Annotated in this window: 56 protein-coding genes (2 of these 56 only partly in view); 29 read left to right on the top strand and 27 right to left on the bottom strand. The window is 69.0% G+C overall.

All coding sequences use genetic code 11. The features are described 5' to 3' along the window. The 7 genes from AB0269_RS12555 to AB0269_RS12525 form a co-directional block, all read left to right on the top strand. A protein-coding gene (locus tag AB0269_RS12555; protein ID WP_366211612.1) for a sugar ABC transporter substrate-binding protein crosses the window boundary here: on the top strand, positions 1–979 show its 3' portion. It extends 332 nt beyond the left edge of the window; only the last 979 of its 1,311 coding nucleotides appear in the window; the start codon falls outside the window, past its left edge; it ends in the stop codon at positions 977–979. A gap of 64 nt (positions 980–1,043) precedes the next feature. Further along, complete coding sequence (locus AB0269_RS12550; RefSeq protein WP_366211611.1) at positions 1,044–1,970, top strand: sugar ABC transporter permease; 927 nt, start codon at positions 1,044–1,046, stop codon at positions 1,968–1,970. Further along, positions 1,967–2,848 (top strand): carbohydrate ABC transporter permease, encoded by an 882-nt coding sequence (locus tag AB0269_RS12545; RefSeq protein ID WP_147039713.1) that lies wholly within the window; start codon positions 1,967–1,969, stop codon positions 2,846–2,848. The genes AB0269_RS12550 and AB0269_RS12545 overlap by 4 nt, the downstream gene beginning before the upstream one ends. Before the next feature lie 3 nt (positions 2,849–2,851). Next, positions 2,852–4,009 carry a galactonate dehydratase gene (dgoD, locus tag AB0269_RS12540; protein ID WP_366211610.1) on the top strand — a complete coding sequence of 386 codons (1,158 nt, stop codon included), beginning with the start codon at positions 2,852–2,854 and terminating at the stop codon, positions 4,007–4,009. Positions 4,010–4,046: 37 nt separating this feature from the next. Beyond that, on the top strand, positions 4,047–4,682 hold the full coding sequence (locus AB0269_RS12535) for a bifunctional 4-hydroxy-2-oxoglutarate aldolase/2-dehydro-3-deoxy-phosphogluconate aldolase (RefSeq protein WP_366211609.1): 636 nt from the start codon (positions 4,047–4,049) through the stop codon (positions 4,680–4,682). Continuing rightward, on the top strand, positions 4,682–5,695 hold the full coding sequence (locus AB0269_RS12530; RefSeq protein ID WP_366211608.1) for an alcohol dehydrogenase catalytic domain-containing protein: 1,014 nt from the start codon (positions 4,682–4,684) through the stop codon (positions 5,693–5,695). The genes AB0269_RS12535 and AB0269_RS12530 overlap by 1 nt, the downstream gene beginning before the upstream one ends. A 56-nt stretch (positions 5,696–5,751) precedes the next feature. Beyond that, a complete protein-coding gene (locus AB0269_RS12525; RefSeq protein ID WP_366211607.1) occupies positions 5,752–7,014 on the top strand; it encodes an FAD-binding oxidoreductase in 1,263 nt (420 codons plus the stop codon). A gap of 81 nt (positions 7,015–7,095) precedes the next feature. Here the strand turns inward: AB0269_RS12525 and gndA are convergent, their stop codons facing one another. Beyond that, positions 7,096–8,550 (bottom strand): NADP-dependent phosphogluconate dehydrogenase, encoded by a 1,455-nt coding sequence (gndA, locus tag AB0269_RS12520; protein WP_366211606.1) that lies wholly within the window; start codon positions 8,548–8,550, stop codon positions 7,096–7,098. A 106-nt stretch (positions 8,551–8,656) separates the two neighbouring features. Then, complete coding sequence (locus AB0269_RS12515; protein ID WP_366211605.1) at positions 8,657–8,782, bottom strand: hypothetical protein; 126 nt, start codon at positions 8,780–8,782, stop codon at positions 8,657–8,659. Positions 8,783–9,019: 237 nt separating this feature from the next. On the opposite strand from AB0269_RS12515, the gene AB0269_RS12510 reads away from it, so the two are divergent. Then, the gene (locus AB0269_RS12510; protein ID WP_366211604.1) at positions 9,020–9,643 is read left to right on the top strand and encodes a 50S ribosomal protein L25/general stress protein Ctc; all 624 of its coding nucleotides are present in this window, start codon (positions 9,020–9,022) and stop codon (positions 9,641–9,643) included. A gap of 87 nt (positions 9,644–9,730) precedes the next feature. Continuing rightward, positions 9,731–10,312, top strand: a complete 582-nt coding sequence (pth, locus tag AB0269_RS12505; protein ID WP_175985525.1) for an aminoacyl-tRNA hydrolase — start codon at positions 9,731–9,733, stop codon at positions 10,310–10,312. A gap of 32 nt (positions 10,313–10,344) precedes the next feature. Here the strand turns inward: pth and AB0269_RS12500 are convergent, their stop codons facing one another. Genes AB0269_RS12500 through sdhC form a run of 8 tightly spaced genes read right to left on the bottom strand, consistent with a single transcriptional unit; the run spans position 10,345 to position 17,521 of the window. Next, positions 10,345–10,947 (bottom strand): hypothetical protein, encoded by a 603-nt coding sequence (locus AB0269_RS12500; RefSeq protein ID WP_366211603.1) that lies wholly within the window; start codon positions 10,945–10,947, stop codon positions 10,345–10,347. Positions 10,948–10,981: 34 nt separating this feature from the next. Next, entirely contained in the window at positions 10,982–11,986 is a 1,005-nt protein-coding gene (trpS, locus tag AB0269_RS12495) for a tryptophan--tRNA ligase (RefSeq protein ID WP_366211602.1), read from the bottom strand. 34 nt (positions 11,987–12,020) lie between these two features. Next, the gene (locus AB0269_RS12490; RefSeq protein WP_366211601.1) at positions 12,021–12,860 is read right to left on the bottom strand and encodes an exodeoxyribonuclease III; all 840 of its coding nucleotides are present in this window, start codon (positions 12,858–12,860) and stop codon (positions 12,021–12,023) included. 9 nt (positions 12,861–12,869) lie between these two features. Continuing rightward, positions 12,870–14,006, bottom strand: coding sequence for a YihY/virulence factor BrkB family protein (locus tag AB0269_RS12485; protein WP_366211600.1), 1,137 nt, complete (start codon positions 14,004–14,006; stop codon positions 12,870–12,872). Positions 14,007–14,047: 41 nt separating this feature from the next. Further along, a complete protein-coding gene (locus AB0269_RS12480) occupies positions 14,048–14,809 on the bottom strand; it encodes a succinate dehydrogenase iron-sulfur subunit (RefSeq protein ID WP_366211599.1) in 762 nt (253 codons plus the stop codon). Between the two features lie 2 nt (positions 14,810–14,811). Continuing rightward, the gene (sdhA, locus tag AB0269_RS12475; protein WP_366211598.1) at positions 14,812–16,617 is read right to left on the bottom strand and encodes a succinate dehydrogenase flavoprotein subunit; all 1,806 of its coding nucleotides are present in this window, start codon (positions 16,615–16,617) and stop codon (positions 14,812–14,814) included. Between the two features lie 17 nt (positions 16,618–16,634). After that, positions 16,635–17,087, bottom strand: a complete 453-nt coding sequence (gene sdhD, locus AB0269_RS12470) for a succinate dehydrogenase, hydrophobic membrane anchor protein (protein WP_366211597.1) — start codon at positions 17,085–17,087, stop codon at positions 16,635–16,637. Further along, complete coding sequence (gene sdhC / locus AB0269_RS12465; protein WP_175985533.1) at positions 17,087–17,521, bottom strand: succinate dehydrogenase, cytochrome b556 subunit; 435 nt, start codon at positions 17,519–17,521, stop codon at positions 17,087–17,089. Before sdhC ends, sdhD begins: the two co-directional genes overlap by 1 nt. Positions 17,522–17,739: 218 nt before the next feature. On the opposite strand from sdhC, the gene AB0269_RS12460 reads away from it, so the two are divergent. The 9 genes from AB0269_RS12460 to AB0269_RS12420 all read left to right on the top strand — a co-directional run bounded on the left by AB0269_RS12460 (position 17,740) and on the right by AB0269_RS12420 (position 28,058). Continuing rightward, positions 17,740–18,852, top strand: coding sequence for a mannose-1-phosphate guanylyltransferase (locus AB0269_RS12460; RefSeq protein WP_366211596.1), 1,113 nt, complete (start codon positions 17,740–17,742; stop codon positions 18,850–18,852). Positions 18,853–18,981: 129 nt separating this feature from the next. Next, positions 18,982–20,076, top strand: a complete 1,095-nt coding sequence (locus tag AB0269_RS12455; protein ID WP_366211595.1) for a BMP family ABC transporter substrate-binding protein — start codon at positions 18,982–18,984, stop codon at positions 20,074–20,076. A 112-nt stretch (positions 20,077–20,188) separates the two neighbouring features. Further along, entirely contained in the window at positions 20,189–21,745 is a 1,557-nt protein-coding gene (locus AB0269_RS12450) for an ABC transporter ATP-binding protein (RefSeq protein WP_366211594.1), read from the top strand. Continuing rightward, positions 21,742–23,046, top strand: a complete 1,305-nt coding sequence (locus AB0269_RS12445; protein WP_366211593.1) for an ABC transporter permease — start codon at positions 21,742–21,744, stop codon at positions 23,044–23,046. The genes AB0269_RS12450 and AB0269_RS12445 overlap by 4 nt, the downstream gene beginning before the upstream one ends. Beyond that, a complete protein-coding gene (locus AB0269_RS12440; protein WP_366211592.1) occupies positions 23,043–24,323 on the top strand; it encodes an ABC transporter permease in 1,281 nt (426 codons plus the stop codon). Before AB0269_RS12445 ends, AB0269_RS12440 begins: the two co-directional genes overlap by 4 nt. A gap of 14 nt (positions 24,324–24,337) precedes the next feature. After that, positions 24,338–24,736, top strand: coding sequence for a cytidine deaminase (locus AB0269_RS12435; protein WP_366211591.1), 399 nt, complete (start codon positions 24,338–24,340; stop codon positions 24,734–24,736). Further along, positions 24,733–26,028, top strand: a complete 1,296-nt coding sequence (locus AB0269_RS12430; RefSeq protein ID WP_366211590.1) for a thymidine phosphorylase — start codon at positions 24,733–24,735, stop codon at positions 26,026–26,028. Before AB0269_RS12435 ends, AB0269_RS12430 begins: the two co-directional genes overlap by 4 nt. A gap of 46 nt (positions 26,029–26,074) precedes the next feature. Further along, complete coding sequence (locus AB0269_RS12425) at positions 26,075–27,193, top strand: adenosine deaminase (RefSeq protein WP_366211589.1); 1,119 nt, start codon at positions 26,075–26,077, stop codon at positions 27,191–27,193. Between the two features lie 10 nt (positions 27,194–27,203). Further along, positions 27,204–28,058, top strand: coding sequence for a carbohydrate kinase family protein (locus tag AB0269_RS12420; RefSeq protein WP_366211588.1), 855 nt, complete (start codon positions 27,204–27,206; stop codon positions 28,056–28,058). A gap of 37 nt (positions 28,059–28,095) precedes the next feature. Here AB0269_RS12420 and AB0269_RS12415 read toward each other — a convergent pair whose 3' ends face one another. The 6 genes from AB0269_RS12415 to AB0269_RS12390 are packed head-to-tail and all read right to left on the bottom strand — an operon-like array spanning position 28,096 to position 33,526. After that, on the bottom strand, positions 28,096–29,241 hold the full coding sequence (locus AB0269_RS12415) for a mannitol-1-phosphate 5-dehydrogenase (protein WP_366211587.1): 1,146 nt from the start codon (positions 29,239–29,241) through the stop codon (positions 28,096–28,098). Then, positions 29,238–29,672: a PTS sugar transporter subunit IIA gene (locus AB0269_RS12410; protein WP_366211586.1), complete on the bottom strand. Its 435-nt coding sequence runs from the start codon at positions 29,670–29,672 to the stop codon at positions 29,238–29,240. The genes AB0269_RS12415 and AB0269_RS12410 overlap by 4 nt, the downstream gene beginning before the upstream one ends. Then, positions 29,669–31,246 (bottom strand): PTS mannitol transporter subunit IICB, encoded by a 1,578-nt coding sequence (locus AB0269_RS12405; protein ID WP_366211585.1) that lies wholly within the window; start codon positions 31,244–31,246, stop codon positions 29,669–29,671. The genes AB0269_RS12410 and AB0269_RS12405 overlap by 4 nt, the downstream gene beginning before the upstream one ends. Then, the gene (ptsP, locus tag AB0269_RS12400) at positions 31,243–32,928 is read right to left on the bottom strand and encodes a phosphoenolpyruvate--protein phosphotransferase (RefSeq protein WP_366211584.1); all 1,686 of its coding nucleotides are present in this window, start codon (positions 32,926–32,928) and stop codon (positions 31,243–31,245) included. Before ptsP ends, AB0269_RS12405 begins: the two co-directional genes overlap by 4 nt. Beyond that, positions 32,928–33,209: an HPr family phosphocarrier protein gene (locus tag AB0269_RS12395; RefSeq protein WP_366211583.1), complete on the bottom strand. Its 282-nt coding sequence runs from the start codon at positions 33,207–33,209 to the stop codon at positions 32,928–32,930. The genes ptsP and AB0269_RS12395 overlap by 1 nt, the downstream gene beginning before the upstream one ends. Then, positions 33,206–33,526, bottom strand: coding sequence for a hypothetical protein (locus tag AB0269_RS12390; RefSeq protein ID WP_366211582.1), 321 nt, complete (start codon positions 33,524–33,526; stop codon positions 33,206–33,208). The genes AB0269_RS12395 and AB0269_RS12390 overlap by 4 nt, the downstream gene beginning before the upstream one ends. Before the next feature lie 144 nt (positions 33,527–33,670). Between AB0269_RS12390 and AB0269_RS12385 the strand changes: the two genes are divergently transcribed. Next, positions 33,671–35,593 carry a PRD domain-containing protein gene (locus AB0269_RS12385; RefSeq protein WP_366211581.1) on the top strand — a complete coding sequence of 641 codons (1,923 nt, stop codon included), beginning with the start codon at positions 33,671–33,673 and terminating at the stop codon, positions 35,591–35,593. A 153-nt stretch (positions 35,594–35,746) separates the two neighbouring features. On the opposite strand, the gene AB0269_RS12380 is transcribed toward AB0269_RS12385, so the two are convergent. The 3 genes from AB0269_RS12380 to AB0269_RS12370 are packed head-to-tail and all read right to left on the bottom strand — an operon-like array spanning position 35,747 to position 38,527. Beyond that, the gene (locus tag AB0269_RS12380) at positions 35,747–36,010 is read right to left on the bottom strand and encodes an HPr family phosphocarrier protein (protein WP_366211580.1); all 264 of its coding nucleotides are present in this window, start codon (positions 36,008–36,010) and stop codon (positions 35,747–35,749) included. 4 nt (positions 36,011–36,014) lie between these two features. Beyond that, positions 36,015–37,697: a phospho-sugar mutase gene (locus tag AB0269_RS12375; protein ID WP_366211579.1), complete on the bottom strand. Its 1,683-nt coding sequence runs from the start codon at positions 37,695–37,697 to the stop codon at positions 36,015–36,017. Next, positions 37,694–38,527 (bottom strand): purine-nucleoside phosphorylase, encoded by an 834-nt coding sequence (locus AB0269_RS12370; RefSeq protein ID WP_366211578.1) that lies wholly within the window; start codon positions 38,525–38,527, stop codon positions 37,694–37,696. The genes AB0269_RS12375 and AB0269_RS12370 overlap by 4 nt, the downstream gene beginning before the upstream one ends. Before the next feature lie 49 nt (positions 38,528–38,576). Between AB0269_RS12370 and AB0269_RS12365 the strand changes: the two genes are divergently transcribed. Beyond that, the gene (locus tag AB0269_RS12365; RefSeq protein WP_366211577.1) at positions 38,577–40,025 is read left to right on the top strand and encodes an NAD(P)H-quinone dehydrogenase; all 1,449 of its coding nucleotides are present in this window, start codon (positions 38,577–38,579) and stop codon (positions 40,023–40,025) included. 72 nt (positions 40,026–40,097) lie between these two features. Here the strand turns inward: AB0269_RS12365 and AB0269_RS12360 are convergent, their stop codons facing one another. Both AB0269_RS12360 and AB0269_RS12355 read right to left on the bottom strand, forming a co-directional pair. Then, entirely contained in the window at positions 40,098–41,861 is a 1,764-nt protein-coding gene (locus AB0269_RS12360; protein WP_366211576.1) for a biotin carboxylase N-terminal domain-containing protein, read from the bottom strand. A gap of 78 nt (positions 41,862–41,939) precedes the next feature. Continuing rightward, positions 41,940–42,581 (bottom strand): nucleoside triphosphate pyrophosphatase, encoded by a 642-nt coding sequence (locus AB0269_RS12355; protein WP_366211575.1) that lies wholly within the window; start codon positions 42,579–42,581, stop codon positions 41,940–41,942. Between the two features lie 23 nt (positions 42,582–42,604). On the opposite strand from AB0269_RS12355, the gene AB0269_RS12350 reads away from it, so the two are divergent. From AB0269_RS12350 to AB0269_RS12335, 4 genes are read left to right on the top strand one after another with little or no spacing between them, the layout of a single operon-like run. Next, on the top strand, positions 42,605–43,804 hold the full coding sequence (locus AB0269_RS12350; RefSeq protein WP_366211574.1) for a TRAM domain-containing protein: 1,200 nt from the start codon (positions 42,605–42,607) through the stop codon (positions 43,802–43,804). A gap of 28 nt (positions 43,805–43,832) precedes the next feature. After that, positions 43,833–44,495, top strand: coding sequence for a response regulator transcription factor (locus tag AB0269_RS12345; RefSeq protein WP_366211573.1), 663 nt, complete (start codon positions 43,833–43,835; stop codon positions 44,493–44,495). Beyond that, entirely contained in the window at positions 44,485–45,717 is a 1,233-nt protein-coding gene (locus AB0269_RS12340; protein ID WP_366211572.1) for an ATP-binding protein, read from the top strand. The genes AB0269_RS12345 and AB0269_RS12340 overlap by 11 nt, the downstream gene beginning before the upstream one ends. Then, on the top strand, positions 45,714–46,733 hold the full coding sequence (locus tag AB0269_RS12335) for a hypothetical protein (protein ID WP_366211571.1): 1,020 nt from the start codon (positions 45,714–45,716) through the stop codon (positions 46,731–46,733). The genes AB0269_RS12340 and AB0269_RS12335 overlap by 4 nt, the downstream gene beginning before the upstream one ends. Before the next feature lie 227 nt (positions 46,734–46,960). On the opposite strand, the gene AB0269_RS12330 is transcribed toward AB0269_RS12335, so the two are convergent. Together AB0269_RS12330 and AB0269_RS12325 are read right to left on the bottom strand one after the other, a co-directional pair. Beyond that, on the bottom strand, positions 46,961–47,179 hold the full coding sequence (locus AB0269_RS12330; RefSeq protein WP_366211570.1) for an acyl-CoA carboxylase subunit epsilon: 219 nt from the start codon (positions 47,177–47,179) through the stop codon (positions 46,961–46,963). Continuing rightward, a complete protein-coding gene (locus AB0269_RS12325; RefSeq protein ID WP_366211569.1) occupies positions 47,176–48,771 on the bottom strand; it encodes an acyl-CoA carboxylase subunit beta in 1,596 nt (531 codons plus the stop codon). The genes AB0269_RS12330 and AB0269_RS12325 overlap by 4 nt, the downstream gene beginning before the upstream one ends. A 170-nt stretch (positions 48,772–48,941) precedes the next feature. Between AB0269_RS12325 and AB0269_RS12320 the strand changes: the two genes are divergently transcribed. Both AB0269_RS12320 and AB0269_RS12315 read left to right on the top strand, forming a co-directional pair. Then, positions 48,942–49,133: a DUF4177 domain-containing protein gene (locus tag AB0269_RS12320; protein ID WP_366211568.1), complete on the top strand. Its 192-nt coding sequence runs from the start codon at positions 48,942–48,944 to the stop codon at positions 49,131–49,133. After that, positions 49,130–49,648, top strand: a complete 519-nt coding sequence (locus tag AB0269_RS12315; RefSeq protein ID WP_366211567.1) for a DUF2165 domain-containing protein — start codon at positions 49,130–49,132, stop codon at positions 49,646–49,648. The genes AB0269_RS12320 and AB0269_RS12315 overlap by 4 nt, the downstream gene beginning before the upstream one ends. Before the next feature lie 4 nt (positions 49,649–49,652). On the opposite strand, the gene AB0269_RS12310 is transcribed toward AB0269_RS12315, so the two are convergent. From AB0269_RS12310 to AB0269_RS12300, 3 genes are all read right to left on the bottom strand, one after another. Beyond that, positions 49,653–49,955: a hypothetical protein gene (locus tag AB0269_RS12310; RefSeq protein ID WP_366211566.1), complete on the bottom strand. Its 303-nt coding sequence runs from the start codon at positions 49,953–49,955 to the stop codon at positions 49,653–49,655. Positions 49,956–50,029: 74 nt separating this feature from the next. Next, entirely contained in the window at positions 50,030–51,013 is a 984-nt protein-coding gene (locus tag AB0269_RS12305) for a hypothetical protein (protein WP_366211565.1), read from the bottom strand. Positions 51,014–51,090: 77 nt separating this feature from the next. Next, positions 51,091–51,783 (bottom strand): NTP transferase domain-containing protein, encoded by a 693-nt coding sequence (locus AB0269_RS12300; protein ID WP_366211564.1) that lies wholly within the window; start codon positions 51,781–51,783, stop codon positions 51,091–51,093. A 231-nt stretch (positions 51,784–52,014) separates the two neighbouring features. Here AB0269_RS12300 and AB0269_RS12295 point away from each other — a divergent pair, with 231 nt between their 5' ends. The 3 genes from AB0269_RS12295 to AB0269_RS12285 are packed head-to-tail and all read left to right on the top strand — an operon-like array spanning position 52,015 to position 55,268. After that, positions 52,015–53,421 carry an ABC transporter ATP-binding protein gene (locus AB0269_RS12295; protein ID WP_366211563.1) on the top strand — a complete coding sequence of 469 codons (1,407 nt, stop codon included), beginning with the start codon at positions 52,015–52,017 and terminating at the stop codon, positions 53,419–53,421. A gap of 11 nt (positions 53,422–53,432) precedes the next feature. Next, entirely contained in the window at positions 53,433–54,962 is a 1,530-nt protein-coding gene (locus tag AB0269_RS12290; RefSeq protein WP_366211562.1) for a hypothetical protein, read from the top strand. A gap of 39 nt (positions 54,963–55,001) precedes the next feature. Further along, a complete protein-coding gene (locus AB0269_RS12285) occupies positions 55,002–55,268 on the top strand; it encodes a DUF3039 domain-containing protein (RefSeq protein WP_175985570.1) in 267 nt (88 codons plus the stop codon). A gap of 54 nt (positions 55,269–55,322) precedes the next feature. Here the strand turns inward: AB0269_RS12285 and AB0269_RS12280 are convergent, their stop codons facing one another. After that, positions 55,323–56,079 carry the 3' portion of a nicotinate phosphoribosyltransferase gene (locus AB0269_RS12280; RefSeq protein WP_366211561.1) on the bottom strand. Its footprint extends 569 nt past the window's final position, so only the last 757 of its 1,326 coding nucleotides appear in the window; the start codon falls outside the window, past its right edge; the stop codon is at positions 55,323–55,325.

The raw sequence follows: 56,079 nt of genomic DNA, 5'->3' as shown, positions 1-56,079 counted from the left end.
CAGCAACGGCTACCTCGCCGATCTCACGGAACTGGTCGAGAACGACGAGGAGTTCGACTGGGACGACTTCCAGGAGGGCCCCGCCGCCCTGACCACGTACGAGGACGAGGTCGTCGGCGTACCGATCATCACCGAGCGCACGGTGCTCTACTACCGCAAGGACCTGCTCGAGCAGGCCGGACTCGAGGTCCCCACGACGCTCGAGGAGCTGGAGGCCGCAGCCGCGACCATCCACGAGCAGAACCCCGACGTGGCCGGCTACATCGGACGCACCGGAAAGTCCGCCGCGGTCACGCAGTTCAGCGCCTTCCTGTTCAGCTCGGGCGGTGACTTCATCGGCGAGGACGGCACCTCGGTCATCGGCAGCGACGAGGCGCGCGAGGCGTACACGTACTATGGCGACCTCATCCGCAACCACACGAATGCGACCATCAACCCCGAGATGAGCTGGGCCGAGGCCTTCGCGGTCTTCCAGCAGGGCAAGGCCGCCTTCATCGCGGATGCCGACAGCCTGTACAAGAACATGATCGACCCTGAGCAGTCCACGGTCGCCGATCAGGTGGGCTTCGCGGCCTTCCCCGCCGGCGCTGACGGTGCGAAGCCGTACAACGTCGCCGCGTGGGCGCTCGCCGTCAACGACACCAGCGAGAACCAGTCCGCGGCATGGGCGTTCATCAAATGGGCGACTTCCAAGGCGCAGACCATCGAGATGACCAAGCTCGGTGTCACCGGTGCACGCACCTCAGCGTGGGAGGACGACGCCGCCATCGCCGACTTCCCGGCCGAACTCGTCGAGGCCATCAAGGTCAACGGTGAGAACGGCGTCGGCAAGGACCGCCCGCTCGTGATCGACGTCGCCAAGGCGCGCGAGATCGTCGGTGACCCGATCGTGGTCGCGATCGCCGGTGGGGACGTGGATGCCGCCATCGACGAGGCGAGCGCGGCCTTCGACGAGTTCCTCCTCGAGGACTCCGAGTAATCGCATTCGGGTCGCCGCCGCTCCGTCCCGACGACGGCGGCGACCCCTCTCGAGGGAAGAACACATGACTGCAATCAAGGTCCCCGGCGAGCTCGGCACGAGCGAGCGCTTCAGCCGCTGGGCAGACCGGCACCGCAAATGGCTGTTCGCCGCACCGTCCATCGCCTTCACCGCACTGCTGCTGATCATCCCTCTCGCGTGGACGCTGTTCCTGAGCTTCACCGACGCCAGGCGATCGGTGCGGCGCGACTTCGGCTTCAACGGGGTGGAGAACTACGTCGAAGTGCTCACCGACACCGAGCGGTTCTGGCCGTCGGTCTGGCGTACGTTCGCGTTCACCGCCGGCGCGCTCACCTTCGAACTCATCCTCGGCATGGTGATCGCCCTGCTGCTGTGGAAGCCGTTCCGCGGTCAGGGAATCGTCCGCACGATCGTGCTGCTGCCGCTCGTGGCGACGCCGGTCGCCGTCGGAATGATGTGGCGCCTGCTGTTCGAGCCGAACATCGGCTTCATCAACGAGATGCTGTCCTGGGTCGGTATCCCGCCCCAGCCCTGGCTGGCAGACCCGTCCACGTCGCTGGCGACACTGACCTTCGTCGACATCTGGCAGTGGACGCCGATGGTGGCGCTGATCCTGCTGGCGGGTCTCACGAGCCTCTCAGAGGAGCCGCAGGAGGCGGCACGGGTCGACGGCGCGAACGGATGGCAGCGCTTCTGGTACATCACTGTGCCGCTGATGCGCCCGGTGATCATCGCCGCCGTGCTCCTGCGCGGCATCGACGCGCTGAAGACTTTCGACATCCTCTACGCGACCAAGGGCAAGGGCGGCGGGGCATTCCACGACGTCGAGACGCTGAACGTCTACGCCTACGGCCTGAGCTTCGACTACAACGAATACGGCCTCGCCTCGGCCGTGCTGATCCTCTTCTTCCTGATCATCCTCGCCGTGATCTGGGTCCTGCAGATGCAGAGAAAGGGCAAGGACTCATGACCGCCCTCGACACCCGTGCGACCGTCGCGCCGAAGCCCGCGCCCGTGACCCGCCGGAGGCGGAAGATCCGCTGGGGAACGGTCGGCCGGTTCGTCGGACTCGCGCTGATCGTGCTCGCCTTCCTCGGACCGATCGTCTGGATGGTGCTGGCCAGCTTCAAGCACAACGTGCAGATCCACGACGCCAGCAAGGCGTTCATCTTCGATCCCACGCTGACCAACTACGGCACGGTGTTCGACCCCCGCCGCGGGAACTACCTCGTCTACATCTGGAACTCATTCTTCGTCGCGTTCATGGCGACCGCTCTCTCGCTCGTGCTCGCGGTCCCCGCTGCGTACGCGATGAGCCGGTTCATCATGAACAAGTCCGCGATGGTGGTGCTGCTGGCCCGCATCATCCCGGGTGTGAGCCTGCTGGTGCCGTGGTATTTCATCTTCGCCCAGCTGAAGATGACCGGCGGATACCTTCCCCTCGTGCTCTCGCACATGTTCGTCTCACTGCCGCTGATCCTGTACATCATGATGTCGTTCTTCGATCAGATGCCCGAAGAACTCGAGGAGTCCGCGCAGGTGGACGGCCTGACCGCGATCGGGGCGTTCTTCCGGATCACGCTGCCGCTGTCGGTGCCCGGCATCGCGACGGCCACGATCTTGTCGTTCATCTTCTCGTGGAACAACTTCATGTTCGCGCTCGTGCTCTCCAGCGCCGCCACGAAGACCCTTCCGGTGGCGATCTTCGACTTCATCGGATACGCCTCGATCGACTGGGGCGCACTGATGGCGGCATCCGTCGTCGTCACGACACCGATCATGCTGATCGCGTTGTTCACGCAGCGGTACATCGTCTCCGGTCTGACCGCCGGTGCGACGAAAGGTTGAGCGGTGACAGCACGATCCGTGATCACGCGTGTCGAATCGTTCCCCGTCGCGCCGCGCTGGCTGTTCGTCCGGATCGAGACCGGCGACGGTCTCGTCGGGTGGGGAGAGGCGTCGCTCGAGGGCTACGCCGACGTCGTCAGGGCAGCCGTCGACCAGTTCGCCGACTACCTCGTCGGCCGCGACCCCGGACTGATCGAGGACCACTGGCAGGTTCTGACGAAGAGCCAGTTCTACCGCGGTGGCGCGGTTCTGGCGAGTGCCGTGTCGGGGATAGATCAGGCGCTGTGGGACCTCAAGGGCAAGCGTCTCGGGGTGCCGGTCCACGATCTGCTCGGCGGCGCAGTGCGCGACAGCATCAGGGCGTACGGCTGGGTCGGCGGTGACGACCCGGCAGAGGTGGCAGACCACATCTCGGAGCAGATCGAGACGGGGCTGTCGGCGGTCAAGATGAACGCATCGGGCCGGATGAGCCGCAACGGTTCGGTGGCGGAGCTCGACGGCGTCGTCGCAAGGGTCACCAGTGCCCGCGACGTCCTCGGCCCCGACCGTGACGTCGCCGTCGATCTGCACGGCCGGTTCACGATCGCGACCGCTCGACGGCTCGCGCCGATGCTCGAGCCGCTGCATCCGTTCTTCATCGAGGAGCCCGTCGTTCCCGAGAGCTCGCACATGATCGCGCGCGTGACGGATGCCACCAGCATCCCGATCGCGACGGGGGAGCGTCTCTACAACCGGCAGGAATTCCTGCCGGTGCTGCAAGCGGGTGTTGCGATCGTGCAGCCCGATCTGTCGCACGCCGGGGGGATCTCTGAGACGCGCAGGATCGCGGCGCTGGCCGAGACCTTCGACGCGCTGCTCGCCCCGCACTGCCCGCTGGGGCCGTTGGCGCTCGCCGCGTGTCTGCAGGTGGCGTTCTCGACGCCGAACCATCTCATCCAGGAGCAGTCCATCGGGATCCACTACAACACCGGGGCCGAGGTCCTGGACTACGTCGTGGACAAGGCGCCGCTGGCCTTCCAGGACGGCTGCTTCCCGCTGCTCACCGGTCCTGGACTCGGTATCGAGATCGACGAGAGAGCAGTGCGCGAGGCGGCTTCACGCTGGGAACGGTGGCAGAATCCGGTCTGGCGGCACGCTGACGGATCGTTCGCGGAATGGTGAGCATCGCGGAATGGTGAGTGGACAGAACATGGCGACAGTGGACAACGACACCCTGCGGGACCGCATCGGTACGGACCGTCTGATCGCGATCCTGCGCGGTACCGACATCGACGCCACCGTCGCCGCCGCCCTCACGCTCATCCGCGAGGGCGTCACGACGCTCGAGGTCACGTTGACGCTCGCCGAGGCTGAGGAGGCCATCGCCCAGATCGTGGCGGATGCGCCCGATCGCGCTCTCGTCGGCGCCGGTACCGTGCTCACCGCCGCCGATGTCGACCGCGCGGTCGACGCCGGAGCGCAGTTCATCGTGACCCCGACGCTGACGGCATCCGTCGAGCATGCCATCGGCCAGGGGATCGGGGTGCTTCCCGGCGTCTACACGCCCACCGAGATCCAGCGCGGGCTCGATCTCGGTGCGGCCGCTGTCAAACTGTTCCCTGCTTCTGCCCTCGGACCCGGATTCGTCCGGGCTGTCCGTGATCCATTCCCCGATGCTCGGATCATTCCCGTCGGCGGTGTCGGGATCGAGTCGATTCCGGACTTCCTCACGGCCGGCGCCTTCGGTTTCGGCGTCGGCGGTCCTCTGGTCGGGGACGCGGCGAGTCCCGGTGGCGACCTCGAGGCGCTGGCCGATCGCGCGGCGGCGTTCCGGACGGCGGTCAGGAGATCATGATGGCCGACGCCGCGACCATGCCCGCCGTCATCAAGACCGGCGACGGCGTCGAGGGAATCGAGATCGGCCGGGTGCCGGTTCCCGTCGCCCTGGCAGGTCAGGCAGTCGTGGACGTGCTCGCAACAGGGATCTGCGGCACGGACGTGCACATCGCGCACGACGAGTACGCGCACGAGCGGCCAGTGGTGATGGGCCATGAGGTGCTGGGCGTGGTCTCGTCCGTCGGCTCAGCGGACGACGCGACGTGGGTGGGCGCGACGGTAGCCGTCGAGACCTACTTCTCAGCATGCGAGAGCTGCGACATGTGCAGAGCGGGCAGACGCAATCTCTGCGCCGAGCGGCGGTCGATCGGTTCGTTCCGCGACGGCGGCTTCGCCACCCGGATGCTCGTGCCCGTCGCGAACCTGCACCGGATGCCGCCGACGCCCGGTGACCTCGACGGCGTGCTCAGCGAACCGCTGGCGTGCGTCACGCACTGCCTGCTGGATCCGCCCGTCGTGCAGCCGGGGGATCGCGTGCTCGTCACAGGACCAGGAGCGATGGGGCAGCTCGCGGCGCAGGTCGCGAAAGCGTGTGGCGGTCTCGTCACGCTCGCAGGCCTCCCGGCGGACGACGCTCGTCTCGAGGTCGCCGCCGGCCTCGGCATCCGAACGACCGCCGAGCGCCCCGCTGAGGACGCGTACGACGTCGTGATCGAGTGCTCGGGATCGGCGCCGGGCGCGGCGGCGGCCATGCGATCGGCCCGGCGTGGTGCGCGCTACGTCCAGGTCGGGATCTTCGGGCGCGATGTGAGCCTGGCGTTCGACACGGTGCTCTACAAGGAGTTGACGGTGACGAGCGGCTTCGCGTCGACGCCGACGTCCTGGCGCGCGGCCATGCGGCTCATCGCAGCGGGAGACGTCGTCCTGACACCGCTCATCACGAAGCGTGTCCGTCTGGACGAGTTCTTCGAAGCGCTGGATGCCGCAGCGCGCGGCGAGGGGCTGAAGACGGTCGTGACCCCCGGCGGTTGATCCGCCGAGAGTGAACACGGAAGCGGATGTCCGCGGCGCGGTCTAGCGTTCTCCGCATGAGCGATGACCGCCTGAGCGAAACACTCACGACACGCCCCGCCACCGCCGCCGAGGTCGCCGGCCTCGTCCGGCGCGCACAACAGGACTCGCTGCCCATCACTGTCGTCGCGGGCGGGCACGGACCCTGGTCGCACTCGCCGTCGCCGGGCATGCGCATCGAGCTCACGGAAATCGCGGGCATCGAGATCGACGGCCTCGCGCTCGACGGCGAGGACGCCGTGGTCCATATCGGCGGCGGAGCCGTATGGGGCGACGTGGCCGCGCGGCTCGGCGCGGACGGACTGGCGATCAGCTCGGGAGACACAGCAACGGTCGGAGTCGGCGGCCTCACCCTCGGCGGCGGAATCGGCTGGATGGTCCGCGCCTGGGGCCTCGCCGCGGATCAGCTGATCGGCGCGCAGATCGTCACCGCCGCCGGAGAGCTCGTCGAGACCTCGGCCGACGAGCATCCTGACCTCTTCTGGGCGCTTCGAGGGGGAGGGGGCAACTTCGGGATCGTCACCCGCTTCGACTTCCGCGCGCACCCGGTCTCGGGCATCGCGTTCGGCGATCACGTCATCTCGACGGATGCGACGCGGGTGCTCCGCGCGACGCGCGACCTGATGAGGGAGGCTCCGCGCGAGGTGACCGTGACATACATGGACGTGCCCCCGATGGACCCGAGCGCGCCCGCCGGGGCGCGCCTGAGCGCGGTGTGGGCCGAGAACGACATCGACGCGCTCCGGTCGGTCATGGCGCCGATCGCCGCACTCGACGGGGTGGAGGCCGAGTACACGACACCCGCGTACCGCGACATCCTGCTCCAGATGCCAGAACCCGCCGAGGGTGCCGAGCCGCCCGGGTTCATCGGCGGCAACGGACTGTTCGCCGAACTCGACGACGACCTCATCGACCGGCTCGTCGCCTTCCGCGCCGCCTACCCGGCATCCGTCGTGTTCCTACGCTCACTCGGAGGGGCCTACGGCGACGTGGGACAGGCCGAGACGGCGTTCCCCGCGCGGACCGCGACGTGGTTCGTCATGGCCGGAGGATTCGACATCCCGGGACTCGTCGACGACGAGACGCGCGAGCGCATTCGCGACGATTGGCGGGCGATCGAGACCGGGCGGCTCGCCGAGTACGGCAACTTCGCCGACACCGAGAGGCCGGATGCCGTCCCCGGCATGTTCCGGGCCGAGGCCTTCGAACGCCTGCGCGAGATCAAGCGCGCGTGGGACCCGCAGAACGTCTTCGCCCGCAACCACAACATCGCGCCCTGACACGCTCATGAAAGAAGAGTTTCCCGCCTCCGAGACAGATCGGAGGCGGGAAACTCTTCTTTCAGCGCTGGTGCTGCGCGGTCAGTGCGTGTCTTCCGCTTCGATCTCGGTGCGGTCGCCGGACCACTGCGTGTGGAAGGTGCCGTCCTTGTCGACGCGCTTGTAGGTGTGGGCGCCGAAGAAGTCGCGCTGGCCCTGGACGAGGGCTGCGGGGAGGCGGTCGGCGCGGATGCCGTCGTAGTACGACAGCGAGGAGCTGAAGGCGGGTGCGGGGATGCCGGAGGTCGCGGCCGCGATGACGACGCGGCGCCAGGCGGCCTGTCCGCGGGTGAGCGCTTCGGCGAAGTACGGGGCGGTCATGAGGACCGGCAGGTCCGGGGCCTCGTTGTACGCGTCGGCGATGCGGTTGAGGAACTGGGCGCGGATGATGCAGCCGCCGCGCCAGATCTTCGACACGGCGCCGAGGTCGATGTTCCACCCGTACTCGGCGGCACCGGCGCGGATCTCGTCGAATCCCTGCGAGTAGGCGACGATCTTCGACGCGTACAGGGCCAGGCGCACGTCCTCGATGAATGCGTCGACGTCCTCGGCGGGGACGGCGAAGTCGCCCTCGGGGCCGGGGAGGATGGAGGCTGCGGCGCGCTGCTCGGGGTGCGAGGACAGCGACCGGGCGAACGTCGCCTCGGCGATCCCGGAGACGGGCACCCCGAGGGAGAGCGCGGTCTGCACGGTCCAGGCTCCGGTGCCCTTGGCGCCGGCCTGGTCGACGATGACGTCGACGAGGGGCTGACCGGTGGCGGCGTCGACCTGGCGGAGCACCTCGGCGGTGATCTCGATCAGGTACGACTCGAGCTCGCCGGTGTTCCACTCGGCGAAGATGTCGGCGATCTGCGCGGGGGTCTTGCCGGTGCCGCGGCGGATCAGGTCGTACGCCTCGGCGATGAGCTGCATGTCGGCGTACTCGATGCCGTTGTGAACCATCTTCACGAAATGTCCGGCACCGTCGTGGCCGATGTGCGTGACGCACGGCTCGCCCTCGGCGACTGCGGCGATGGAACGCAGGATCGGTCCGAGTGTGACCCAGGACTCATCCGACCCGCCGGGCATGATGGACGGCCCGGTCAGCGCGCCCTCCTCGCCGCCGGAGATCCCGGCGCCGACGAAGTTGATCCCGGTCTCGCGGACGGCCTTCTCGCGGCGGATCGTGTCGGGGAAGTACGCGTTGCCGCCGTCGACGATGATGTCGCCCGGCTCGAACACGCGCACGAGCTCGTCGATGACCGCGTCCGTGCCGGCACCGGCCTTGACCATGATGATCGCGGTTCGCGGCTTCTGCAGCGACGCGGCGAACTCCTCGTAGTCGAATGCGGGCACGAACCCCGCCTCCGGGTGCGCCGCCACCAACTCATCCGTCTTCGACCGCGACCGGTTGAACACGGCGACCGTGTTCCCCTCACGCGACGCGAGATTCCGCGCCAGATTCGAACCCATCACCGCAAGTCCGACAACTCCGATGTTCGCTGATGCTTCGGGCACAGATACTCCTCGATCGTGAAGCCAGGGGGATGGACTTCAGCGTATCGCTGTGCGCGAGGGGGCGCCGCATCCGTGACGTCGAATGCCGGGAGTTGCCGCAGCGGGGTCAGTCCTTGCGGTAGCCGGAGCGGCCCATCGAGAAGAGGGCGCCGACGGTGAAGACGGTCGCGCACACGGCCATGGCGCCGATCAGCCATGCGATGGCGTGGGAGAGGAATGCGCCGTCGATCATGCCGGACTCCTGTTTCTTCGTGGTGGGTTCTGAGGGCGTCAGAGGTCTGTGTTTCAGCCTATCGGGTCTTCGGGTACGATAGATGAGTTCCTCGGCGAGGGATGCTTCGCGTGCGCAGCATCCGTAATCGACGCGGCGAATCCAGCCTCGTGGCTCTTTCGCACGTCTGCGTCCGGGAAGCCGATCACAAGACCACCACGCGGCGAGCAGTTCGCCGCGTGCCCCGAAGGAGAACCCATGTCTGAGGACACCAAGGTCCACGCCGAGGTCCGCGAGCAGTTCGGCAAGGGCTTCGCCCGCCGCCTCCGCGCCGCCGGCAAGATCCCCGCCGTCATCTACGGCCACGGCACCGAGCCCGTCCACGTCGCCCTCCCGGGCCACCAGGTCTCGCTCATCATCCGCCGCGCCAACGCGCTCCTCGAGCTCGACATCGAGGGCAAGGACCAGCTCGCCCTGGTCAAGGACGTCCAGAAGGACCCGGTGCACCAGATCATCGAGCACATCGACCTCCTCGTCGTGAAGAAGGGCGAGAAGATCCAGGTCGACGTCCCCGTCGTCGTCACCGGCGAGCCCTTCGCCGGCACCGTCGCCAACCTCGACGCCACCTCGATCGCCGTCGAGGTCGAGGCGACCCACATCCCCGAGCACGTCGAGGTCTCCGTCGAGGGTCTGGAAGAGGGCGCGCAGATCACCGCCGCCGACGTCAAGCTGCCCAAGGGCGCGACTCTCCTCGCCGACCCCGAGACGCTCATCGTCGCGGTCTACGTTCCGACCGAGGAGCCGGAGGCCGAGGAGGGCGAAGAGGCCCCTGAGGCCGAGGCCCCCGCGGAAGCCGCTGCCGAAGAGGACGCTGCAGAGTAAGACATCTGCTTCCACGAAGGGGACGCGAGCTGATCGCGTCCCCTTCGTCGTATTCTGACGACCGGATGGACGAGAGATGAGAGACGCATGGCCGACACCTGGCTGATCGTCGGACTGGGCAATCCCGGTCCGCGGTACGAGGCGACCCGGCACAACGTCGGGCAGATGGTGGTCGATGAGCTCGCCGGTCGGCGCGGCGAGAGCTTCCGCGAGCACAAGGGCGGCGCTCGTGTCGTCGAGACGTGGTTGCGCCCCGGTGCGGACAAGATCGTGCTGGCCAAGCCCAACTCGTTCATGAACGTCTCGGGCACCCCGGTGGCGGCCCTCGCACGCTTCTACTCGGTGCCTCCCGAGCGCACCGTGATCGTGCACGACGAGCTCGACATCCCCTTCGACGCCCTCAAGCTCAAGACCGGCGGCGGGCACGGAGGGCACAACGGCGTTCGCGATGTCGCGCGTGCCATCGGGACGGCGGACTTCCCGCGGGTGCGCGTCGGCATCGGGCGCCCGCCGGGACGGCAGGACCCAGCCGACTGGGTGCTCTCGCCGTTCGGCAAGACGGAGCGCGAGACGCTCCCGATCCTCGTGTCCGATGCCGCGGATGCGGTCGAGCTCCTTGTCGCGGAGGGCCTGCTGGCGGCCCAGCAGAAGCACCACGCACCGCGGTGACCGGCGCGCCGCGAACAGGTGCCGGTCGTGCGTCAGGCTCCGTAGAACGAGACCGCACCCGCACCCGCGCCGGCACCGAGGGTCACACCGAGCACAACGAAGAAGATCACCGGTCCGAGAACGGCGAGGATCAGGGCCACGACGCCCCATACGCGACCCGCTCGCTTCACGATGGCCATGATGCCGAGGACGATCGCGGCGATGCCGCCGAGAGTGCCGGCCCAGAAGCCGATCTCTCCGATGAGCACCTGGTCGCGCACGGGGGACAGGAACGAGAGATCGGAGGTCGCCGGATCGATGTACTGGGTGACGGTCGGCAGCTGGAACCCGATCTGGTACCCGGCGATGCCCGCGATGATCGGCGCGACGACGGCAGCGATGACGGACAGCACGAACGCCACGATGCCCAGGACCGCCGATCGGGGTTGCGCGGGGGCCGGCGCCTGGTAGCCGCCTGCCGGTGCGGCGTAACCGCCCACGGGTGCCGCGTACGCGCCGGGCGGCGTCTGGTACGACGGCGGATTCTGGTACGACGGCGCGGCCTGTGACGGGGGAGTGCCGTACGGAGACGGCGGACTCGGAATCGGCGGGACCGATCCGTGCGGGGTGGTCGGAGGAAGCTGCGGGTCGGTCACGCACCCATCCTAGGATGCGCGACCGACCCGATCGTCACACGCGGCGCAGCAGGCCGACCTTCTCGTAGACGTCGGCGAGCGTGGCATCGGCCACGGCATCGGCGCGTTCGGCGTTGGCGGCGAGGATGCGGTCGAGTTCTGCCGGGTCGTCGAGCAGCTCGAGCGCACGCGAGCGCACCGGCTCGAACTCCGAGACCACGACCTCGGCGAGGCCCTTCTTGAAGTCTCCGTACCCGCGGCCGGCGTACTCGTCCTCGATCGCGGCGACCTGACGGCCGCTGAGGGCCGCGTAGATCGTCAGCAGGTTCGAGACACCGGGCTTGTTCTCCCGGTCGAAGCGCACGGAGCCCTCGTTGTCGGTGACGGCCCGCATGATCTTCTTCGCGGACTTCGCCGGGTCGTCCAGCATCCACAGCACGCCCGCGTCCGTCTCGGCCGACTTCGACATCTTCGAGGTCGGATTCTGCAGGTCGTAGATGCGCGCGGTGTCCTTCTGGATGACCGGCATCGGCACGACGAACGTCTGGCCGAAGCGCGCGTTGAACCGCTCCGCGAGATCGCGCGTGAGTTCGACGTGCTGCTTCTGGTCATCGCCGACGGGAACGACGTCGCTCTGGTACAGCAGGATGTCGGCCGCCATCAGGACCGGATAGGTGAACAGGCCGACGCTCGTGCCGTCCTGCCCGTAGCGGCTGGACTTGTCCTTGAACTGCGTCATGCGCCCGGCCTCGCCGAAGCCCGTGATCGTCGAGAGGATCCAGGCGAGCTCGGCGTGCGCGCGTACGTGCGACTGCACGTACAGCGTCGACTTCGACGGCTCGATGCCTGCGGCGATGTACTGCGCGGCAGTGCGCCGCGTCTTCTCGCGCAAAGACGCCGGGTCCTGTGCGACCGTCAGCGCGTGCAGGTCGACGACCGAGAAGAACGCATCGTAGGACGCCTGCAGATCGCGCCACTGCAGAAGAGCACCGATGTAGTTGCCGATCTGAAGCGAGTCGGCGGATGGCTGCATTCCTGAGTAGAGACGAGGCTTGGTCACGGATCAATCCTATGGTGCTGGGGCGACCGCCCTGTCAGTACGAGTAGTCGACGACCACCGGCGCATGATCGCTCCACCGCTCGGCATAGGCGGCGGCGCGTGCCACCCGGTAGTCCTGCACGCGCTCGGCGAGCGCCGGGGTCGCCAGGTGATAGTCGATGCGCCAGCCGGAGTCGTTGTCGAACGCCTGCCCGCGCATGGACCACCACGTGTACGGACCGTCGACCTCGCCGTGGAAACGGCGCCCGACGTCGACCCATCCCAGCCCCGTGCCGACCGTGCCGTCGACGCCGGTCACCTCGGCGCCGGCATCCCCGACGAACCGGTCGAAGTACGCCCGCTCGCGGGGGAGGAAGCCCGCCTTCTTGCGGTTGCCGCGCCAGTTCTTGATGTCGAGTTCGCGGTGACCGACGTTCAGGTCGCCCGTGACGAGCGCGAGCGCGTCACCCTGCCCGAGGTCGGCGAGGCGCGCACCGAACGCGTCGAGGAACTTCCACTTCTCGTCCTGCTTGGGAGTGTCGGCCTCGCCGCTGTGCACATAGGCGCTGACGACGGTGAGCGGGCGGTCGCCGATGAGGAAGTCGCCCTCGATCCAACGGCCCTTCGAATCGAAGTCCTCGGGCCCGAACGCGGTGCGCGACGCGAGCGCGGGGGCGCGGCTGGCGATCGCGACGCCGGCGCGGCCCTTGGCCGTCGCCTCGTCGTGGACGATCGACCAGCCGGGGAGCGCCGCCTCGAGGTGCTCGTCCTGACCGCGCACCTCCTGCAGGGTCAGGATGTCGACATCGGCAGCGTCGAGCCACCCGCTCATGCCGTTGCGGGCCGCGGCCCTGATCCCGTTGACGTTGACCGAGGCGATACGCAGATGAGGCATGGATTCAGCCTAACGAGGGCCGGTGACATCCTCCGCCTCGGCGCCCTCGATGGCGATGGCGAGAGCATCCTGCGCGCGCCGCACCGCACGCCCGGCCCAGAGCCTGCGGTACCAGGGCGCGTCCTCGTACGCGTCGCGAGCGCGCCGCAGATGCACGCGCGCCGCGAGCACCAGCGCCTCCTGCTCTGCCAGCCGGGCGGCCTGCTCGTCCTCGAGCTCCAGAGGATGGTCGTTGTCGGCCGCGGTGACCGCGATCCAGGATGCCGCCACGAGCACCACGCTCGCGAGCAGGCGGCACCACAGGAGGAGCCCGATGATCACGGCGAAGGACGCGAGCAGGGGGTTGCTGGGCACGCGGGTGAGCAGGAAGCCCGCGATGAGCTGGAGGACCACCATCGCCCCGCCGCCCAGCAGCGACGCCGGCCAGATGAACCGCCACCGCAGGTCGGCGCCGACGAGGAAGCGGACGAGGGCCGCCAGGGCGCCGGCATCCACGATGAAGGCGCTGGCCATCCACAGCACGCGCGCCATACCCGACAGCACCCACGAATCGCCCCAGCCGAACAGGTCGAACAGCCACTCCAGCGCCCAGACGCTCAGCACGCTCAGCGCCGCGCCGAGCAGCAGCGCGAGGCCGAACAGCACGCCGGCGAGCAGATCGCGCAGTTTGAGCAGCCAATAGGAGCGGGTGTCGAACGGCAGACCGAAGATGTCTCGGATCGCCCGGCGTGTGAAGGTCACCGCCGCGATGGCAGTCCAGGCGGCGAAGCCCACGGCCACGGCGCCCGTGATACCCAGCAGGCTCGTGCTGCCCTGGGCGATCTCGACGACGTCGTCGCGGCCGATGAGACCGGGGTCGCCGATGAGCCCTGGCAGATAGCTGTTGGCGAGATCGATGAGCGCTTCGATCGCGCGCGGGCTGGCGCCGAGCCAGATCCCCACACCGGCGAAGCTGACGTAGATGACCGCGAACAGCGAGAACAGGACGTAGTAGCTCATCCCCGCCGAGAGCAGGAAGCCGTTGCCGCGCAGGAACCCGCGCCAGACGCGTACGGGGAACGCCGCGAGCGTGCGATCCTTCAGCTCTGCGGCGCGTTCGAGGGGTCCTTCGAAGCGCTCACGCAGCGGGACTCGGTCCTCCGACATGCACTCACCCTATCCAGGGGAGCGCCGATGCGCGGCGGACGTCAGGGACGGCCGCGCAGAACGGCCTGCTTGACCTCGGCGATGGCCTTCGTGACCTCGATGCCACGCGGGCATGCCTCGGAGCAGTTGAAGGTCGTGCGGCAGCGCCAGACGCCCTCCTTGTCGTTGAGGATGTCCAGACGCACATCGGCGTTGTCGTCGCGCGAGTCGAAGATGAACCGGTGCGCGTTGACGATCGCGGCCGGGCCGAAGTACTGGCCGTCGGTCCAGAACACCGGGCACGAAGAGGTGCAGGCGGCGCACAGGATGCACTTGGTGGTGTCGTCGAAGATCGCGCGGTCTGCGATCGACTGGACGCGCTCCTTGCCCTTCTCGGGCACGCTGTTCGCGACGAGGAACGGCTGCACCTCGCGGTAGGAGGCGAAGAACGGCTCCATGTCGACGATGAGGTCCTTCTCGAGCGGCAGGCCCTTGATCGCCTCGACGTAGATCGGCTTCGAGATGTCGAGGTCCTTGATCAGCGTCTTGCAGGCCAGGCGGTTGCGGCCGTTGATGCGCATGGCGTCGGAGCCGCAGATGCCGTGCGCGCACGAGCGGCGGAACGACAGCGAACCGTCGACCTCCCACTTGATCTTGTGCAGCGCGTCGAGCACGCGGTCGGTGGAGAACAGCTCCACGTCGTAGTCGACCCAGCGGGGCTCGGCGTCCTGCTCGGGGTCGAAGCGGCGGATGATGAAGGTGACCAGGAAGGACTGGACGGCCGGGTCCGCGGCGGCGGGCGCCTCTGCGACAGCGTTCGACATGCTCAGTACTTCCTCTCCATCGGCTGGTAGCGGGTCTGGACGACCGGCTTCGAGTCGAGCTTGATGTGATCTGCGGGCGTCGACGAGTGCGAGTCGCCCGTCAGGTACGCCATGGTGTGCTTCATCCAGTTCTCGTCGTCGCGCTTGGGGAAGTCGTCGCGCATGTGACCGCCACGGCTCTCCTCGCGGTTCTGCGCGGCGTAGACGACGACCTCGGCGATGTCGAGCAGGAACCCGAGCTCGACGGCCTCGAGGAGGTCGGTGTTGAAGCGGTGGCCCTTGTCGTCGATGTAGACGTTCTTGTAGCGCTCGCGCAGCTCGGCGATGACGCCCAGCACGTGCTCGAGGGACTCGTGGGTGCGGAACACCTGGGCGCCGCGGTCCATCTCCTCCTGGAGCTTCTTGCGCAGCACGGCGACGCGCTCGGTGCCGTTGCTGCCGCGCAGGTTCTCGAGCATGTCCTTGACGAACCCGGCGGGGTTCTCGGGGAGCGGCACGAACTCGGCGGTCTTGGCGTACGCCACGGCGTTGTTGCCGGCGCGCTTACCGAACACGTTGATGTCGAGGAGCGAGTTGGTGCCGAGGCGGTTCGAGCCGTGCACCGAGACGCACGCGCACTCGCCGGCGGCGTACAGGCCGGGGACGACCGTGTCGTTGTCGGCGAGGACCTCGGCGTCGTTGTTCGTCGGGATGCCGCCCATGGCGTAGTGCGCGGTCGGCATGACGGGCACGGGGTCGGTGACCGGGTCGACACCGAGGTATGTCCTGGCGAACTCGGTGATGTCGGGCAGCTTGGTCTCGAGGACCTCGGCACCGAGGTGCGTGCAGTCGAGGTAGACGTAGTCCTTGTGCGGGCCTGCGCCGCGGCCGTCGAGGACCTCCTGCACCATGGAGCGCGCCACGATGTCGCGCGGTGCGAGGTCCTTGATGGTGGGGGCGTAGCGCTCCATGAAGCGCTCACCCGAGTCGTTGCGCAGGATCGCGCCCTCGCCTCGCGCACCCTCGGTGAGCAGGATGCCGAGACCGGCGAGACCCGTCGGGTGGAACTGGAAGAACTCCATGTCCTCCAGCGGCAGGTTCTTGCGCCAGATGATGCCGACGCCGTCACCGGTGAGGGTGTGCGCGTTCGAGGTGGTCTTGAAGATCTTGCCGAAGCCGCCCGTCGCGAAGACGACCGACTTGGCCTGGAACACGTGCAGCGCGCCCGTGGCCAGCTCGTACGCGACGACGCCCGCGACTCCGGTCTTGCCGTCGTCGTCCTTCACCGTGATGAGGTCGAGCACGTAGAACTCGTTGAAGAAGTTGATGCCGAGCTTGACGCAGTTCTGGAACAGCGTCTGCAGGATCATGTGACCGGTGCGGTCGGCGGCATAGCACGCGCGACGGACCGGGGTCTTGCCGTGCTCTGCGGTGTGACCGCCGAAACGGCGCTGGTCGATCTTGCCCTCAGGGGTGCGGTTGAACGGCAGCCCCATGTTCTCGAGGTCGATGACCGCGTCGATGGCCTCCTTGGCGAGGATCTCGGCGGCGTCCTGGTCGACGAGGTAGTCGCCGCCCTTGACGGTGTCGAAGGTGTGCCACTCCCAGCTGTCCTCCTCGACGTTCGCGAGGGCTGCGGCCATGCCGCCCTGCGCCGCACCGGTGTGCGAGCGGGTCGGGTACAGCTTCGTGATCACGGCCGTCTTCGCGCCGGGGCCCGCCTCGATGGCGGCGCGCATGCCTGCGCCTCCCGCGCCGACGATCACGACGTCGAACTGGTGGTAGTGAACGCCGTCGCGGACGACGGAATCCTGCGTCTCAGTAGTCACTTCTCGATGCTCTCTTGTCAGTTTCCGACGACGCCCGCAGCCACGCAGGTGTCCCACAGCGTGCTGGACTCGGTGACGCCCAGGCACGGGTCGAACGTGAAGACGACCAGGGTGCCGAGGATGATCAGCAGGCCCGCGGCGAGGACGATCGCGCCGACAAGCGCCTTGCGGACCTTGTCATTGGTGACGTAGTCGTTGACGATCGTGCGCATGCCGTTGCCGCCGTGGATGAAGGCGAGCCACAGCATGAGCACGTCCCACCACTGCCAGAACGGCGTGGCGAACTTGCCGGCGATGAACGCGAAGTCCAGCGCGTGGATGCCGTCGCCGACCATGAGGTTGACGAACAGGTGGCCGAAGATGAGGACGATCAGCACGACGCCGGATGCTCGCATGAACATCCAGCCCCACTTCTCGAGGTTGACGCCGCGGCGGCGGCGCGTCGGTGCTGCGACGGTCTGAGCGGACATCAGTGACCCCCTCCGAACCCGGCGAACGCGAGCGAAAGGTGGCGCCCGGTGAAGCCGGCCATGAGCACGACCCAGACGGCGATGACGCCCCAGAACATCTGGCGCTGGTACCGCGCTCCCTTCGACCAGAAGTCGACGAGGATGATGCGCAGACCGTTCATGGCGTGGAACACGATGGCGCCGACCAGCACCACTTCGCCCAGAGCCATGACGGGGTTCTTGTACGTGCCGATCACGGCGTTGTACGCCTCGGGGGAGACCCGGATCAGTGCCGTGTCGAGCACGTGCACGAGAAGGAAGAAGAAGATGGCGACTCCGGTGATGCGGTGAAGCACCCATGACCACATGCCCTCACGGCCGCGGTACAGAGTGCCGCGCGGGGTCTTGGACGTGGTTTCCGAAATCGACGGTGTCAAGCGTGTGCCTGCGGACACGGTCGTCCTCCCTGATCGATGCGAGGTCGGGTAGCACGTGCGGATCTCAACAGACCGCTGGACGTGCCCGGCCGTGCACCATCCTATTCCTGTCAGAACGCTGGGTGCGACGAGGGCGACCCTAAGGGGTGGGGCGATCATGTCTGTTCTGCATCGTCACGATTCGGCCCGGCTATCGTGCCGAGAGGGCCAGGATCGGCGGCGGATAGGCTGGGCGCATGGCGCCGTTCGACGACTTCTACGCAGTGATCCCCGCCGGCGGAATCGGCAGCCGGCTGTGGCCGCTGTCCCGAGCGGACGCGCCGAAGTTCCTGCACGATCTCACCGGGTCCGGCAACTCCCTGCTGCGCGACACCTGGGATCGGCTCGAGCCCATGACCGGCCCCGATCGCATCTCGGTGGTCACGGGGCGCGCGCACCGCGCCGCCGTCGAGTCCGAGCTGCCCGGCATCCCCGACAAGAACGTCTTCCTCGAGTCCGAGCCGCGCGAGTCGGCCGCGGCGATCGGACTCGCGGCGGCGATCCTGCACCGTCGCGACCCGGACGTCATCATCGGCTCCTTCGCCGCCGACCACGTCATCCGCGGCACGCGCACGTTCGAGTTCGCCGTGCAGCAGGCCGTCGCCGTCGCCCGCGCCGGATACATCTGCACGATCGGCATCCAGCCCTCCGAGCCCTCCGTCGGATTCGGATACATCCAGAAGGGCGACGAACTGGTCGTCGACGGCGCCCCGGAGGCTGCGACCGTCGAGCGCTTCGTCGAGAAGCCCGACCTCGAGACGGCCAAGCAGTACTACGCCGACCGGTCGTTCCTGTGGAACGCCGGCATGTTCATCTCGAAGGCGAGCGTGCTGCTCGACGAGCTCGCGGCGAACGAGCCCGAGCTGCATGCGGGTCTCCTCGAACTCGCCGAGGCGTGGGACGACCGCGACCGCCGCGGTCCCGCCGTCGACCGGGTCTGGCCGCGGCTGAAGAAGATCGCCATCGACTACGCGGTCGCCGAACCCGCCGCCGACAAGGGGCGCCTCGCCGTCATCCCCGGGCACTTCGACTGGGATGACGTGGGGGACTTCGCCTCGCTCACCAAGCTCATCTCGGGCGGACGCAAGAACGACCTCGCCGTCCTCGGCCCCAGGGCCCGCGTGCTGTCGGATGCCGCGACCGGGATCCTCGTCAGCCAGACCTCCCGCGTGATCAGCCTGGTGGGTGTGAAGGACATCGTCGTGGTCGACACCGAGGATGCTCTGCTGGTCACCACGGCGGAGCACGCGCAGCGCGTGAAGGGCGTCGTCGAATCGCTCAAGCTCACCGGTCGCGGAGACGTCCTCTGAGCGCACGTCACGGGTCTGTTGCGAGTTTGTAACCATTAACCGTCCTGGACGGTGCGGATGCCGTAACACTGGGTAATTTAGCCAGACGGACCCTGCGATCGGCGCAGGCCAGTAGTCGTGGAGGCTTACGTGACCATTTCCACCCGAAAGCGCGCACTCGCCGCGCTCGTGGCGACCGGCGTCGCCGTCGCACTCGCAGGCTGTGGAGCCGCTCCCGAAGAAAACGGCGGCGGGGATGCGGGCGGAGAGACGATCGACTTCCTGCCCTGCATCGTCTCCGACGCAGGCGGATTCGATGACAAGTCGTTCAACCAGCTGTCCTTCGAGGGCGTCGTGCAGACCGCGGACGAGCTCGGTGTCGAGTACAAGAACGTCGAGTCGAACAGCGAGACCGACTTCGCGCCGAACCTGGAGAGCCTCGTCTCCCAGGGCTGCAACGCGATCGTCTCGGTCGGCTTCGCGCTCTCCGCAGCGACCGTGGAGGCCGCGACCGCGAACCCCGACACCGACTTCATCCTCGTCGACGACGCAGCCGACAACGACTTCGACGGCACCAAGGACGCCGAGAACGTCAAGCCGCTGCTGTACGACACTGCCCAGGCCGCGTTCCTGGCGGGCTACCTGTCGGCCGGTTACTCGGAGGCGGGCAAGGTCGGCACCTACGGCGGCATGGAGTTCCCCACCGTCACGATCTTCATGGACGGCTTCTACCAGGGCGTCAACTACTACAACGAGCAGAACGACGCTTCGGTCGAGGTCGTCGGCTGGGACGGCAAGTCCGGTTCGTTCACCGGGGGCTTCGAGGCCGGCCCCGAGGCCAAGACCGTCGCGCAGAACATCATCGACCAGGGCGTCGACGTGCTCCTTCCGGTCGGCGGCCCGATCTACCAGTCCGGCCTGCAGGCCATCAAGGAATCCGGCCGCGATATCGCACTGATCGGTGCGGACGCAGACCTGTTCATCACCGACCCGACGACCGCCGACTACGTGCTCACCTCGATCCTGAAGGACATGAAGCTCTCGGTCTACGAGGCGACCATGAGCAGCGCGAACGGCGAGTTCGACGCGGAGGCGTACATCGGCACCCTCGAGAACGAAGGAGTCGGCATCGCTGAGCTCCACAACTTCGAGGACAAGGTCGACCCTGAGCTGTGGACCGCGGTTCAGGACCTGCAGCAGCAGATCATCGACGGTGAAGTCACCGTCACCTCGTACCTCGGCTGATCGAGGAACGAACCACGAGGGGAGGTCGGCGACCCGCTGGCCTCCCCTCGCCGATGCCCGGGTGCCCACAGGGACCTGGGTGAAGCACCCTCCGCTGATTAGGATCTGACACATGAAGCTTGAACTGCGCGGCATCACGAAGAGGTTCGGCGCGCTGACGGCGAACGACCATATCGATCTCACCGTCGAGCCAGGGGAGATCCACTGCCTCCTCGGCGAGAACGGCGCCGGCAAGTCGACGCTGATGAATGTGCTGTACGGCCTGTACCAGGCCGACGAAGGGCACATCGTCCTCGACGACGAGGTGCAGCACTTCTCGGGCCCCGGCGACGCGATGGCGGCCGGGATCGGCATGGTGCACCAGCACTTCATGCTCATCCCGGTCTTCACCGTCGCCGAGAACGTCATGCTCGGTCACGAGAAGACGACCTTCGGAGGACGCCTCGACCTCGCCGCAGCACGCGCGATGGTGCGCACGATCTCGGATCGCTTCGGATTCCAGGTGGATCCGGATGCCGTCGTCGAGGACCTTCCGGTCGGCGTCCAGCAGCGCGTCGAGATCATCAAGGCGCTCTCGCGCGACGCGAAGATCCTCGTGTTCGATGAGCCGACGGCCGTGCTGACTCCGCAGGAGACGGACGAGCTCATGGCCACGATGCGTCAGCTGCAGGAATCAGGCACCTCGATCGTCTTCATCACCCACAAGCTCCGCGAGGTCCGCGAGGTCGCCGACCGCATCACCGTGATCCGCCTCGGCAAGGTCGTCGGCGAGGCGTCGCCCACCGCCAGCAACGAAGAGCTCGCATCGCTGATGGTCGGTCGCGCGGTCGAGCTGACCGTGCACAAGGACGCCCCGAAGCTCGGCGACGAGGCTCTCGTCGTGAAGAACCTCACCGTCACCGACCCGCTCGGCGCCGTGCTCGTCGACGACGTCTCGTTCTCGGTCCGCGGCGGCGAGGTCCTCGCCATCGCCGGAGTCCAGGGCAACGGGCAGACCGAGCTCACCGAGGCGATCGTCGGACTCCAGCCACGGGTCGAGGGGAGCATCAGGCTCAACGGCTCCGAGCTCATCGGGCGTTCGGTGCGAGAAATCCTCGACGACGGCGTCGGGTTCGTGCCCGAGGACCGCAGCGTCGACGGAATGGTGAAGGAGTTCTCGATCGCGGAGAACCTCATGCTCGATCGCTCGGTCGGGGCTCCTTTCGTGAAGGCGGGCACTCTCCAGCTGCAGGCTCTCGACGCCTTCGCCAGGGAGAAGATCGCCGAGTTCGACATCCGCACGCAGGGGCCGGATCAGGCTGCCGGCCGACTCTCCGGAGGCAACCAGCAGAAGGTCGTCCTCGCCAGGGAGCTCAGCCGCGATCTGTCCCTTTTCGTCGCTGCGCAGCCGACCCGCGGCGTGGACGTCGGATCGATCGAGTTCATCCACAAGCGCATCATCGAGACCCGTGATTCCGGTATCCCGGTGGTCGTCATCTCCACAGAGCTCGATGAGGCGGCGGCTCTCGCCGACCGCATCATGGTGATGTACCGCGGCAAGGTCGTCGGCATCGTGCCCGGTGACAGCACGCGCGAGCAGCTCGGTCTGATGATGGCGGGCATGGTCGAGACCGATACGACTGCAGCCGCCGGTGCGCCGGTGCTCGAGACCGAGGAGGGCGGCGCATGAGCGGCGCAGCAGATCTCAAGCCGATCAAGGCCGCTCCGGCAGACTTCGGGACCGATCCGTCCGCCGGCGAGCCCGGCAGGTGGCACGGCGCGTTCCGTCGCGTGGTGATGGGCAACGGGCTCATCTCCGTGCTGTCGGTCATCCTGGCGCTCATCGCCGGGTCGATCATGATCGCGTTCACCGATCCCGACGTGCAGCGCACCGCCGGTTACTTCTTCGCACGCCCGCAGGACATGCTGGCGGCCGTGTGGAGCTCGATCTCGGGTGCCTACGTCGCACTCTTCCAGGGCGCGATCTACAACTTCCGCGTCGACGGGTTCGCCGCAGGGATCAAGCCGCTCACCGAGACCCTCAAGTTCGCGACCCCGCTCATCGCCGCCGGCCTCGGCGTCGGCCTCGCGTTCCGCGCCGGTCTGTTCAACATCGGCGGCCAGGGCCAGATGCTGATGGCCGCGGCCGCAGCGGGCTGGGTGGCCACGAGCATGAACCTTCCCTGGCCGCTGCACATGCTGGTCGCCATCGTCGCCGGTGTCGTCGCCGGTGCGCTGTGGGCCGGCATCGCCGGCATCCTCAAGGCGCGCACCGGTGCTCACGAGGTGATCGTGACGATCATGCTCAATCACATCGCCTTCTATCTGCTCGCGTGGATGCTGGCGACGCAGGGCATCCTGCAGGCGCCGGGCTCCAACAACCCCAAGACGGCAGCGATGGCCGAGTCGGCGATCCTGCCCGACATCCTCGGCCCGCAGTACAACCTCCACGCCGGATTCATCCTCGCCCTGATCGCGGTCGCCTTCACGTGGTGGCTGCTCGAACGATCGAGTCTCGGCTTCCGCTTCCGCGCGGTGGGCGAGAATCCCACGGCGGCGCGAGTCGCGGGAATCAACGTCGGTCGGATGTACTTCTCGGTCATGCTCATCGCCGGCGGACTCGTCGGCATCGCCGGTGTCAGTCAGGTGCTGGGCACCGTGACGAGCGGATTCGGTGGCGACATCGACGCCGGCATCGGCTTCGATGCGATCACCGTTGCGCTTCTCGGTCGTTCCACGCCGCTGGGCATCCTCGCGGCAGGAATCCTGTTCGGCGCGTTCAAGGCCGGTGGATTCGCGATGCAGGCCTCCGAGAACGTCCCGATCGAGATCGTGCTCGTCGTCCAGTCGCTGATCGTGCTGTTCATCGCCGCGCCGCCGCTCGTGCGTGCGATCTTCGGCCTGCCCCAGCCCGGCGCGCGGACGAAGCCGAAGAAGCCGAAGAAGCCCAAGAAGAACGCGGCGCAGATCACCGAGGAGGTGTCGGCATGACCATCACGGCTGAAGCAGTGGTCAGCGACGAGCAGCGTCGCGTCACGATCACTTCCTGGAAGGCGCCGGTCATCTTCGGCCTGTTCACGGTGCTGTTCGCACTTCTCCCGCTGCTCGTGCCGCGAGAGGGTGCGAGTACGTTCCGTCTCGTCCGCTCCGCGGATGCGGCGATCCAGCTCCCCGAGCTGGTCCTTCCCGCCAACGGAACGGCATGGGTGGCCGTCGTGCTGCTGGCACTGGTCACAGCGCTGTCCGTCGTGTGGACTCGCGCGGGGCGCAGGCTGCCGCTGTGGCTGACCGTCGTCTACGTGGTCGTGCTGCTCGTCGGATTCCTCGCCTGGGCATCGGCCGGCGGGACCCTCCCGATGATCGGACTGCTCGGCGGTGCACTCGCCCTCGCGACTCCGCTCATCTTCGGTGCGCTCGGCGGCGTCATCGGCGAACGCGTCGGCGTCGTCAACATCGCGATCGAGGCGCAGCTGCTCGCCGGAGCGTTCATGGCGGCCGTCGTCGGCTCGGCGACGCAGAGCCCGTGGGCCGGCCTCATCGCCGCCATGGTGGCCGGTGTGCTCGTCTCCCTCGTCCTCGCCGTGTTCGCCATCACCTACTACGTGAACCAGGTGATCGTCGGGGTCGTGCTCAACGTGCTCGTCGCGGGTCTGACCACGTTCCTGTACCGTCAGGTGCTCAACGCGAATCCCGAGCAGCTGAACTCGCCGCCCTTGTTCCCGGTGATCCCGATCCCGCTGCTCAGCGAGATCCCCGTCATCGGCCCCGTGCTGTTCCGGCAGACGATCATCGTCTACCTGATGTACGTCACCGTGTTCCTGGTCTGGTTCGGCCTCTACCGCACCCGCTGGGGCCTGCGCCTCCGCGCAGTGGGCGAGCACCCGCAGGCTGCCGACACCGTGGGCATCAAGGTGGCGCAGACGCGCTACTGGAACATGATGCTCGCCGGCGCCATCGCCGGCATGGGCGGAGCGTTCTACACGCTGGTGACCAACCCGCAGTTCGGCCGCGAGATGACCGCCGGCGCCGGGTACATCGCGCTCGCCGCGGTGATCTTCGGAAAGTGGGACCCGGTGCGGGCCACGCTGGCCGCGCTGCTGTTCGGATTCGCGACCAACCTCCAGGGCGTGCTGTCCGTCATCGGATCGCCGGTGCCCAGCCAGTTCATGCTGATGCTGCCGTACGTCGTCACCATCTTCGCGGTCGCAGGACTCGTCGGACGCTCGCGTCCGCCCGCTGCGTCCGGCGAACCGTACATCAAGAGCTGAGTCGAGAAGGAGCCATGACAGACATCGATTGGGACGAGCTTCGTCACGTCGCCACCGAGGCCATGCACAAGGCGTACGCGCCGTATTCGCGGTACAAGGTGGGTGCGGCGGCTCTCGTCTCCGACGGCCGCATCGTCGCCGGATGCAACGTCGAGAACGCGTCGTACGGCGTGGGCCTATGCGCGGAGTGCGCCCTGGTCGGCGACCTGCACATGTCCGGCGGCGGTCAGCTCGTCGCGTTCGTGTGCGTGAACGGCGAGGGACAGACGATCATGCCGTGCGGGCGCTGCCGCCAGCTGCTGTTCGAGCACTCCATGCCCGAGATGCTGCTGGAGACCGTGTCCGGCATCCGGACGATCGATGAAGTCCTGCCCGACGCGTTCGGGCCGCGCGACCTGGAGGATGTGCGATGACGACGCCGGAGCCGTATGACGCGATCGACGTCATCCGGGCCAAGCGCGACGGCGGCACAGTCCCCGAGCCCGCCCTGCGCTGGATGGTCGACGCCTACACCCGCGGCTACGTCTCGGATGCGCAGATGGCGTCCTTCGCGATGGCGGTCTTCCAGCGGGGCATGGAGCGCGACGAGATCCGCGTGCTCACCGACGCCATGATCGCGTCGGGGGAGCGGATGAGCTTCGGCGAGCTCGGCAAGCGCACCGTCGACAAGCACTCCACAGGCGGTGTCGGAGACAAGATCACGCTTCCGCTTGCTCCGCTGGTGGCATCCTTCGGCGTCGCCGTCCCGCAGCTGAGCGGCCGGGGACTCGGCCACACCGGCGGAACGCTCGACAAGCTCGAGTCCATCCCCGGCTGGCGCGCGGCGCTGTCGAACGAGGAGATGTTCGCGCAGATGCAGGGCGACGTCGGCGCGGTGATCTGCGCAGCGGGTTCCGGTCTCGCCCCCGCAGACAAGAAGCTGTACGCGCTGCGCGATGTCACCGGCACGGTCGAGGCGATCCCGCTGATCGCATCGAGCATCATGTCGAAGAAGATCGCCGAGGGCACGGATGCGCTCGTGCTGGATGTGAAGTTCGGCTCCGGTGCGTTCATGCAGGACATCGACCGCGCTCGCGAGCTCGCGCAGACCATGGTGGCGCTCGGCACCGACTCGGGCGTGGCCACCACGGCTCTGCTCACCGACATGAACGTGCCGCTCGGTCTCGCGATCGGCAACGCCAACGAGGTCCGCGAATCCGTCGAGGTCCTCGCAGGCGGCGGCCCCGCCGACATCCGCGAGCTCACGATCGCGCTCGCCCGCGAGATGCTCGCGCTGGCCGGTCAGCCGGATGCCGACGTCGAGGCGGCTCTCGACGACGGGCGCGCGATGGACACCTGGAAGGCCATGATCCGCGCCCAGGACGGCGACCCGGATGCCGAGCTTCCTGCCGCCCGCGAGACGCACGTCGTGACGGCCGAGGCCGACGGGGTCGTGTCGCGCATGGACGCGCTGCCGTTCGGCATCGCCGCCTGGCGGCTCGGAGCCGGGCGTGCCCGCGCCGAGGACGCCGTGGTGCACGCGGCCGGTATCGACCTCCACGTCAAACCCGGCGATCGTGTCACAGCCGGACAGCCCCTGTTCACGCTCTCCGCTCAGGACGAGGCGCGGTTCGCTCGAGCGCTGGAAGCGGTCGAGGGCGCCTGGGAGGTCGGCGGCACCGCACCCGAGACCGGGCCCCTCGTCCGCGAGCGCATCACCGCGTAGGCTGAGCGCGGGCACCCGCCGACCAGCGTTCTGAGAGGACATATCCATGCCGATCGCACCCGACGGTGACGTGAAGATCCAGGGCGTCTCGCTGCGCTCGCTGCCGAAGATCTCGCTGCACGACCACCTCGACGGCGCTGTGCGCCCGGCGACGGTGGTCGCGCTCGCCGAAGAGATCGGGCTCGAGCTGCCCGCAACCTCGGGACGCGCGCTGGGCGACTGGTTCACGTCGCAGGCCGATTCCGGCTCGCTCGTGAACTATCTGAAGACGTTCGACCTCACGGTCGGGGTCATGCAGAGCGCCGAGAGCCTCACCCGCGTGGCACGGGAGTTCGTCGAGGATCTCGCCGAGGACGGCGTCATCTACGGCGAGGTCCGCTGGGCGCCCGAGCAGCACGTCGCCGGAGGACTGTCGCTCGACGATGCGGTGGATGCCGTGCAGCAGGGCATCGAAGAGGGTGAGGATGCCGCCGACCGCGCCGGTCGCAGCATCCGCGTCGGACAGATCCTCAGCGCGATGCGCCAGAACGACCGCGCGCTCGAGATCGCCGAGCTGGCGCTGGACCACCGCGACGACGGCGTGGTGGGCTTCGACATCGCCGGCCCCGAGGACGGCTTCCCGGCATCCGATCATCGCGAGGCCTTCGAACTGCTCGCCGCGAACTTCCTCCCCGTGACCGTGCATGCCGGTGAAGCCGCAGGCCTCGCGTCGATCCGCAGCGCGCTGCTGGACGGCCGCGCCCTGCGCCTCGGCCATGGCGTGCGCATCGTCTCGGACCTCGAGGTCATGGGCCGCGACGGCGAAGAGGTTCAGGTGCGCTTCGGCGACCTCGCCCGCTGGGTGCGCGACCGCGAGATCCCGCTCGAGCTGTCGCCCTCGTCGAACGTGCACACCGGTGCGATCGAGGCGTGGGGCACCGAACTCGCCGACCACCCGTTCGACCTGCTCTACCAGCTCGGATTCGCCGTGACCGTGAACGTCGACAACCGCACGATGAGCGGCACCTCGCTGACGCGCGAGCTCGCCCTGCTCGTCGACGCCTTCGGCTATGACCTCGACGACCTCGAGACATTCCAGTTCAATGCCGCGGCGGCGACGTTCCTGCCGGTCGAGGAACGCGAGGAGCTCGTCGAGATGATCGCCGAGGGATTCCGGCGGGCATGAGGCGTCCATCATGAGTTCGGCCGTCTTCATCGCGGGCCCCGCGTCGTGGAACTCGATCATCGTGCTGGATCGGCTGCCGGAGCCCGAGCCGCACATGCAGTTCGCCGAGGCGAGCTGGGACACGCTCGGGGGAACCAGCGCCGGGAAGGCCCTGAGCCTCACCGCTCTCGGCGTGCCCGCGACGCTGTACGCCCTCGCGGCCGACGATGACCACGGTTCGCGGGTGCGCTCGGCGCTCGCTTCTGCGGGCGTCGAGACGGTCTGGGGGCAGACCGAGGCGACCGAGCGCCACGTGAACCTCATGACGGCGGCCGGTGGCCGGGTGTCGCTGTACCTCTCGGTGCCGTCGGCATCGGCCCTTCCGCCTCCGCGCGAGGTGCGCTCCGCCATGGCGGAAGCCGAGATCGTGGTGCTCGACCTGGCGGAGGAGCCCCGCCGCCTCCTGCCGCTCGCGGAGGCGGCCGGCCGGCCGGTCTGGGTGGACGTGCACGACTACGACGGCGCCGCCGCGTACCACCGCCCGTTCCTCGCCGCCGCGGACGCGGTGTTCTGCAACGCCGACCGCCTCGCCGACCCCGTGGAGTTCCTGCGCTCGCGCGTCGCCGCCGGCGCATCGCTGGCCGTGTGCACGCTGGGCGCAGAGGGAGCCGTGGCCGTCGACGAGGCAGGGGAGGTGCACCGCGTGGATGCCGTCCCCGCCGATGTCGTCGACACGAACGGCGCCGGAGACGGGTTCTTCGCCGGCGTGCTCGCCGCCCGGCTCGCGGGTGCGCCACTCGATCGCGCGCTGCGGGCCGGTGCCGAAGCCGCAGCGGTCGTGCTCGGCAGCAGGCACCTGCATCCGCTGCTCGACGCCGTCCTCTGAGCGGCGGGCCGGCCGGCCCCCCCCCGCGCGGGGCGGATCAGAGCGCGCGCAACTCCCGCTGACGTGCGGCGAACACCGCGTGCACGGCGGAGAAGAGCGGATGCCCCGGCTCGAGGCCGGTCACGTCCGCGGTGAGCGCGACGGGGTCGTCCGCACCCAGCCTCCGCTGCAGCTCGACGGACTGCTCGTCGGCGGGGTCGTCGAAGGCCGTCGTCGCCGCGATCGCGGCGACGAGGGCCGATGTCGACAGACCGCGCTCCGCCGCCTGGGATGCCGGACCGATGAACCGCTCGTGCCGTGACAGCTTGCGCAGCGGCTGGCGGCCGACGCGCTGCACCGTGTCGACGAGCTCGGGGTTGCGGAACCGGTCGAGGATCTTCGCCCGGTAGGCGGCGAGCTCTTCGGGATCCAGGCCGTGCACGGCCTCCAGGACGGCGCCGGTCTCTTCGAGGGCGGCGCTGACACGGGCGGCGATCGACGGGTCGGCCAGCGCATCGGAGATCCGCTCGATGCCCGCCTGCGCGCCGAAGTACGCGGTCGCGGCGTGGCCGGTGTTCACGGTGAAGAGCTTGCGCTCGATGTACGGACCGAGGTCCTCGACGAAGTGTGCACCGGGGACGCTCGGAAGATCGTCCTCGAACGGCCCTGACTCGATCGCCCACTCGTAGTACGGCTCGACGGTGACGTCGACGCCTGCGCCCGCCGGCTGCGCCGGCACGATCCGGTCGACGGCCGTGTTGGCGTAGACGGCGCGTCCCGCCGCAGCGGGGTCGAGCTTCTCGATCTCGGCGCGCAGCTGATCGGTTGCCCCGATCGCGTTCTCGCACGCCATGACCTTCAGCGGCGGCAGATCGGGGGAGCGGCGGGCCAGGCCCGCCACGATCGCCGGGGCGATGAAGCGCAGCACTGTCGGGCCGACGGCGCACGTGACGACATCGGCCGTCGCGACCTCTTCCGCCACGGCATCCGGATCCTCCGCGCTGTTCACGGCACGGTACCCGGTGACGACGCGGTCGACGCCACCGGGCCCCGCCTCGTGGACCGTGTACGAACCGGTCGCATTGATGGCGTCCACCAGGGCGCCGGCGACGTCGGAGAAGACGAGCTCGTAGCCGCCCTCGTGGAGCAGGAGCCCCACGAAGCCGCGCCCGATGTTGCCGGCGCCGAAGTGGACGGCCTTCATGCCTCGTTCACCGCCGACAGGAGGGCGAACAGCTCGTCCGGCGTCTGCGCGGCGTTGAGCTTCGCGACGTCGTCCTCGTCCGAGAACAGGATCGCGATCTGCGAGAGGATCTCGAGATGCTCGTCTCCGCGACCGGCGATGCCGATCACGAACGTGGCCTGCTCACCCGCCCAGTCCACGCCGCCGTCGTAGCGGACGACCGAGAGCCCGGAGGCGAGGATCGCCTCCTTCGTCTCGTTCGTGCCGTGCGGGATGGCGAGGCCGTTGCCCATGAACGTCGACACCGTCTCCTCGCGCTGACGCATGGCGTCGACGTAGGCGGGGGTCACGGCACCGGCGGCGACGAGGATGTCGGTCGCCTCCTGCAGGGCCTCCTCCTGGGTCGCGGATCCTGTGCGGATGCGGACCTGACCGATCTCGAGAACACTCATTCCGTCTGCTCCTTCTGGGACTTGACCATTTCGACGACCTCTTCATACTGCGGCGCGTTCATGAAGTTGTCGACCGAGACGTGCACCGAGTTCGGGGACATGCCCTTCGCGCGGTCGGTGAGCTGCTGCTGCGTGATCACCAGGTCGGCCGTGCCATCGAGGTTGGCGATCGCGGCATTGGTGACCTTGACGTCCTCGATGCCGGCCTTCTTGAGCTTGTTGCGAAGCACGCTCGCGCCCATCGCCGACGATCCCATGCCGGCGTCGCAGGCGAACACGATGTTCTGGATCGGCGCGGTCGCGACAGCCGTGGTGGCCGGTGCGGTTCCGTCGGCTGCGGCGCCCGTCCGCGCGGCGAGGTTCGACAGGTGCTCGGACTTCTTGCCCTTGTTCGCCTCGGTCTGAGCGATCGCTGCGGCCAGCTTGTCGCCGCCCGCAGCCTCGGCGGCCAGGTCCCGACGACGACTGGCGAGCAGGAAGGGCATGCAGACGACGAACGTCACAGCTGCGGCCAGGACGACCGACAGGATGACGCCGACGTGGCTTCCCGGTGCAGTCTGGAAGAGCACGGCGAAGATCGACCCGGGAGCCGCCGGGGCGACGAGACCGGACTGGAAGATCACGTTGGTGAGCACGCCGGTCGCACCACCAGCGATGAGACCGAGGATGAGGACGGGCTTGGCGAGGACGTACGGGAAGTACACCTCATGGATGCCGCCGAGGAACTGGATGATCGCCGCGCCGGGTGCCGTCGCGCGGGCAGCACCGACGCCGAACACGGTGATCGCCATCAGCAGACCCAGACCGGGGCCGGGGTTCGCCTCGATCAGGAAGAGCAGGCTCTTGCCCGTCTGGGCCGACTGCTCGGTCCCGAGCGGCGTGAACACGCCGTGGTTGATGGCGTTGTTCAGGAACAGCACCTTTGCGGGCTCGACGATGATGCTGGCCAGCGGGATGAGGCCGGTCTCCACGAGCCAGCCGACTGCGCCGCCGAGGAGGTCGGTCAGCCACTTCATGACCGGCGCGAGCCAGAAGAACGCTGCGAGCGACGCGAAGAACGCCACGAAGCCGGCCGAGAAGTTGTCGACGAGCATTTCGAAGCCGGGCTTGATCTTGCCCTGCCAAGGCTTTTCGACGTACTTCAGGATGAGGGCCGTCAGCGGGCCGGCGATCATCGCGCCGAGGAACATGACCGTGCCCTCCGCGCCGATGATGACGCCGAACGCGGCGACGGCGCCGACCACGCCACCGCGGTGACCGTGCACCATCCGGCCGCCGGTGAAGGCGATCAGAAGCGGGAGCAGGTAATTGATGATCGGGCCGACCAGTCCTGTATAGGTCGTACCGTCGAAGTCGCCACCGCCCAGAATCGGCGAGCCTGCCCACTGCCAGGCCTCGACGGGGCCGTCGAACCCGACCCAGCCTTGCGGAATGAACAGAGCGGTGATGATGCCCCAGGCGATGAACGCTGCGATGTTCGGCATGATCATGCCGGACAGGAACGTGCCGAATCTCTGCACGCGAACGCGGGCACCGCCGCCGCTTGCGGTGGCGGTCGTTGACGTCGTCGTCATGATGTCGTCTCTTTCTGGTGTGAGGGTAGGTCCGTGACGGCTTCTGCCACGGCATTGCGTGCACCGGCTGCATCATCTGCGGCCAGGGCGATCTCGGCGAGGCGCCGTGCCTCGTCGAGGGTGCGCTCGGAGAGCGCGAGTCTGACGTCCGCCAGGGCGGCGGGGGCCATCGAGAGGCTCGTGACGCCGAGCCCCACGAGGACCAGGGCCAGGAGCGGGTCGGCCGCGGCCTCGCCGCACACGCCGACCGGCTTGCTCGTGCGTGCACCGGCCGCACCCACCTCGCCGACCAGCCGCAGCACCGCGGGGTGCCATGGATCCTGGAACGAGGCGACGGAGCCGAGCATGCGGTCGGCGGCCATCGTGTACTGGGTGAGGTCGTTCGTGCCGATCGACGCGAAGTCCGCATGTGCGAGGACGCGGTCCGCCAGCAGGGCGCTGGCGGGGACCTCGACCATGACACCGGCGGTCTTCAGGCCGTACTCGCGGGCGAGGTCGGTGAAGTACTTCGTCTCCTCGACCGTCGTCACCATCGGAGCCATGACCCAGAGGTCCGCCTCGGTCTCGGCATCCGCCTCGGCGAGAGCGGTGAGCTGCTCGCGGAGGATGTCCTCGCTGGCGCGCAGCGACCGGAGCCCCCGAAGACCGAGCGCGGGATTCTCCTCGTGCGCGTCGTTGAGGAACGCCAGGGGCTTGTCGGCACCGGCGTCCAGCATCCGGACGACGACCTTCTTGCCGGGGAAGGCACGCAGCAGGTCGCGGTAGGACGTGCGCTGCTCGGCCACGGTCGGGGCCTGGGATGCGGAGAGGAACAGGAACTCCGTGCGGAACAGGCCGACGCCCTCCGCGCCGCGCGCGACGGCCTCCGCGGCATCCGCGGGCTTGCCGAGGTTCGCCAGCAGCGCGATCTTCGTGCCGTCCGCGAGCGCGCCGGGAGAGGGCGGAGCGTCGACGGCCGCGGCCCTGGCGTCGGCACGCGCTTGCGCGCGCTCGAGCTCCTCGGCCGAGGGGTCGGTCGTGACGGTGCCGGCGGCGGCGTCGACGATGACCTGCTGTCCGTTCTCCAGCGAGGACGCGTCCGCGGCGCCGACGACCGCGACGATGCCCTTCTCGCGGGCGAGGATCGCCGTGTGCGAGGTGGGGCCGCCGTCGGTCGTGATGAGCGCGAGGACCTGGTCGAGCTTCAGCAGTGCCGTGTCGGCCGGCGCGAGGTCGCGGGCGACGAGGACGAACGGATGCCCGGGATCGGGGACGCCCGGTGCGTCGACGCCGCGCAGGTGGGCGAGCACGCGCTGCGCGATGTCATCGAGGTCGGCCGCGCGCTCGCCGAGATAGCCGCCGACCGCTTCGAGAGTCGCCTTGAACCCGGCGAACGCGTCGTGCACGGCCCATTCGGCGGTGCCGCCGTCGTCGATGCGCGCGTCGACCTCGTCCTGCAGGGTCGGGTCCTCGGCGATCATCGCCTGCGCCTCGAGGACTTCCTGCGCCGCGCCGCCGGCGGTCTCGGCCCGCTGCTGCAGCTCGGCGGCGACCGCCGCGACCGCCTCGCGCGCCCTGGTGCGCTCGGCGTCGGCGCCCGCCGTGCTCGACGTCTTCTCCGGGGCCGGCAGCGCCTCGGCCATGCGGACCACCGGGCCCTGGGCGACGCCCTGGCCGATGCCGACGCCGCGGATCTCGGTCATCAGGCGGGCTCCTGGTCGTGGTCGGTCGTCAGCAGCTCGGTCAGCGTGTCGATGACGCCCTCGGCGCCGTCGCCGTCAGCCGTGAGCGTGACGTAGTCGCCGTGCTCGACGGCCAGCGCGATCACGCCGAGGATGCTGGCGGCATTGACCGGCTTGCCGTTGCCCTTGGCGATCGTGACGGGGATGCCGGAATCCTTCGCCGCCTGCGCGAACAGCTTCGCGGGGCGGGCGTGCAGCCCGTGGGAGGAGCCGATGCGGACGGTGCGGGAGATCTCGGTCATGACTTTCCTTTCGCGGTGGACGGTGGGGAATCAGCGAGTGCGGCCTCGGCGATCGCGAGCGTTCGGGTGCCGTCGCGGTCGCCGAAGACGTCGTCGGGGAGCACGATCACGGGGCCGTGGGTCGCGGCGCGGATGCGGTCGACGCGGTCGGCGAGGTGGGGGCCGATGAGTACGAGATCGGCGAACGCCGTGGCGATCGTGCTCTCTGTTCCGGCGGCGGTGTCCCAGTCGCGACCGGCCGCGGATGCGGCATGCCGCAGCCGCTGGGCGACGAAGGTGCTCGACGCGCCCGCGCCGCAGACCACAAGGATCCTCATCGATGCCACCTCACCCTTCGCACTTCACCGAGGCTTCTCCCATTCTGGGAAAGCGCTGAGAGCGCCGCCACCATGTTCCTTTCCGCCCCTGCGGAACGATCGCTTCCGCCCGGAGCCCTGCGCGGTGCTGGCATCATGGGAGGCATGTCGCGACAGCGCCAGGACCGGCTCCTGCAGACCCTGCTCCGGCAGGACGAATGGGCGACCGCCGCGAGCCTGGCCGACCTGCTCGGGGTGACTCCGCGCAGCGTCCGCTCCTACGTGTCGGCGCTGAACGCCCGGACGCCGCAGGGCGATGCCGTCGAGTCCGGACCGGCGGGATACCGCGCCGGTCCGGGCGCGCACGAGGCGCTGCGGGCCCGAGTGGACGGCGAGACGGCACCGCGCGACCGCCTGCACGCCCTGGTGCGGCTTCTGCTGGATGCCTCGGACGGCATCGACGTCTACGAGACGGCCGAACGAATGCATGTGAGCGAGGCGACCCTCGAGTCCGACCTCGGCCGCGTCCGCGGGCTGCTGGACGGAATGGACCTGCGCCTCGAGCGCGACCGCGAGATCGTGCGCCTGCGCGGCGCCGAGGTCGCGCAGCGCCGGCTGCTGAGCCGGCTCGCGCACGACGAGATGGATGCCGGATCGTTCCACCCCGAGAGCATCAGGCGCGCGCTGACCGGAACGGCCGTCGCGGCGCATGCGGTCGGCCCGTTCAAGACCGCGCTGGTGCGCGAGCTGGGGGCCCTCGGCTACTACGTGAACGAACTGGCGATCTCGGACGTCCTGCTGCACATCGCGATCGCCGCCGACCGGGTGGCCGCCGGGCGGGCGCTGGAGACGCCGGCCAGCGGAGCATGGCAGGAGATCCCGAAGCTGGGCGCCGTCATCCGCGACCTCGCATCGGAGCACTTCGACGTCGCCCTGGGCGACGGCGACAGCGCGCACCTGGCGACGCTCGTGCTCACACGGGCGATCGCACCGGGTCAGGACGCCGCGTCGGATGCCGTCCGCAGCGGCGTGGACCCCACGATCGAGGCGGCGGTGCGCGCCGAGATCGTCCAGGCCGCCGCGGACTACCAGGTCGACCTCGTCGACGAGAAGTTCATCCTGCGGCTCGCGCTGCACGTGCAGAACCTGCTGCGCAGAGCGGAGGAGCAGGCATGGACCCGCAACCCGCTCACCCGCTCGCTGAAGTCGTCGTACCCGATGATCTTCGAGGTCGCCGTCTCGATCGCGAGCGGCCTGCACGACCGGCTGGGCGCGCCGATCCACGACGACGAGATCGCGTACATCGCCATGCATATCGGCGGTCGCCTGGAGCGCAGCCGCAAGGCCGAGTCGATCCTCACCGCCACGATCGTCTGCCCCGGCTACTACGAGCTGCACGAGCTGCTGCGCTCGAGCGTCGACCGGTCGCTGGGGACATCCGTCGAGGTCACCGGCGTCGTCACGACAGTGGATCCGGACTGGGCGAGCATCGACACCGACCTCGTGCTCACGACGATCGACCCGGGGGCGAGCGGAGAGCGCTACGTGCGGATCCAGCCGTTCCTCACCGATGCGGACGTCGACCGTGTGACGCAGACGGCTGCCCGCATCCGTCGTGGGCGCCGACTGAACCGGCTGCGCGAAGAGCTGTCGCGGTACTTCTCGCCCGAGGCGTATCTGCATCCGCTCCCCGATGAGGGTGAGGAGGCGGTGATCCGGCACCTCGGCGGGATGCTTGTGGCATCCGGCCTCATCGGCGAGGACTACGTCGAGAACACGATCCTCCGGGAGCGCATGTCGTCGACCGCCTTCACCGACGCGCTCGCTGTTCCCCATGCGCTGCAGATGACCGCCGAGCGCACCGCGATCGCCATCGGCGTCGCCGACGGCTCCGTGGCCTGGGGCGACGGCCGCGTGCAGGTGGTGGCGCTCGCCGCCTTCAGCGAGACCGACCGGACGGCGTTCCAGACCGTGTTCGAGCAGCTGGTCGAGGTGTTCAGCGAGCGCGACAGCGTGCAACGGATCGTCCGCCGCGGCACGACGTTCGAGGCGTTCCTCGACGAGCTCGTCGCCGTCATCGACGGCTGAGGCGGCGCGAGAGCGGTTCTCGCGCTGTCGTCATCTGTTCGCGCTGCTCATCCCTGGTTCGCGCTGTCGTTGTCTGTTCGCGCGGTCGACATTCTCGCAGCGCGAACAGTGAACAGCAGCGCGACAGGCGGGCGAGGCGGGTGGGGAGACGTGTCAGGTCTGCCCGGGTGCGACGATGCGCGCGAGACGTTCGATCAAGACCTCGGCCCCGGGCGAGTCGGGCACATCGATCACGACCTCGTCGCCGTGGCGCAGGGCGAGATCCATGACGGCGAGCACGCTGCGCAGATCGGCGATCGCGCCTCTCGCCGATACCGTCGCGCCGGCCGAATGCTCCTCTGCGAGCCGCACGAGTTCGGCCACAGGACGTGCGTGCAGGCCATCCTCGATGGTCACGGTCACCCGGCGCGACGGCATCCGATCACGTTCTCTCGTCCAGCAGCGCCCGAACGCCGGCCTCGAGGGCGGTGACGACCGCCCGCGCCTCCGCGGCCGAGTCGGCCTTGGCATCGAGGTAGACCTTGAGCTTGGGCTCGGTGCCGCTCGGGCGCACGATGACGCGCGAGCCGTCTGCGAGCCGGTAGCGGAGCACATCGCCGGAGGGCTGCCCCGGTGCGGCCTCGAGCAGATCCTCCGCCGACGCGATCGCCGTGTCGCCGATCCTCGTCGGGGGCAGCGTCCGCAGCGCCAGCATGACCTTCCCGATGATCGACAGGTCGTCGACGCGGACCGACACCTGGCCGCTCGCGAAGTGCCCGTACGTCTCGCCGAGGTCGGCGAGGAGGTCCGCGATGGTCTCGCCGCGCTCGTTCGCCTCGGCGGCGAGGCCCAGCACCGCGACGGCCGCCGAGATGCCGTCCTTGTCGCGCACGGTCTCGGGGTTGACGAGGTATCCCAGCGCCTCTTCGAAGCCGAAGACGATGCCCGGTGCCCGTGAGATCCACTTGAATCCGGTCAGCGTCTCGTGGAAGTCCAGGCCGTGGTGCGCGGCGATCGCCGCGAGCCCGGGGGAGGATACGAGCGAGCAGGCCAGGGATGCTCCGGACGCGCCCGTTGCGGCGCGCGCGGCGCGGGCGCCCAGCAGCAGTCCGATCTCGTTGCCGCTCAGACGGCGCCAGCCGCCTTCCGCGGACTCGTCGGGGATGGCGACGGCGAGGCGGTCGGCATCCGGGTCGTTGGCGAGGATGAAGTCCGCGCGCGTGCGCCGTGCGGCCGCGAAGGCGAGATCCATCGCGCCGGGCTCCTCCGGATTGGGGAACGCGACCGTGCGGAACGTCGCATCCGGGCTGAGCTGCTCGCCGACCGTCTTCGGGCGGGGGTAGCCGGCGGCATCCAGGATCCGCGCGAACGTCTCCCATCCGACGCCGTGCATGGCGGTGTAGACCCAGGTGAGGCCCTTCGCCGACTCGGGAGCCGGCGCGACCGCAGCGGTCGCGGCGACGTAGGCGTCCACGACGTCCTCGCCCGCGGTCTCGAACTCGGTCGAGCGGGGGAGCGCAGAGACGTCGCCGGCGTCGGCGACCTGCTGGATGTGCGCGGCGATCTCGGCATCCGCCGGCGACACGATCTGCGATCCGGCATCGTCGCCGCCGAGGTACACCTTGTAGCCGTTGTCGTTCGGCGGGTTGTGGCTCGCCGTCACCATGACCCCGGCATCCGCGCCGAGGTGGCGCACGGCGAACGCCAGCACCGGCGTCGGAAGCAGACGCGGCAGCAGGATGGCACGGAGCCCGGCGCCGGCGAAGAGCTCGGCCGAGTCGAGCGCGAACCGGCGCGAGTTGCGTCGTCCGTCGTAGCCGACGACGACCGTGGGGGTCGCGCCGCCCGCGCGTGCGCGCAGGTACGCGGCGAAACCGGCGGCGGCCTGCGACACGAGCACGCGGTTCATCCGGTTGCTGCCGGCGCCGAGCTCGCCGCGCAGGCCCGCGGTGCCGAACGCCAGGCGAGCGCCGAAGCGGTCGTCGAGGTCCGCTGCGGCCGCGGCGTCGCCTGCGGCCGCACGGGTGATGACGCCGGCGAGCTCGTCGCGGGTCTCGGCATCCGGGTCCTGGCGCAGCCAGGCGCGGGCCTGGGCGAGACGCGCCTCGAGCGCCTCGCCGTTCACAGCGCCTCCACGACGCGCGCGAGCAGGGCCGAGATCACCGGCTCGGCGGCCTTGCCGGCCTCGATGACCTCGCCATGGCTGAGGGGGGTCTGCTGGATGCCGGCGGCGAGGTTCGTGATGAGCGAGAAGCCCAGGATCTCCATGCCGGCCTCGCGCGCGGCGATCGCCTCGAGCGCGGTGGACATGCCGACGATGTGTCCGCCGATGGCCTTCGCCATCTGCACCTCGGCGGGCGTCTCGTAGTGCGGACCGCGGAACTGCGTGTACACGCCCTCGTCGAGCGACGGATCGATGCTCCGGGCGATCTCGCGCAGGCGCTTCGAGTACAGGTCGGTGAGGTCGACGAACGTCGCGCCCTCGAGCGGCGAGTCGGCGGTGAGGTTGAGGTGATCGCTGATGAGTACGGGCTGACCGGGCTTCCACGTCTCGCGGATGCCGCCGGCGCCGTTGGTCAGGACCATGATCGCAGCCCCGGTCGCTGCGGCGGTGCGCACGCTGTGCACGACACGGCGGACGCCGTGGCCCTCGTAGTAGTGGGTTCGGGCGCCGATGACGAGAACGTTCTTCCCACCGGGGGTGCGGATGCTGCGGAGAGTCCCGACGTGGCCCTCGAGAGCGGGCTTGGAGAATCCGGTGACCTCGGTGGCCGGGATCGTGGCTACGGTCTCGCCGATGAGTTCGGCAGCCTTCCCCCATCCGCTGCCGAGCGTGAGGGCGATGTCGTGCTTCTCGACGCCGGTGAGCCGGGCGATGTCCGCGGCGGCCTCGGCTGCGATCGCGGACGGGTCTGCGTCCGGAGCGTCGAGCGGGTTGTCATGAATGTCGGTCATGGATCCACTCTAAGGAAGGCGACGGCAAGTCGGTGAGGATTGCGGAAGAATGGAAGTCATGTCTTCGACTCCTTTTGAGCGCACTCAGCGCGTCGCCGTGCTCGGCGGCGGCCCCGGCGGATACGAGGCGGCGCTGGCCGCCGCTCAGCTCGGCGCCGAGGTGACGCTCGTCGAGCGGGTCGGCGTGGGCGGATCGGCGGTTCTCACGGATGTCGTGCCGTCCAAGAGCCTCATCGCGACGGCGGATGCCGCGGTCGCGATCTCGGAGGCCAGCGACCTGGGCGTGCAGTTCTATGCCAAGGGCGCGCACGGCAAGCCGCTCAAGCCCGAGATCGCGATCAACCTCGCTGCGGTCAACAAGCGCCTGCTGGCGCTCGCGGGGCAGCAGTCCGAGGACATGCGCTCGACGCTGCTGGAGTCCGGCGTCCGCATCCTCTCCGGCCACGGCCGGCTCGAGGGCCCGAACGCGATCATCGTCTCCACCGGTCCCGGCGGCACCGACTTCGACCGCGTCGAGGCAGACACCATCGTCGTCTCGGTCGGCGCCTCGCCGCGCGAGCTCGACTCCGCCAAGCCCGACGGGGAGCGCATCCTCACCTGGACCCAGCTGTACGACATGAAGGCGCTCCCCGAGCACCTCATCGTGGTCGGCTCCGGTGTCACCGGCGCGGAGTTCGCCTCGGCGTACATGAACCTCGGTGCGAAGGTGACGCTCGTCTCCAGCCGCGACCAGGTGCTCCCGGGGGAGGACCCGGATGCCGCTCACGTGCTCGAGAAGGTCTTCAAGCGCGGCGGCATGACTGTGCTCTCGAAGGCCCGCGCCGACAGCGTGGTGCGCACCGAGACGGGTGTCAAGGTCACGCTCGCCGACGGACGCACGGTCGAGGGCAGCCACTGCCTGATGGCGGTCGGCTCGATCCCGAACACCGCAGGCATCGGCCTCGAGGACGCCGGCGTCGAGCTCACCGAGTCCGGCCACGTCCGGGTCAACAAGGTCGCCCGCGCCTCGGTGCCGAACATCTATGCGGTCGGCGACTGCACGAACTTCTTCCCGCTGGCATCCGTCGCCTCCATGCAGGGGCGCACCGCCGTGTTCCACGCGCTCGGCGACATCGTCATCCCGCTCGAGAAGGTGAAGATCACCTCGAACATCTTCACCGCGCCCGAGATCGCCACGGTGGGCCTGGGCGAGAAGGACGTCGAGAACGGTGCGGCGGACGGCCTCGTGTACAAGCTGCCGCTCGCCGCGAACCCTCGCGCGAAGATGATGGGCATCAAGGACGGCTTCGTGAAGATCATCGCGCGCAAGGGATCGGGCACCGTCATCGGCGGCGTGATCGTGGCGCCGAAGGCCTCCGAGCTCATCTATCCCATCGCGGTCGCGGTGGAGCGCCGACTCACGGTCGACCAGGTCTCGCGCGTGTTCGCCGCGTATCCGTCGCTGTCGAGCAGCATCACGGATGCCTCCCGCGCGATGCACCTCGTGAACATCGGCTGAGCCCCCGAAACACCAAGGCCGCGCCGAGACAGCGACGAATCGTCGCAGTCTCGGCGCGGCCTTGCAGTCTCGTCAGGAGATCGTGAGCAGCTGATGCCCGGCGGCCACGGTGGTGCCCGCATCCGCGTTGATGTTGCCGATCACGCCGTCCTTGTGCGCCTGCATGGGCTGCTCCATCTTCATCGCCTCGAGCACGACCACGAGGTCGCCCTTGACGACCTGCTGGCCCTCCTCCACGGCGATCTTCACGACGGTGGCCTGCATGGGCGACTTCACGGCGTCGCCGGATGCACCGGCGGACGCGGTCGTGGCGTGGCTGCGGCGGGACGGGGGGACGGCGGCCGGGCGGCCGGCGGTGCCGGCGGCGACCGTCACACGGTCGGGAAGGCTCACCTCGAGGCGCTTGCCGGCGACCTCGACGACGACGGTGTGACGGCTCGCGGCAGCGGCCGGCGATTCGAGCTCGCCATCCCACGCCGGGATGTCGTTGTCGAACTCCGTCTCGATCCAGCGCGTGAACACCCCGAACTCGCCGTGCTCCGCCGTGAATGCGGGGTCACTGACGACCTTGCGGTGGAAGGGCAGCACGGTGGGCAGGCCCGCGACCTCGAACTCGTCGAGCGCGCGGCGGGCGCGCTCCAGCGCCTCGGCGCGGTCACGGCCGGTGACGATGATCTTCGCCAGCAGCGAGTCGAACGCGCCGGAGACCGAGTCGCCTGCGGTCACGCCCGAGTCGAGGCGGATACCGGGGCCGCCGAACGTCTTGAAGACGTGGATCGGGCCGGGCTGCGGCAGGAAGCCGCGACCCGGATCCTCGCCGTTGATCCGGAACTCGAAGGAGTGGCCGGTGGGCGTCGGGTCGTCGTAGTCGATGGTGCCGCCGGCTGCGATGCGGAACTGCTCGCGCACGAGGTCGATGCCGGTGACCTCTTCCGAGACCGGGTGCTCGACCTGCAGACGCGTGTTCACCTCGAGGAACGACACGGTGCCGTCCGCGCCGATGAGGAACTCGCAGGTGCCCGCTCCGACGTAGCCGACCTCCTTGAGGATCGCCTTGGATGCGGCGTAGAGCTGGCGGTTCTGCTCGTCCGTCAGGAACGGCGCGGGGGCCTCCTCGACGAGCTTCTGGTGACGGCGCTGCAGCGAGCAGTCGCGCGTCGAGATCACGACGACGTTGCCTGCGGCATCCGCCAGGCACTGGGTCTCGACGTGACGCGGCTTGTCCAGGTACTTCTCGACGAAGCACTCGCCGCGACCGAACGCCGCGACCGCCTCGCGGGTGGCGGACTCGAACAGCTCGGCGACCTCGTCGAGTTCGCGGGCGACCTTGAGGCCGCGTCCGCCGCCGCCGTACGCGGCCTTGATCGCGATCGGCAGGCCGTGCTCCTTCGCGAACGCGACGACCTCGTCGGCGGTCTCGACGGGGCCGGGGGTTCCGGGCGCGAGAGGCGCGCCCACCTTCTCGGCGACGTGACGCGCGGTGACCTTGTCGCCGAGCGACTCGATGGCTTCGGGGGAGGGGCCGATCCAGGTGAGGCCGGCGCCGATGACCGCGCGCGCGAAGTCGGCGTTCTCGGCGAGGAAGCCGTAGCCGGGGTGAACGGCGTCGGCGCCCGAGCGGCGGGCGATCGAGAGGAGCTTCTCGATCTGCAGATAGGTCGTGGCGCTCGTGTCGCCGTCGAGGGCGTACGCCTCGTCGGCCAGGCGCGTGTGCAGCGCGTCCCGGTCCTGATCGGCATAGACGGCGACGGAGGAGATTCCCGAATCGCGAGCGGCGCGGATGATGCGTACGGCGATCTCACCGCGGTTGGCGATGAGCACCTTCTCGATTGGCATGAGTGCCAGCCTAGCGAGGTCGAGGGCGATATTTTTGAGCACTCTCCACAAGAAACGCGGAAGAACGTGGCGGGATGTCTACGACCACAGCTCCGGCCATGAGACGTCGAGCTCGCTCGTGAGGCGTCGGATCGTCGACAGCGACATGCCGACGACGGTCGACGGATCCCCATCGACGCGGGTGATGAACGCGCCGCCGAGACTGTCGACCGTGAAGGCTCCGGCGACGTGCAGGGGCTCTCCGGATGCGACGTACGCGGCGATCTCGGCATCCGTGATGTCGTCGGCGAACGTCACGGCCGCCTCGGCGACGGCGGTCGCCTCACGCGGCTCCTGGCCGGGCCGGATGCGGAAGACCGAGTGCCCGGAGTGGAGGACACCGGTGGCGCCGCGCATCTCCCGCCAGCGCCGGGTCGCCTCCTCCGGCGTGTACGGCTTGCCGTAGACTCGGCCGCCGAGGGCGAACATCGAGTCGCCGCCGATGACGATGCCGTCGAAGTCCGGCGTGTCGGCCGCGAGACGCCGTGCGACGTCGGCGGCCTTGGCGCGCGCGAGCAGGAGCACCAGTTCATCCGGTGGCAGGTCGGCCCCTCGGTCGGTGACGGCCTGGGCGGTCACGGCATCCTCATCGGTCTCGGGCGCTCGCGTGAGCGGTTCGATCCCGGCCTGCCGCAGCAGCATGAGGCGAGCGGGTGACGTGGAGGCGAGGCAGACCTGCATGGACTCCACCGTATCCTCGAAGGATGGCCCCCTCAGCATCCGACCTGCTCGATCTGGATATCACCGGCATCGCTCACGGCGGCACCTTCATCGCCCGTCATGAGGGGCGCGTGGTGTTCGTCGCCGACGCGATCCCGGGGGAGCGGGTGCGCGCCAGGATCACGGACGCGTCGAAGCCGTCGTTCTGGCGGGCGGAGGCCGTGGAGGTGCTGGATGCCTCGCCCCATCGCCGGGAGCACGTCTGGGCGGAGGCCGACATCTCCCGGGAGCCGGACGATCGAGCCGGCGGTGCAGACCTCGGCCACATCGCGCTCGACCACCAGCGCGTCCTCAAACGGCAGGTGCTCGCCGAGGCGCTGGACAAGTTCGCCGGCGGCGGCCTCGAAGCGCCCGAGGTCTCGGCCGTCGACGACGGCGACGGCACCCGCTGGCGCACGCGTGTCTCGCTCCACGTCGATGACGACGGCGTCGTCGGGCCCTACGCGGCCCGCAGCCACCGGGTGATCCCGGTGGCGTCCTTCCCGCTCGCGCGTGCCGCCGTCGAGGCCGAGGCGCTCGCTCTGAAGAACCTCAAGCCGGGGCGCGTGGATCTCGTGGAATCGTCCGACGGCACAGTCCACGTGCTGCGCCGGCCCGAGCGGGGCAAGCGGCATGCTGCTTCGGCGATCGTCGAGCGGGTCGGAGAGCGCGCCTTCCGCCTGGACGCCGACGGCTTCTGGCAGGTGCATCCCGCCGCCGCGGCGACGCTCGACACGGCCGTCCGCCGCGCGCTCGACGGGCACGTCGACCCGTCGGCCAGGCACCTCGATCTCTACGGCGGTGTCGGCCTGCTCGCCTCGTCGCTCGCCGCGGCCGGTGCGACCGACATCGTGACGGTCGAGTCGAGCAGGCAGGCGACCGGGCACGCCGCCGAGAACCTCGCAGGTCTCGGCGCTGCGGCCGTCACCGCGCGGGTCGACCGGTATCTCGGATCCCTCCCCGAAGGATCCGCCGCCGGTGCTGTCGTCCTCGACCCGCCGCGCGCCGGCGCGGGCAAGGCCGTCGTCGAGGGCGTTCACGCGCTGCGCCCGGACGCCGTCGTCTACGTCGCCTGCGATCCCGTAGCGCTCGCCCGTGACCTCGGAACCTTCCGCGGGCTGGGCTGGGAGGTGCAGTCGCTGGAGGCCTTCGACCTGTTCCCGCACTCGCATCACTTCGAGGCGATCGCCCTCATGACCCGCTGACGCGCGGGGCGGTCGATAGGCTGACTGCATGAGCAGGGTCGCACTGATCGACGATCACGAGTCCGTCCGTCTGGGACTGGAGCTCGCGTGCGAGCGCGCCGATGCGGGCACCGTCGTCTTCTCCGGCAGCACGGTGGGGTCGTATCTGGACTGGCGCGTCGCCACCGGGGCGACCCCCGCAGATGTCGTCGTGCTCGACCTGACCCTCGGCGACGGCACGACGGTGACCGAGAACGTGACCGCTCTCGTCGCCGATGGGGCCAGCGTGGTCATCCACAGCGTCGCCGACCGGCCGGCCGCCGTGCGCGAGGCGCTCGCCGCCGGTGCGGCCGGTGTCGTCAGCAAGTCCTCCTCGCTCGACGACGTGCTCCACGCGATCCGCACGGTCGCGTCGGGAGAGGCGCTCAACAACGTCGAATGGGCCAGCGCCGTGGAGGGAGACCGGGAGTTCGCCGACGCGCAGCTCTCCGTGCGCGAGCGCGACGTGCTGCGCCTGTACGCGACGGGTCTGCCGCTCAAGGCCGTCGCCGAACGTCTCGGCGTCGCCTATTCGACGGCCAAGGAGAACATCACCCGGGTGCGCGTGAAGTACGTCGAGGTCGGCCGCCCCGCGCCGACCAAGGTCGATCTGCTGCGGCGCGCCATGGAAGACGGCATCGTCGCCTCCGACGGAGCCGTGAGTGCAGGCTGACGCCGCTCTGCGGGCGGCGTGGGGACAGATCCCGTCGCCGGGCACGGCGGGCACGGAGTTCGAACGCTTCACGGGCAAGCGCATGGAGCGGATCCTCGCGACCGTCGTCGCGATCGGCTCGGGCATCCTCGGCGTCCAGGCGCTCTTCGCGGCCTTCGGAGGACAGGCCGAGAAGACCTCGTTCGTCCAGTACGTGCTGCTGCTCATCGTCTACGTGCCGCTCGTCGCGATGCTCGTGGCCTGCGTGGTCGGCCGCGCCGTGCGCGTGGTGGCCGGATGCTTCGCCGTGATCTACGTCGCGGCGCTCGCCGCCTGGCCGTACGTGATCGAGTCGCACGGTCCCCAGGCGGGTCAGCCGTGGATCTTCTTCCTCGTGAACGTCGGAGTCGTGGCCGCCATGCTCGCCTTCCCCATGTGGATGCAGGTGCTCTGGGCCTTCGGGGTGCCGCTCGTGTACGGATACGTGCGGCTCGTCGAGGGGGAATTCACCGGGGCGTACTGGACGAGCACGGCATTCGATGTGTCGTTCACGATCATCCTCGGCGTCGTGATCGTGTCGCTGGGCTGGATGTTCCGCTCGGTCGCCGCGGGAGTCGACGAGGCCCGCAGCAGGGCGGTGGCGTCGTACGCCTCGGCCGCGGCGGGAGCAGCGGCCGAGGAGGAGCGCGTCGCGATGGCCGCGCTCATGCACGACAGCGTTCTCGCGGCGCTGATCGCGGCCGAACGCGCCGACTCGGAGCGTGCCCGCGATCTCGCCGTCGCGATGGCGAGGGAGGCGCTCACCAGACTCGCCAACACCGAGGCCGCGGTCGCGCAGGAGGGCAGCGACGATCCGGTCGGCGCCGCGCAGATCGTGGCGGAGCTGCGGCGCGCGCTGTCGGAGCTCGGCGCCGACGCGATCGTCGAGGAGCGCGGTACAGGCGGTCTCATCCCCGGGAGAGCGGCGCGAGCGCTCGTGCTCGCGGCACGGCAGGCGATCGGAAACGCGATCGCCCATGCGAACGGACGCGGCCTGCACGTGATCGCTGAGGGCCACGGCGACGACGGGCTGACGGTGACGGTCGTCGACACCGGTCCCGGATTCGATCTCGACGAGATCGGCGAGGACCGTCTGGGCATCCGCGCCTCGATCATCGCGCGGATGGCCGGGGTGGCCGGAACGGCGAGCATCGATTCGGACGCATCCGGCACGCGCGTCACTCTCGGTTGGCGGCGGTCGTGAACCGGTCGGTGCGCAGCGTCGCCACGGCGATCGCCGTCGGCTTCGCCATCTATTTCGCCGCTCGTGCGGTGTGGTGGACGGTGCAGCCGTCCGCACCGCTGCTGATGGTTGCTGCGATCCTGATCTACCTCGTCGTGATCATCGCATCCGTGCTCGTCGACGGCCCGATCGGGGTCAGGCTGCCGGCCTGGTGGGGCGGGATCGCGATCGCCGCCGGCATCGTCGTCCCCGTCCTCGTGGGCACCTCGCTCCTGCCCGTGCATCGCACCGAGCCGTTCGCCACCTGGTTCATCGGTGGAGTGGGGCTGCTGGCCGTCGTGTGCATCGTGCGGCGCCGTCCGGTGGTCGGCTGGCTCGTCATGGCCGTGCTGATCGTGACCTCGAGCATGTATCTCGGTCCGCTGGTCGCGCTCGAGCTGGGCCTGGTCGGCTCGATCATGTGGGCGGTCGTGGCTCACCTGCTCGTGCTGTTCTGGGACCGTGCGGTGAAGGACACCGAGCACCTCGCCGACATCCAGCGGGCCGTCTCGGCCTGGCACGCGACGCAGCTCGTGCGTCAGCGGGAACGCCGGGTCCGCGTCCAGTACGCGCTGGGTGCCGCAGGGCCCGTGCTCACGAAGACCATCGCGTCGAGGGGGCAGCTGACCGACGAGGACCGTCTGCGGGCGCGGCTGGCCGAGGGGCGTCTCCGGGACGAGCTGCGCGGTGCGAGTCTGCTCAACGACGCGGTCCGCGGCGCCATCCATGAGGTGCGCCTCCGCGGGACCGCGGTGACCGTCTTCGACGAGGGCGGGCTGGACGAGCTGGACGAGTCGCGTCGCGACGAGATCCGCAACGAGCTCGCCGATGTGATCTCCCAGGCGCATGCGGAGCGGGTCATCATCCGGGCGGCTCGTGACGCGCACACGGCGGTCACGGTGGTCGGACGCTCGGGAGCGGGCGATTCGTCCGATGACGACGCTGTGGGGCTCTGGCACGAGATCCCGCGGGTACGGCCGGCCGACGCCGCGAGCTGAGTGGTGCACTGGAGCGCATCGGAGAGAAGGGCGAGGGGCGGCGAAGCCGCCCGCCCCTCGCCAGATGCGGTGTGGTTACCCGAAAACCCACCGCGGGAGATCGATCACCGTCTGCCTACCCTGGGGCAGAGAGACCGATCGAAACGCGAAGCGTCGATATCAGTCTGACGAGGCGCAAGAGCTTTGTCTGTAGGTATTTCGGGGGACAACGATGCGACTGAATACGTTCAGCCGGAGAAGCGTCCCCAGGGGATGTCTCGGCGCAACGGCGCGCGCATCGGACGCTGCGTGCGCTGCCATGCCGAGATCCGCGGCGTCTCGGCGACGGCTGCGGCCGCTTCGCGCTCATACGTGTCGGAGACGACGGCGATGAGCGCGGCCAGCTCCTCCTCGTTCGCGCTGCCGCGGACGATGCGCAGATCGGGGGATGCGTGCTCGTCGGTCACAGCGGGATGTTCCCGTGCTTCTTCGGCGGGAGCTCCGCGCGCTTGCCGCGCAGGGCGCGCAGCGCCTTGGCGATCGAGACGCGGGTGTTCGCAGGCTCGATGACGCCGTCGATCTCACCGCGCTCGGCGGCGAGGAACGGGCTCGTGACGCTGTAGGTGTACTCGTTGGCCAGGCGCGTCCGGACGGCGGCGACGTCCTCGCCGGCCTCCTCGGCGCGCTTGATCTCGTTGCGGTACAGGATGTTGACGGCGCCCTGCCCGCCCATGACGGCGATCTCGGCGGTCGGCCAGGCGAGGTTGACGTCCGCACCGAGCTGCTTGGAGCCCATGACGATGTACGCGCCGCCGTACGCCTTGCGGAGGATCACGGTGACCAGTGGGACGGTGGCCTCGGCGTAGGCATAGATGAGCTTGGCGCCACGGCGGATGACGCCCGTCCACTCCTGGTCGGTGCCGGGGAGGTAGCCGGGGACGTCGACGAGGGTGACGATCGGGATGGAGAACGCGTCGCAGAAGCGCACGAAGCGGCTGGCCTTCTCGCCGGCCTCGATGTTCAGCGTTCCGGCCATCTGCGAGGGCTGGTTGGCGATGATGCCGACCGAGCGTCCCTCGACGCGGCCGAAGCCGATGACGATGTTCGGGGCGAACAGCGGCTGCACCTCGAGGAAGTCGTCGTCGATCACGTGGTCGATGACGGTGTGGATGTCGTAGGGCTGGTTCGCGGAGTCGGGGATGAGGGTGTTGAGGGTGCGGTCGGCATCCGTCGTCTCCCACTCGAAGCCGGACTCGTAGCCGGGGATCTCGGCCATGTTGTTGTCCGGCAGGAACCCGAGGAGCGTGCGCGCGTAGTCGATCGCGTCATCCTCGTCCTCTGCGAGATAGTGCGCGACACCCGAGCGGGTGTTGTGCGTCAGCGCGCCGCCGAGCTCCTCCATGCCGACGTCCTCGCCGGTCACGGTCTTGATGACGTCCGGTCCGGTGACGAACATCTGGCTGGTCTTGTCGACCATGATGACGAAGTCGGTGAGGGCCGGTCCGTAGACGGCACCGCCGGCGGCCGGGCCCATGATGATCGAGATCTGCGGGATGACGCCGGAGGAGCGGGTGTTCAGGCGGAAGATCTCGCCGTACTTGCTGAGCGCGAGCACGCCCTCCTGGATGCGGGCGCCGCCGGAGTCGAGGATCCCGATGATCGGCATGCCGCTGGTGAGGGCGAACTCCATGATCTTGATGATCTTGTCGCCGGCCACTTCGCCGAGCGAACCGCCGAAGGTGGTGAAGTCCTGCGAGTAGACGGCGACGGTGCGGCCGTGGATCGTGCCGATACCCGTGACGACCGAGTCGCCGTACGGCCGGTTGCGGTCCATGCCGAAGGAGGTCGTGCGATGACGGACGTACTCGTCGAACTCGACGAAGCTGCCGTTGTCGACGAGCAGCTCGATGCGCTCGCGGGCGGTCATCTTGCCCTTGGCGTGCTGCTTCTCCTGCGCGATCTTCTCGGGCTCTGTGACCGCCTCGTTGAGGCGGGAGCGGAGGTCGGCGATCTTGCCGGCGGTCGTGGAGAGGTCAGGGGTGTCCGTCACGGATTCCACCCTAGCGCCGGGATGCCGCGCCACGTTGGATGCCTCGCACAACGGGGCGGCCGTTCCTTTGGCGGGTCGAGCGAAGCCCCGGTGCAGACCTGCGTTCCTCCGCGCCCTCTGTCGAGTCGGCCGCGTCGCCGCTATGGTGGGCGGCAGATCGCTCAGCGGAGGGGGTTTCGATGACCGAGTATGACTTCGTCAGCATCCCGATCACCAGACATCGTGACGGGCATCGCCTGGCCGACGACTATCGCCTCGTGATCCGCGAGCGCGCCGAACGCGGCTGGAAGTTCGTGCAGGCGATCCCGTTCGACACCCACTCCGAGCCGCGGTTCGATCTCGTCTTCACTCGAAAGGGAGGATCACGATGACGTATCCGCTCCGCCTGCTCCAGGCTCTGACGGTGTTCCTGTCCGGTCTGTTCGCGCTGTTCGTCTTCGCGGGCAACCTCATGGACTATGACTCCAACTTCCAGTTCGTCAAGCACGTGCTGTCCATGGACACCACCTTCGAAGGCAATGCCCTGATGTGGCGGGCGATCGATGTCACGTGGATCCACCATGTCGCCTACATCGGCATCATCCTCGCGGAGGGGACGTTCGCCGCGCTCGCCATCACCGGCGGAATCCTGCTGTTCCTGCGCCGCAACGACATTGCCGCGTTCAACCGCGCGAAGGTGTGGGGATACGCGGCCTACGGGCTCGGATTCCTCATCTGGTACGTCGGATTCGTCATCATCGGCTCGGAGTGGTTCGCGATGTGGCAGTCCTCATCGTGGAACGGCAAGGACACTGCCATGAACATCAGCATGCTCTGGGGAGTGTTCGCGGTGCTGCTCGCCATGAACGAGCCGGTGCGGGAGAAGGCCACCGCCGACCTCGCCTGAGGCCTCACACGACGAACCGCCACACGTACTCCAGGCCGTCGACCGGCCGGAACCAGGCGAGCGTGACGACCACCTCGTCGGGGTCCGCTGCGCACAGGCACAGCTCGATGTCCTCCGACGGCAGCACCTGGCCCCACAACTGCGTGCCGTCAGCGCGCTGGTCGTCGCGGAAGACCCGGACGAAGTCCGCGCTCTCAGCGCTGCCGTTCGTGACGACGGGATGCTCGGGGTCGGCGCGATCGATCAGCCACGGAACGCGATAGGCGGGCGGAGGAGGGGCATCAGACGGCTGGATGGCTCGCAACATGCCGCCACGCTAGGCACGACCGCCGACGCCGGAACGCCGTCCCGGCATCCCCCGTAGCGACCGGGGGAGAAGCCCTATGAAGCCGAGTCTGTGGAGAGCGAGTCGATCTCGTGTCCGCCGAGGGCGCCCTCCGATGCGATCGCATCCCTCGAGCCGGCGCCGTTCTTCCTGCCCGCACGGCCCACGGTCCGCGCGACCGTCCCCGCACTGCGCGACACCACTCCGGCGACACCGGTGATGGCCGAGCCGGCGTAGCGGACTCCGCGCAGCATCCGCAGCTCCAGCTTCTCGGCGCCGGCACCGGGCTCGAGCTCCGCAGGGAGCACGGCGGGTGCGAGGCCGAACGCCTTGCGGGACGTGGTCAGCACGCGTCGGCCCAGCAGATGGTTGCCGGCGCCGCCGACTGCGGCGCCGATCCCGAACGGCATCGCCTTGCCGACGAAGGATGCTCCGCCTGCAGCGGCGAAGTGCTTCACGAACCGGGTCTTGAGCTGGTCGACGACGGGACCGATCGCAGCGCGAGGCAGTGATTTCGTCACGAGCTCCCCCCAGTAGGACGAGCGGTTCGTTCCCTTCCCCGTGGCCTGCCGGGCCAACTGGCCGACGAGATCCACGCCCTCCTTGCCGAGCATCAGCGTCATGACCAGGGCGCGAGCACGGTCAGGATTCTCGATCGCGATGCCGTGCACTTCGGCGAGGGACTGGGCGAACAAGGCCGTCGACTCCAGGAACCCGAGCGTCTCGACTCCGGACAGCGCCAGCGTCACACCAGTGCCGATCCCCGGCACGACGGCGGTCGCGCCCACCGCTGCGCCACCCGTCGTGACGGCCGCCAGGTAGCGGCGCTCGAGGATGCGGACGATGCGGTCCGGCGTGGCATCCGGATTGCGCAGACGGATGCTCCGGATGTGCGCCAGCACGAGCGGCCGCTGGATCGACAGCACCTTGTCGAGCCCTCGCACGGTCAGCGGATGCTCGTCGGATCCCACCGGCGGCACGCCCTTGTCCCAGGCGGAATCATCCGGGAGGGAGTGGATCTTGTGCACCTTCTTGGCCATGGGCAGATCCTATGCACGTCGTCCGCGAGAATGCCGAAAGCCCGGACCCACGCGGGACCGGGCTTTCGAAACGAGGCTCAGACGAAGAGGTTCGCGCGCTCGAGGTCTTCGGCGAAGTCGACCTCGACGGCGTAGAAGTCCGAGACGTCCATCGGCTCGAGCAGCAGGCCGTCCTCGGCGATTGCGAGCTCCAGGCCGCCCTCGAAGTACTCCTGGTCGTCGACGCGCGCGAGCTGGCGCATGAAGGCCTTCTTGTACGTCGACGAGATGTAGTTGATGCCGATGGCCTCGCCCAGGCCGCCCTTGACGGACTTGGAGAGCTCCTTGATGAACCCCTCGGCGGTGACGGTGTACTTGACCTCTTCGTCGCTGACCTTGGAGGTGTTCACGGCGACGAACGACTGGTCGCGCTCGATGTACTCGATCGCGCGTCCGAGGATGCGGGGGTCGAAGACGACGTCGCCGTTCATCCACAGCACGCCCGACTTGCCCGTCGCGCCCAGTGCGCGCAGCAGGCTCTTGGACGTGTTCGTCTGGTCGTAGCGCTCGTTGTGCACGTAGTTCGCGTTCGGGAACGCCTCGATGACGGTCTCGGCACGGTACCCGACGACGGTGGTGATGCGAGCTTCGCCGCCGAAGACGGCGCGGATGTTCTCGTGCTGCTGCTGCATGATGGTGCGGCCGTCGCTGAGCTGGGTCAGCGGCTTCGGCAGTGCGCGCCCGAGGCGCGAGCCCATGCCCGCGGCAAGAATGACGGTCTGAAGAGTCACGAATACTCCTAAAAAGAATCTGTGTTCACGGCCGGTTCACCGGCCAGACACTTCTTCGTGCCGTGGATCATGCTAGCGATGCCCGCTGGAAAGCCCCGGGGTGAGGCGTGCCCGTTGCCGTTTCGTGATCAGGTACACACCGAATCCACAGGTGCGCGATCCGGAGCGTCTCCTGTGCCGATTGTTTCGCGAGACCCCGAGAAAGTCCACGGCCGTTGATACGTTAGAGCGGTGACTGCTCCAGTGGATGACCACGACGAACAGCCGGATGTCGCCTCCGCCGCACCGGCCGAGGAGAAGGCGGCCACGACGCGGACCTCGGCGGTCAGGATCGTCGCTGCGCGCCCGACCAAGAAGCCCGCAGGACGCGCCTCCGTACCGCGCACGACCGCGGCCAAGGCAGCGGCAGTGAAGTCCGCCTCGGCCCGCAATGCGGCGGCGAAGGCCGAATCCGCGGATGCTGAGACCAAGGCCAAGGAAGCCAAGACAGCTGCCGCGAAGCGAGCCGCAGCCAAGGCCGCCGCCACCCGGGCGGCGAAGGCCGCCGCGGCACAGGCTGCCAAGGAGGAAGCGAAGGCCGAGCGCGAGAAGCAGGAAGCGGAAGCCGAGCGGGAGAAGCAGGACGCGCAGGCTCTCGCTGACGCCGAGGCCGCAGCGCTCGTCGCTCAGGAACCCGACGCAGTGCCCGAGGAACCGATCTTCCGGTCACCCGCCCCGGCGGCGACTCCGAAGCCTGAGCCTGAGCCTGAGCCTGAGCCTGAGCCTGAGCCTGAGCCTGAGCCTGAGCCCGAGCCCGAACCCGAACCCGAACCCGAACCCGAGGTCGATGCGGCGGCCGCCGCGGAAGCAGTGGTCGTCGACGTGCACGCGCCTGCGGCATCCGACGCGATCGTCGTCCGCGGCCTGGTCAAGGACTTCGGCGATCAGCGCGCCGTCAACGCGATCGACCTGACCGTGCCTGCCGGATCGTTCTACGGAATCGTCGGCCCCAACGGCGCGGGCAAGACCACGACCTTGTCGATCCTCGCCGGCCTCCTGCGCGCCGATGCGGGCGAGGTCGAGATCTGCGGCATCGACCAGGCGAAGAATCCGCTCGGCGCGAAGCGCGTGATGGGCGTGCTGCCCGACCGGCTGCGCACGTTCGACCGCCTCACCGGCCGCCAGTTGCTGCACTACTACGGGCTGCTGCGAGGGCTCTCGGCCGACGTCATCGAGCAGCGCTCCGCCGACCTGATGCGCGCGTTCGACCTCGCAGGTTCCGTCGGACGCGTCGTCTCGGACTACTCGGCCGGCATGACGAAGAAGATCATGCTCGCGGGAGCCATGATCCATTCGCCGCGCGTGCTCGTGCTCGATGAGCCGTTCGAGTCCGTCGATCCGGTCTCATCCGCCGTGATCCTCGACATCCTCCGCGCCTACGTCGACCACGGCGGCACGGTCATCCTCTCCAGTCACGGCATGGACCTCGTCGAACGGGTGTGCTCCCGCGTCGCGATCATCGTCGGCGGAGAGGTCCTCGCCGAGGGCACCGTAGATGAGGTGCGGGCGGGGCAGACGCTCGAGTCCCGCTTCGTCGAGCTCTCAGGAGGCGCGAGCGAGGTGGAGGGGCTCGAGTGGCTGCACACGTTCTCCGACTGAGGTTCGCCCTCATGCTCGGTGCCCTCCGGGGCGACCGGGTCGTGCGCACCATCGCCGGGTTCGTCGTCCTGGCCGCGGTCACCGTCATCGTCTGCGTCGCGCTGCTGAGCCTCGCCGACGCGCCGCTGCCGGTGGCGAGGACTGTGATCGTCCTGGGGGGAGCCGCGGCGGTGCTGGGCTTCCTCGTCGGACCGATCCTCACCGGCACCGCGGATCAGCTCGATCCGCGACGCTTCCGGGTGTTCGGCGTCGATGTGCGCGCGATGCCGTGGATCCTCGCGCTCGGCGCCCTCGTCAGCGTGCCGTCGATCGCCCTTGCGGCCGTGGCCGTGTGCTTCGTCATCACCCTCGTCGCCCTGGGGACGCCGCCCATCTTCGCGATCCTCGCCGCAGTGTTCGGAGTGCTCTCTCTCGCGATCGCCGCACGCATCGGCATGGCCGTCAGCTCGCTGCTGCTCCCGGAACGGCGCTCGCGCGAACTCACAGCACTGTTCGTGCTCGCCGTGATCGTCGTCGCGTTCCCCGCGGCCGTCTTCTTCGCATCGCTGGAATGGGACGGCCTCGTGCCGGATGCCGTGGCATCCCTCGCGTCCGTGATCGCCTCGACCCCCTTCGGGGCGGTGCCGGGCTTCGCCCTCGCCGTCGCCGCAGGCGATGCATCCGGAGCGTGGCTCAGCGGACTCGTCGCCCTCGTGACCGTGATCGCATTGGGCGCGTTCTGGGCATGGCTCGTCGCACGCCTGCTGACGCACACGGATCGCCCGGCGACGACGCGCGAGCGGTCGGGTCTCGGATGGTTCGGGCTGCTGCCGTCGAACGCCTTCGGGGCGATCGCCGCACGCAGCCTCGTCTACTGGTCGCGCGACCGCCGGTACATCGTCAACGTCGTGATCGTGCCGATCGCCGGAGTGCTGACGGTGTTCCCGCTGCTGGTCGCCGGTGTCCCGCTGTACATCGCCGCTCTCGTGCCGGTGCCGGTGATGGCGCTGTTCTTCGGCTGGCTCCCGCACAACGACGCCGCGTACGACTCCACGGCCCTGTGGATCCACGTCGCCAGCGGTGTCCGCGGCGCGGCAGACCGCTTCGGGCGTCTGGTGCCGATCGCACTCGTCGCGCTCCCCGTGCTCGCCATCGCGATCCCCGTCAGCCTCGCCCTCGTGGAGAGCTGGTACCTGCTCATGCCGATGATCGGCCTTGCGGCCAGCCTGTTCCTCGGCGGACTCGGCGTCTCGAGCATCCTGTCGGTCACCTCGCCGTACGCCGTCTCGAGGCCGGGCGACAGCCCGTTCCAACAGCCTCAGCGTTCGGCATCTCGTGCCGGATACGCCCCCGCGATCGGTTTCATCGCGACCCTCGTGCTCAGCGCACCGACGATCTGGCTGTTCGTCATGACGATCCTCGAGGACGACGCGTACAACCCGGCGACGTTCTGGGTCGGACTCGCCACCGGTGTCGTCGTGCTCGCCGCCGGTGCGATGATCGGCGGGCGCGTGTGGGACCGCGGCGGTGAGCGCCTGATGGAGTTCGTCGAGACCGCGTGAGACCGCCCGCGCGGGGCTTCCGACGATTAGACTCAGCGCATGAGTACTCCGCTGGACAGCCCCGATCAGGGCGGCGTGGCAACGCTTGATCGCGAACTGGAAGAACTTCTCAAAGAAGAGAATCTCGAGCCCGGCGACCACGAGCGCTTCTCGCACTACGTGAAGAAGGACAAGATCCTCGAGTCCGCCATCACCGGAAAGCCCGTACGCGCGCTGTGCGGCAAGAAGTGGACGCCAGGGCGTGACCCGGAGAAGTTCCCGATCTGCCCGACCTGCAAGGAGATCTACGAGTCGATGGTCGGCTGAGGCCCTTCGACGGGCTCAGGGATCGACGGGTTCGGGGTCCGTCCGGATCAGCGATCACTCCTGATCGACGAAGACCGTCCGGATGGCCGGGTCGGACTTGCTGAGCGCGAGCGCGCGCACCGGCAGCTCCTCCCGCACGCGCAGGTGGTGCTCCCGCGCGGAGGCAGTACCCGCCGCGCCCTCGTACGACTCATCGATCTCGCCGGCGTCGACGAGCACGACCTGGAGCGGGCGCGAATCGGGGTGCTCCGCCGCCGTGCCGAGCGCCTCGAAGCCGTCGGAGACGACGATCGTCTCGGCTGTCGCGACGCCGCTTGAGAGCGTGCGGAACGCCGCCTTGCGGCCGCCCTTGGATCCCTTGTCCGCCGATGCCTTCGCCACCGGGACCCAGGAACCGGCGGCATCCTGCCTGGCGACGAGCTTGTACACCATGCCGGCCGTCGGGTAGCCGGATCCGGTGACGACCGACGTGCCCACGCCGTAGAAGTCGACGGGGGATGCCGCGAGGGCTGCGATCGCGTATTCGTCGAGGTCGCTCGTGACCGTGATCTTCGTGCCCGTCGCGCCGAGCTCGTCGAGCTGGGTGCGCACGGCGGCCGCCACGGTCGGCAGGTCCCCGGAATCGAGACGGACCCCGCCGAGGCCGGTCCCGGCGACGCGGATCGCGGTGTTCACGCCCTCGCGGATGTCGTAAGTGTCCACGAGCAGCGTCGTCCCGGTGCCGAGGCTGTCGATCTGCGCGCGGAAGGCGTCCTCCTCGGTGTCGTGCAGGAGCGTCCACGAGTGCGCGGCGGTGCCCATGGTCGGGATG

The sequence above is a fragment of the Microbacterium sp. NPDC077644 genome, assembly GCF_040702785.1.
Taxonomy (GTDB): Bacteria; Actinomycetota; Actinomycetes; order Actinomycetales; family Microbacteriaceae; genus Microbacterium.
The sequence above is the reverse complement of the archived record's forward strand: the minus strand, read 5'-3'. Positions and strand labels throughout refer to the sequence as shown.

Excerpts from the sequence above, each read along its gene's own strand:
- AB0269_RS12485 (WP_366211600.1), bottom strand. The coding sequence starts at position 14,006 with ATGTCGGAGGACCGAGTCCCGCTGCGTGAGCGCTTCGAAGGACCCCTC.
- AB0269_RS12435 (WP_366211591.1), top strand. The coding sequence starts at position 24,338 with ATGACAGACATCGATTGGGACGAGCTTCGTCACGTCGCCACCGAGGCC.
- AB0269_RS12440 (WP_366211592.1), top strand. The coding sequence starts at position 23,043 with ATGACCATCACGGCTGAAGCAGTGGTCAGCGACGAGCAGCGTCGCGTC.
- AB0269_RS12290 (WP_366211562.1), top strand. The coding sequence starts at position 53,433 with ATGCTCGGTGCCCTCCGGGGCGACCGGGTCGTGCGCACCATCGCCGGG.
- AB0269_RS12360 (WP_366211576.1), bottom strand. The coding sequence starts at position 41,861 with ATGCCAATCGAGAAGGTGCTCATCGCCAACCGCGGTGAGATCGCCGTA.
- AB0269_RS12305 (WP_366211565.1), bottom strand. The coding sequence starts at position 51,013 with ATGGCCAAGAAGGTGCACAAGATCCACTCCCTCCCGGATGATTCCGCC.
- AB0269_RS12545 (WP_147039713.1), top strand. The coding sequence starts at position 1,967 with ATGACCGCCCTCGACACCCGTGCGACCGTCGCGCCGAAGCCCGCGCCC.
- AB0269_RS12425 (WP_366211589.1), top strand. The coding sequence starts at position 26,075 with ATGCCGATCGCACCCGACGGTGACGTGAAGATCCAGGGCGTCTCGCTG.
- AB0269_RS12345 (WP_366211573.1), top strand. The coding sequence starts at position 43,833 with ATGAGCAGGGTCGCACTGATCGACGATCACGAGTCCGTCCGTCTGGGA.
- AB0269_RS12450 (WP_366211594.1), top strand. The coding sequence starts at position 20,189 with ATGAAGCTTGAACTGCGCGGCATCACGAAGAGGTTCGGCGCGCTGACG.
- AB0269_RS12410 (WP_366211586.1), bottom strand. The coding sequence starts at position 29,672 with ATGAGTGTTCTCGAGATCGGTCAGGTCCGCATCCGCACAGGATCCGCG.
- sdhD (WP_366211597.1), bottom strand. The coding sequence starts at position 17,087 with ATGTCCGCTCAGACCGTCGCAGCACCGACGCGCCGCCGCCGCGGCGTC.
- AB0269_RS12390 (WP_366211582.1), bottom strand. The coding sequence starts at position 33,526 with ATGAGGATCCTTGTGGTCTGCGGCGCGGGCGCGTCGAGCACCTTCGTC.
- AB0269_RS12285 (WP_175985570.1), top strand. The coding sequence starts at position 55,002 with ATGAGTACTCCGCTGGACAGCCCCGATCAGGGCGGCGTGGCAACGCTT.
- AB0269_RS12350 (WP_366211574.1), top strand. The coding sequence starts at position 42,605 with ATGGCCCCCTCAGCATCCGACCTGCTCGATCTGGATATCACCGGCATC.
- AB0269_RS12395 (WP_366211583.1), bottom strand. The coding sequence starts at position 33,209 with ATGACCGAGATCTCCCGCACCGTCCGCATCGGCTCCTCCCACGGGCTG.
- AB0269_RS12370 (WP_366211578.1), bottom strand. The coding sequence starts at position 38,527 with ATGACCGACATTCATGACAACCCGCTCGACGCTCCGGACGCAGACCCG.
- AB0269_RS12365 (WP_366211577.1), top strand. The coding sequence starts at position 38,577 with ATGGAAGTCATGTCTTCGACTCCTTTTGAGCGCACTCAGCGCGTCGCC.
- AB0269_RS12380 (WP_366211580.1), bottom strand. The coding sequence starts at position 36,010 with ATGCCGTCGCGCCGGGTGACCGTGACCATCGAGGATGGCCTGCACGCA.
- AB0269_RS12355 (WP_366211575.1), bottom strand. The coding sequence starts at position 42,581 with ATGCAGGTCTGCCTCGCCTCCACGTCACCCGCTCGCCTCATGCTGCTG.
- AB0269_RS12405 (WP_366211585.1), bottom strand. The coding sequence starts at position 31,246 with ATGACGACGACGTCAACGACCGCCACCGCAAGCGGCGGCGGTGCCCGC.
- AB0269_RS12530 (WP_366211608.1), top strand. The coding sequence starts at position 4,682 with ATGGCCGACGCCGCGACCATGCCCGCCGTCATCAAGACCGGCGACGGC.
- AB0269_RS12420 (WP_366211588.1), top strand. The coding sequence starts at position 27,204 with ATGAGTTCGGCCGTCTTCATCGCGGGCCCCGCGTCGTGGAACTCGATC.
- pth (WP_175985525.1), top strand. The coding sequence starts at position 9,731 with ATGGCCGACACCTGGCTGATCGTCGGACTGGGCAATCCCGGTCCGCGG.
- AB0269_RS12445 (WP_366211593.1), top strand. The coding sequence starts at position 21,742 with ATGAGCGGCGCAGCAGATCTCAAGCCGATCAAGGCCGCTCCGGCAGAC.
- ptsP (WP_366211584.1), bottom strand. The coding sequence starts at position 32,928 with ATGACCGAGATCCGCGGCGTCGGCATCGGCCAGGGCGTCGCCCAGGGC.
- AB0269_RS12315 (WP_366211567.1), top strand. The coding sequence starts at position 49,130 with ATGACGTATCCGCTCCGCCTGCTCCAGGCTCTGACGGTGTTCCTGTCC.
- AB0269_RS12510 (WP_366211604.1), top strand. The coding sequence starts at position 9,020 with ATGTCTGAGGACACCAAGGTCCACGCCGAGGTCCGCGAGCAGTTCGGC.
- AB0269_RS12490 (WP_366211601.1), bottom strand. The coding sequence starts at position 12,860 with ATGCCTCATCTGCGTATCGCCTCGGTCAACGTCAACGGGATCAGGGCC.
- AB0269_RS12310 (WP_366211566.1), bottom strand. The coding sequence starts at position 49,955 with ATGTTGCGAGCCATCCAGCCGTCTGATGCCCCTCCTCCGCCCGCCTAT.
- AB0269_RS12430 (WP_366211590.1), top strand. The coding sequence starts at position 24,733 with ATGACGACGCCGGAGCCGTATGACGCGATCGACGTCATCCGGGCCAAG.
- AB0269_RS12320 (WP_366211568.1), top strand. The coding sequence starts at position 48,942 with ATGACCGAGTATGACTTCGTCAGCATCCCGATCACCAGACATCGTGAC.
- AB0269_RS12525 (WP_366211607.1), top strand. The coding sequence starts at position 5,752 with ATGAGCGATGACCGCCTGAGCGAAACACTCACGACACGCCCCGCCACC.
- AB0269_RS12550 (WP_366211611.1), top strand. The coding sequence starts at position 1,044 with ATGACTGCAATCAAGGTCCCCGGCGAGCTCGGCACGAGCGAGCGCTTC.
- AB0269_RS12515 (WP_366211605.1), bottom strand. The coding sequence starts at position 8,782 with ATGATCGACGGCGCATTCCTCTCCCACGCCATCGCATGGCTGATCGGC.
- AB0269_RS12415 (WP_366211587.1), bottom strand. The coding sequence starts at position 29,241 with ATGAAGGCCGTCCACTTCGGCGCCGGCAACATCGGGCGCGGCTTCGTG.
- AB0269_RS12480 (WP_366211599.1), bottom strand. The coding sequence starts at position 14,809 with ATGTCGAACGCTGTCGCAGAGGCGCCCGCCGCCGCGGACCCGGCCGTC.
- AB0269_RS12385 (WP_366211581.1), top strand. The coding sequence starts at position 33,671 with ATGTCGCGACAGCGCCAGGACCGGCTCCTGCAGACCCTGCTCCGGCAG.
- AB0269_RS12460 (WP_366211596.1), top strand. The coding sequence starts at position 17,740 with ATGGCGCCGTTCGACGACTTCTACGCAGTGATCCCCGCCGGCGGAATC.